Source organism: Rhizocola hellebori, assembly GCF_016862955.1.
Classification (GTDB): Bacteria; Actinomycetota; Actinomycetes; order Mycobacteriales; family Micromonosporaceae; genus Rhizocola; species Rhizocola hellebori.
This window is the reverse complement of sequence record NZ_BONY01000050.1, coordinates 1-57671: the sequence shown is the minus strand read 5'-3', so window position 1 is coordinate 57671 and position 57671 is coordinate 1. Positions and strand designations below refer to the sequence as shown.

47 protein-coding genes and 1 pseudogene (1 of these 48 running past the window's edge) are annotated in these 57671 nt (G+C 65.2%); 28 read left to right on the top strand and 20 right to left on the bottom strand.

Annotated elements, in window-relative coordinates; genetic code table 11:
• From Rhe02_RS32500 to Rhe02_RS32490, 3 genes are all read left to right on the top strand, one after another.
• Positions 1-1130: the 3' portion of a low temperature requirement protein A gene (locus Rhe02_RS32500; RefSeq protein ID WP_203912253.1), read on the top strand. The gene continues 82 nt to the left of window position 1, outside the view; 1130 of the gene's 1212 nt are visible here — the last part of the coding sequence; its start codon lies beyond the left edge, outside the window; the stop codon is at positions 1128-1130.
• Positions 1131-1504: 374 nt separating this feature from the next.
• Positions 1505-2560 (top strand): phenylalanine--tRNA ligase subunit alpha, encoded by a 1056-nt coding sequence (locus Rhe02_RS32495; protein WP_203912252.1) that lies wholly within the window; start codon positions 1505-1507, stop codon positions 2558-2560.
• Between the two features lie 9 nt (positions 2561-2569).
• Positions 2570-4927, top strand: coding sequence for a phenylalanine--tRNA ligase subunit beta (locus Rhe02_RS32490; protein ID WP_203912251.1), 2358 nt, complete (start codon positions 2570-2572; stop codon positions 4925-4927).
• Positions 4928-5116: 189 nt separating this feature from the next.
• Here the strand turns inward: Rhe02_RS32490 and Rhe02_RS32485 are convergent, their stop codons facing one another.
• A complete protein-coding gene (locus Rhe02_RS32485; RefSeq protein ID WP_203912250.1) occupies positions 5117-5770 on the bottom strand; it encodes a hypothetical protein in 654 nt (217 codons plus the stop codon).
• A gap of 747 nt (positions 5771-6517) precedes the next feature.
• On the opposite strand from Rhe02_RS32485, the gene Rhe02_RS32480 reads away from it, so the two are divergent.
• Together Rhe02_RS32480 and Rhe02_RS32475 are read left to right on the top strand one after the other, a co-directional pair.
• Entirely contained in the window at positions 6518-7480 is a 963-nt protein-coding gene (locus tag Rhe02_RS32480) for a TolB-like translocation protein (RefSeq protein WP_203912249.1), read from the top strand.
• Positions 7481-7999: 519 nt separating this feature from the next.
• Positions 8000-9448: an amidohydrolase family protein gene (locus Rhe02_RS32475; RefSeq protein ID WP_203912248.1), complete on the top strand. Its 1449-nt coding sequence runs from the start codon at positions 8000-8002 to the stop codon at positions 9446-9448.
• Positions 9449-9561: 113 nt separating this feature from the next.
• On the opposite strand, the gene Rhe02_RS32470 is transcribed toward Rhe02_RS32475, so the two are convergent.
• Positions 9562-12582 (bottom strand): AfsR/SARP family transcriptional regulator, encoded by a 3021-nt coding sequence (locus tag Rhe02_RS32470; RefSeq protein ID WP_203912247.1) that lies wholly within the window; start codon positions 12580-12582, stop codon positions 9562-9564.
• Positions 12583-13465: 883 nt separating this feature from the next.
• Here Rhe02_RS32470 and Rhe02_RS32465 point away from each other — a divergent pair.
• The 6 genes from Rhe02_RS32465 to Rhe02_RS32445 all read left to right on the top strand — a co-directional run bounded on the left by Rhe02_RS32465 (position 13466) and on the right by Rhe02_RS32445 (position 19036).
• The gene (locus tag Rhe02_RS32465; protein WP_203912246.1) at positions 13466-13891 is read left to right on the top strand and encodes a hypothetical protein; all 426 of its coding nucleotides are present in this window, start codon (positions 13466-13468) and stop codon (positions 13889-13891) included.
• 1014 nt (positions 13892-14905) lie between these two features.
• Positions 14906-15538: an HNH endonuclease family protein gene (locus Rhe02_RS32460; protein ID WP_203912245.1), complete on the top strand. Its 633-nt coding sequence runs from the start codon at positions 14906-14908 to the stop codon at positions 15536-15538.
• A 431-nt stretch (positions 15539-15969) separates the two neighbouring features.
• The gene (locus Rhe02_RS32455; RefSeq protein ID WP_203912244.1) at positions 15970-16191 is read left to right on the top strand and encodes a hypothetical protein; all 222 of its coding nucleotides are present in this window, start codon (positions 15970-15972) and stop codon (positions 16189-16191) included.
• 309 nt (positions 16192-16500) lie between these two features.
• Positions 16501-18330, top strand: coding sequence for an ABC transporter ATP-binding protein (locus Rhe02_RS32450; RefSeq protein WP_203912260.1), 1830 nt, complete (start codon positions 16501-16503; stop codon positions 18328-18330).
• A 68-nt stretch (positions 18331-18398) separates the two neighbouring features.
• Complete coding sequence (locus tag Rhe02_RS50635) at positions 18399-18524, top strand: hypothetical protein (RefSeq protein WP_275412659.1); 126 nt, start codon at positions 18399-18401, stop codon at positions 18522-18524.
• A gap of 206 nt (positions 18525-18730) precedes the next feature.
• Positions 18731-19036, top strand: a complete 306-nt coding sequence (locus tag Rhe02_RS32445) for a hypothetical protein (RefSeq protein WP_203912243.1) — start codon at positions 18731-18733, stop codon at positions 19034-19036.
• A gap of 361 nt (positions 19037-19397) precedes the next feature.
• On the opposite strand, the gene Rhe02_RS32440 is transcribed toward Rhe02_RS32445, so the two are convergent.
• Positions 19398-22904 (bottom strand): choice-of-anchor D domain-containing protein, encoded by a 3507-nt coding sequence (locus Rhe02_RS32440; protein WP_203912242.1) that lies wholly within the window; start codon positions 22902-22904, stop codon positions 19398-19400.
• A 328-nt stretch (positions 22905-23232) separates the two neighbouring features.
• Positions 23233-25569 (bottom strand): endo-1,4-beta-xylanase, encoded by a 2337-nt coding sequence (locus Rhe02_RS32435; RefSeq protein WP_203912241.1) that lies wholly within the window; start codon positions 25567-25569, stop codon positions 23233-23235.
• A 560-nt stretch (positions 25570-26129) separates the two neighbouring features.
• Between Rhe02_RS32435 and Rhe02_RS32430 the strand changes: the two genes are divergently transcribed.
• Complete coding sequence (locus Rhe02_RS32430) at positions 26130-26546, top strand: hypothetical protein (protein ID WP_203912240.1); 417 nt, start codon at positions 26130-26132, stop codon at positions 26544-26546.
• Positions 26547-26648: 102 nt separating this feature from the next.
• Here the strand turns inward: Rhe02_RS32430 and Rhe02_RS32425 are convergent, their stop codons facing one another.
• Positions 26649-27236 carry a hypothetical protein gene (locus tag Rhe02_RS32425; protein ID WP_203912239.1) on the bottom strand — a complete coding sequence of 196 codons (588 nt, stop codon included), beginning with the start codon at positions 27234-27236 and terminating at the stop codon, positions 26649-26651.
• Between Rhe02_RS32425 and Rhe02_RS32420 the strand changes: the two genes are divergently transcribed.
• A complete protein-coding gene (locus tag Rhe02_RS32420; RefSeq protein WP_203912238.1) occupies positions 27235-27375 on the top strand; it encodes a hypothetical protein in 141 nt (46 codons plus the stop codon). The genes Rhe02_RS32425 and Rhe02_RS32420 overlap by 2 nt on opposite strands.
• A 705-nt stretch (positions 27376-28080) precedes the next feature.
• Here the strand turns inward: Rhe02_RS32420 and Rhe02_RS32415 are convergent.
• On the bottom strand, positions 28081-28962 hold the full coding sequence (locus Rhe02_RS32415) for a sigma-70 family RNA polymerase sigma factor (protein WP_203912237.1): 882 nt from the start codon (positions 28960-28962) through the stop codon (positions 28081-28083).
• A gap of 147 nt (positions 28963-29109) precedes the next feature.
• On the opposite strand from Rhe02_RS32415, the gene Rhe02_RS32410 reads away from it, so the two are divergent.
• From Rhe02_RS32410 to dnaN, 5 genes are all read left to right on the top strand, one after another.
• Positions 29110-29568: a carboxymuconolactone decarboxylase family protein gene (locus tag Rhe02_RS32410; protein WP_373320737.1), complete on the top strand. Its 459-nt coding sequence runs from the start codon at positions 29110-29112 to the stop codon at positions 29566-29568.
• 132 nt (positions 29569-29700) lie between these two features.
• On the top strand, positions 29701-29856 hold the full coding sequence (locus Rhe02_RS32405) for a hypothetical protein (protein WP_203912236.1): 156 nt from the start codon (positions 29701-29703) through the stop codon (positions 29854-29856).
• 238 nt (positions 29857-30094) lie between these two features.
• Positions 30095-30481 (top strand): hypothetical protein, encoded by a 387-nt coding sequence (locus tag Rhe02_RS32400; protein WP_203912235.1) that lies wholly within the window; start codon positions 30095-30097, stop codon positions 30479-30481.
• 283 nt (positions 30482-30764) lie between these two features.
• On the top strand, positions 30765-31358 hold the full coding sequence (locus tag Rhe02_RS32395) for a GNAT family N-acetyltransferase (protein ID WP_203912234.1): 594 nt from the start codon (positions 30765-30767) through the stop codon (positions 31356-31358).
• 240 nt (positions 31359-31598) lie between these two features.
• On the top strand, positions 31599-32702 hold the full coding sequence (dnaN, locus tag Rhe02_RS32390) for a DNA polymerase III subunit beta (RefSeq protein ID WP_203912233.1): 1104 nt from the start codon (positions 31599-31601) through the stop codon (positions 32700-32702).
• A gap of 148 nt (positions 32703-32850) precedes the next feature.
• Here dnaN and Rhe02_RS32385 read toward each other — a convergent pair whose 3' ends face one another.
• On the bottom strand, positions 32851-33003 hold the full coding sequence (locus tag Rhe02_RS32385; RefSeq protein WP_239124198.1) for a hypothetical protein: 153 nt from the start codon (positions 33001-33003) through the stop codon (positions 32851-32853).
• A gap of 949 nt (positions 33004-33952) precedes the next feature.
• Between Rhe02_RS32385 and Rhe02_RS32380 the strand changes: the two genes are divergently transcribed.
• Together Rhe02_RS32380 and Rhe02_RS32375 are read left to right on the top strand one after the other, a co-directional pair.
• Positions 33953-34453, top strand: a complete 501-nt coding sequence (locus Rhe02_RS32380; RefSeq protein WP_203912232.1) for a SigE family RNA polymerase sigma factor — start codon at positions 33953-33955, stop codon at positions 34451-34453.
• On the top strand, positions 34450-35619 hold the full coding sequence (locus tag Rhe02_RS32375) for a hypothetical protein (RefSeq protein WP_203912231.1): 1170 nt from the start codon (positions 34450-34452) through the stop codon (positions 35617-35619). The genes Rhe02_RS32380 and Rhe02_RS32375 overlap by 4 nt, the downstream gene beginning before the upstream one ends.
• A gap of 621 nt (positions 35620-36240) precedes the next feature.
• Here Rhe02_RS32375 and Rhe02_RS32370 read toward each other — a convergent pair.
• From Rhe02_RS32370 to Rhe02_RS32350, 5 genes and pseudogenes are all read right to left on the bottom strand, one after another.
• Positions 36241-36750 (bottom strand): hypothetical protein, encoded by a 510-nt coding sequence (locus tag Rhe02_RS32370; RefSeq protein WP_203912230.1) that lies wholly within the window; start codon positions 36748-36750, stop codon positions 36241-36243.
• A 165-nt stretch (positions 36751-36915) separates the two neighbouring features.
• Positions 36916-37152, bottom strand: a complete 237-nt coding sequence (locus Rhe02_RS32365) for a hypothetical protein (RefSeq protein ID WP_203912229.1) — start codon at positions 37150-37152, stop codon at positions 36916-36918.
• Between the two features lie 531 nt (positions 37153-37683).
• Positions 37684-39327, bottom strand: a pseudogene (locus Rhe02_RS32360) (RelA/SpoT family protein); the annotation flags it as partial.
• A gap of 75 nt (positions 39328-39402) precedes the next feature.
• Positions 39403-40653, bottom strand: coding sequence for a cytochrome P450 (locus Rhe02_RS32355; protein WP_203912227.1), 1251 nt, complete (start codon positions 40651-40653; stop codon positions 39403-39405).
• A gap of 291 nt (positions 40654-40944) precedes the next feature.
• Positions 40945-41187: a hypothetical protein gene (locus Rhe02_RS32350; protein ID WP_203912226.1), complete on the bottom strand. Its 243-nt coding sequence runs from the start codon at positions 41185-41187 to the stop codon at positions 40945-40947.
• A 343-nt stretch (positions 41188-41530) separates the two neighbouring features.
• Between Rhe02_RS32350 and Rhe02_RS32345 the strand changes: the two genes are divergently transcribed.
• The 3 genes from Rhe02_RS32345 (at position 41531) to Rhe02_RS32335 (ending at position 43871) form a co-directional block, all read left to right on the top strand.
• Positions 41531-41998 carry a hypothetical protein gene (locus Rhe02_RS32345; RefSeq protein WP_203912225.1) on the top strand — a complete coding sequence of 156 codons (468 nt, stop codon included), beginning with the start codon at positions 41531-41533 and terminating at the stop codon, positions 41996-41998.
• Between the two features lie 341 nt (positions 41999-42339).
• The gene (locus tag Rhe02_RS32340; protein ID WP_203912224.1) at positions 42340-43326 is read left to right on the top strand and encodes an SMI1/KNR4 family protein; all 987 of its coding nucleotides are present in this window, start codon (positions 42340-42342) and stop codon (positions 43324-43326) included.
• Positions 43327-43583: 257 nt separating this feature from the next.
• Positions 43584-43871 carry a hypothetical protein gene (locus Rhe02_RS32335; protein WP_203912223.1) on the top strand — a complete coding sequence of 96 codons (288 nt, stop codon included), beginning with the start codon at positions 43584-43586 and terminating at the stop codon, positions 43869-43871.
• A gap of 251 nt (positions 43872-44122) precedes the next feature.
• On the opposite strand, the gene Rhe02_RS32330 is transcribed toward Rhe02_RS32335, so the two are convergent.
• From Rhe02_RS32330 to Rhe02_RS32310, 5 genes are all read right to left on the bottom strand, one after another.
• Positions 44123-44698, bottom strand: coding sequence for a hypothetical protein (locus Rhe02_RS32330; RefSeq protein WP_239124197.1), 576 nt, complete (start codon positions 44696-44698; stop codon positions 44123-44125).
• Between the two features lie 250 nt (positions 44699-44948).
• A complete protein-coding gene (locus Rhe02_RS32325) occupies positions 44949-45098 on the bottom strand; it encodes a hypothetical protein (RefSeq protein ID WP_203912222.1) in 150 nt (49 codons plus the stop codon).
• A 777-nt stretch (positions 45099-45875) separates the two neighbouring features.
• Positions 45876-48020 (bottom strand): hypothetical protein, encoded by a 2145-nt coding sequence (locus tag Rhe02_RS32320; protein ID WP_203912221.1) that lies wholly within the window; start codon positions 48018-48020, stop codon positions 45876-45878.
• Positions 48021-48025: 5 nt separating this feature from the next.
• Positions 48026-48382 carry a PadR family transcriptional regulator gene (locus Rhe02_RS32315; protein ID WP_239124196.1) on the bottom strand — a complete coding sequence of 119 codons (357 nt, stop codon included), beginning with the start codon at positions 48380-48382 and terminating at the stop codon, positions 48026-48028.
• 547 nt (positions 48383-48929) lie between these two features.
• Positions 48930-49883, bottom strand: a complete 954-nt coding sequence (locus Rhe02_RS32310; RefSeq protein WP_203912220.1) for a right-handed parallel beta-helix repeat-containing protein — start codon at positions 49881-49883, stop codon at positions 48930-48932.
• 361 nt (positions 49884-50244) lie between these two features.
• Between Rhe02_RS32310 and Rhe02_RS32305 the strand changes: the two genes are divergently transcribed.
• Both Rhe02_RS32305 and Rhe02_RS32300 read left to right on the top strand, forming a co-directional pair.
• On the top strand, positions 50245-52023 hold the full coding sequence (locus Rhe02_RS32305; RefSeq protein ID WP_203912219.1) for a hypothetical protein: 1779 nt from the start codon (positions 50245-50247) through the stop codon (positions 52021-52023).
• A 140-nt stretch (positions 52024-52163) separates the two neighbouring features.
• Complete coding sequence (locus Rhe02_RS32300; protein ID WP_203912218.1) at positions 52164-52622, top strand: GNAT family N-acetyltransferase; 459 nt, start codon at positions 52164-52166, stop codon at positions 52620-52622.
• Positions 52623-52695: 73 nt separating this feature from the next.
• On the opposite strand, the gene Rhe02_RS32295 is transcribed toward Rhe02_RS32300, so the two are convergent.
• Positions 52696-53214 (bottom strand): hypothetical protein, encoded by a 519-nt coding sequence (locus Rhe02_RS32295; protein ID WP_203912217.1) that lies wholly within the window; start codon positions 53212-53214, stop codon positions 52696-52698.
• Positions 53215-53517: 303 nt separating this feature from the next.
• Between Rhe02_RS32295 and Rhe02_RS32290 the strand changes: the two genes are divergently transcribed.
• Positions 53518-53940, top strand: coding sequence for a hypothetical protein (locus Rhe02_RS32290; protein WP_203912216.1), 423 nt, complete (start codon positions 53518-53520; stop codon positions 53938-53940).
• Between the two features lie 75 nt (positions 53941-54015).
• Here Rhe02_RS32290 and Rhe02_RS32285 read toward each other — a convergent pair whose 3' ends face one another.
• Positions 54016-54918: a LysR family transcriptional regulator gene (locus Rhe02_RS32285; RefSeq protein ID WP_203912215.1), complete on the bottom strand. Its 903-nt coding sequence runs from the start codon at positions 54916-54918 to the stop codon at positions 54016-54018.
• Positions 54919-55038: 120 nt separating this feature from the next.
• Here Rhe02_RS32285 and Rhe02_RS32280 point away from each other — a divergent pair, with 120 nt between their 5' ends.
• Positions 55039-55875, top strand: a complete 837-nt coding sequence (locus Rhe02_RS32280; protein WP_239124195.1) for an oxidoreductase — start codon at positions 55039-55041, stop codon at positions 55873-55875.
• A 118-nt stretch (positions 55876-55993) separates the two neighbouring features.
• On the top strand, positions 55994-56866 hold the full coding sequence (locus Rhe02_RS32275) for a hypothetical protein (RefSeq protein WP_203912213.1): 873 nt from the start codon (positions 55994-55996) through the stop codon (positions 56864-56866).
• 188 nt (positions 56867-57054) lie between these two features.
• Here the strand turns inward: Rhe02_RS32275 and Rhe02_RS32270 are convergent.
• Positions 57055-57671: FG-GAP repeat domain-containing protein (locus tag Rhe02_RS32270; RefSeq protein ID WP_203912212.1), on the bottom strand; the 617-nt coding region annotated here is incomplete at its 5' end.

Genomic DNA, 57671 nt, shown 5'->3' with positions numbered 1-57671 from the left:
AAGCAACGTGGTTCGAGCTGTTCTACGATCTGGCGTTTGTTGTCATTGTCGGGCAGATCGGCCTGATCGTCGTTCACGATCCGAGCTGGTGGGGGGTTGGCCAGGCGGCGCTGCTGTTTTCGGTGGTGTGGTGGGCGTGGGTCGGTGAGGTGTTCTACACGACCCGGTTCGACGCCGACACCGACCGGGCGAAGCGGCTGATCGGCACCCTGCAGCTCATCGCGCTCACGCTGTTGGCGGCGAGCATCGCCCGCGGTGGGCTTGCCGACATCCGGGTGATCGCCGCCGCGTACGCCTTGGTCCGCACGCTTCAGGTACTGGAGATTTGGCGGGCGCAGCGTTTCATCCCTGAGGCTCGCCCGCTCACACGTCATTTCCTCATCGGGTACGGCTCGGGCGTCCTGCTGTGGTGGGTGGGCGTGGCGCTGCCGGTCCGTTGGGGTGCCTGGCTGTGGGGCGCCGGGTTTCTCATCGAGATCCTGACCTATGTACGTGGCACCCGTTTTCATCGCCGGTACCCGCCGCATGTCAGCCACCTACCCGAGCGGTACGGGCTGTTCACGATCCTCATGCTGGGCGAGAGTTTCATCGGCGCAGTCGCCGGTTCCGCTACCCGCAGCTTGACGTGGTCGGCGGGCGTACTGGTCGCGCTGTCGGTAGCCGGCGCGGTCGCGATGTGGTGGATCTACTTCGACCGCATCGACATTGAAGCCATTACCGCCCTTTCCCGCCCGGGCACGGCCTCCCAACGCCCGTTCGTGATATGGCTGTTCGCCCACATGCCCATCGCGTTCGGACTGGCGCTCAACGGCGCAGGCGTCGACTTGCTGCTACACGAAAACACCGAACACAGCCGGCCCAGCGGGCTGATCCTCATCGCCGGCCAAATCATATTCGTGCTCGCCGAAGCGGTCGTATGCGCCACCGCCGTGGGCGCCGGGCCACCCCAACTGCGTCTGACCCACGGCGTAGCAGCCCGGGTCATATCCGCCGCCATGCTAGCGGTCGTGGCCCTCGTCGCCTGGCAGACCGACTCGGCAATGCTCACGCTTGTCTTGTCCGCCGCGGTGCTGTGGTCGGTGGTCATCTATGACTTCATCCGCGGCCGCCACGCCGGAATCATCACCTGACACTCACATCCCCGCGACGCCATCTACCGATACACAACGGAACCCGCGCCGACAGTAGGCAGCCTGCGCCCGATCTTACGGCGGGAAGTCACCGCCGCCGCGGCGCCGCTGGAACAGCGCACCGGAGTTCACGGACCAGACAGCGCGTCCATTGTGGAGGGGAGGATCGTGGGGTGCGTAGTGCGCTTGCGGCGAGGGGGTTGATGATGGCAACATGTCGGCGTGGCTTGCAGCGTGCGTCGATTTAGGTGCCCCCGGGTGACCGGTGGGCTGATCGAGCTGAGCTGAGACTTCCTCACGCCTGAGCAGTCAACCCCCGGTGGCCGGGGGCTTTTTCGTCTTGTGCCCAAGTCAGGTGTGTAGAGAAGGAAAACATGGACGATCAAATCGCGATCTTGGCTGGTTTGGCCGAGGCGACACAGGCGGCGCTTGACCGGATCGAGACCGCACCGACGCTGGCGGAGTTGGATGTGGTCCGCCGTGAAGCGATCGGCAAGACAGGAAAGGTCCTGGCGGTTCGCCGGATGATCGGCAACCTCGCCGCGGACCATAAGCGGGTGGTGGGCGCTGCGGTCAACGAGGCGCAGCAGCAGGTGGTTCATGCGCTTGAGCGTCGTGAACAGGAGCTGCTGGGAAGCGAGCCGGTGTTGGCGCATCCGTTCGACGTCACCCTGCCGGGGCTTTGGTTGGGTGACGGGACGTTACACCCGACGGTGCAGATGATGTACGACCTCAACGATGCCTTCGCTGCGCTCAACTTCGAGGTTTACGAAGGCCCGGAAATCAGCTCTGAGCAATTCGAGTTCGACTATATGAACTTCCCGCCCGATCATCCGGCCCGGGAGAGCATGGACACCTTCTGGCTGGAAGGGATGACGGGAAAGCAGGGGGCGCAACGGTTGTGTCTGCGTCCGCATCTGACGGGGGCAAGTGTGCGGTTCATGCGCGAGCGCACGCCGCCCTTCCGGTTTGTTTATCCGGGCCGGGTTTACCGCAACGAGAGCACCGACGCCCGGCACGAGCGGGCGTTCTTCCAGTACGAGGTGCTGATGGTGGATGAGCGGGTGCCGCTGACCGCGGGCAAGTTCCTCGTGGACACCATCCTTTCCACCGTGTTCGGCCGTGATGTTCCGACGAGAATGCGCACCGGCTTCTTCCCGTTCGTGGAGCCAGGTTTCGAGATTGACATGGTGTGTCAGGTCTGTTCCGGAGACGGCTGCCGAACGTGCCGCTATGTGGGGTGGCTTGAGGTGATGCCGGGCGGCAGCCCGCACCCGAACGTGCTGCGCGCCGGCGGCATCGACCCGGACCGGTGGACCGGGTTCTATGTCAATGTCGGCTTGGACCGGCTGGTCATGATGCGGTACGGCATCGATGACGTGCGGATGATGCACAGCGCCGATCTTCGCTACCTGCGCCAGTTCGCATAAGGAGACCACGTGAAACTGTCGCTTGAATGGATCTCCGAATTTGTTGATCTCCCTGCGGGGGTACCGGCAACGGAGCTGGCACATCAGCTCACGCTCAAGACGGTCGAGGTCGAGGACGTTGTCGATGTCTCGGCAGGGTTGGCAAACGTGGTGGTCGGCCGGATCGTGGCTGTGGCCTCGGCTTCCGGCGGAGGCAGCCAGGTCACGTGCGACCTGGGCGGGCAGTCGGTGAATGTGACGACCGTGTTGTCCGGTGTGGCAGCGGGCCGGTTCGTTGCCGTGGCGGTGTCCGTGGCCCCGGGGGGTGAAGTGGAATTGTGTTCGGCTGCAGGCCTTCGGCTTCACCAACTGTTTCCACGATCCGCAGCCGGCGAGGTGCTCGACCTCACCGACCTCAACCCGCCGGCCGGTGCTCGGCTGGCGGAGGTGATCGGGTTCGACGATGTCGTGCTGGAGGTCGACAACAAGTCGTTGACCAACCGCCCGGACCTGTGGGGGCATTACGGTGTCGCCCGCGAGTTCGCGGCGATCTACGGCCTGCCACTGCGTGCGCTGCCGTGCGCTGCCCGGCCACCGGCCGGGCAAGGATTGGTGGGACAGCTCGAACCGCAGCTGTGTCAGCGTTTCGCCGCCGTGCGCTTCAGCGCCGACAACAGCGGCGAGGCACCGCTGTGGCTGCGCAGCAGGCTGGCCCGGATAGGGGAGAACAGCATCAACCCGCTGGTGGACCTCAGCAACTACGTGATGTTCACCGTTGGGCAACCCAATCACGTCTACGACGCCGAACGGGTGACGCTCCCGCTGAGAGTGCTGGCCACCACCGCTGCCACAAAAGCAGATCTGCTCACCGGCCCCACGCAACTGCCCGCCGGCCTGCCGGTGGTGCGTGACCAGCACGCGGTGGTGGGCGTGGCAGGAGTTATCGGCGCGGCAGAATCCTCGGTCATCAGCACAAGCCGGCAGATGATCCTGGAGGTCGCCACGTTCCGTGCGCAGCCCGTGCGCAGCGCCTCCCAGCAGCTTGGCATCCGCACCGAGGCATCGGCACGCTACGAGAAGGGTCTAGACACCGACCGGGTCGACGCAGCGGTTGGCCTTTACCTGGCGCTGCTGGAAAAGCAGGTCCCGGGTGTCACCGTTGAGGGCATCGACGATGTCATTGTCGAGGCGACACAGCCTGCCCGGGTGCAGGTCGGTCTGGATTTCCTCAGCTCGCGTATCGGCGAGGACGTGGATGCGGCCAAGACGCAAACAGTGCTGCAATCGCTGGGATTCGCCGTGATCGCGCAGGACGGCAAGCTGGCCGTCACCGCCCCTTCTTGGCGCTCGACCGGGGACATTTCGCTGCCGCACGACATTGTCGAGGAGATCGCCCGCATCCGCGGGTATGACGATCTGCCGGTCGCCGCGCTGACCGTGGCGCTGCGTCCGGTGCGCCAACTTCACCAGCGTCCCCTCGACCGGGTTCTGCGCGAGCTGCTTGCCACGCGGGCCGGAATGCAGGAGGTCGTGACCTATCCCTGGGCCGCCGACCAGTACCTTGCCGCCGCAGGCCAAGACGGCCTGCCGCTGATCCGCTTCGAGGGCGCCCCGTCGCCGGACCGTGGCAACCTGCGGCCCACGTTGTTGCCGACACTGCTGGAGGCGATCGTCGGCAACCTGCGCTACCACGACAGTTTCGCGCTGTTCGAGGTGGGCACCGTGTTCCGGGCCGGACAGGACGAGCCATACAAAGGCCATTTCGAGGTGTTGCCACGCCAGGACAAACAGCTGGGAATGTGCCAGGTGGGAGGAGACGGCGCGGCACTGTTCAGGCGTGCCAAGGGAACCGTCGAAATGCTGAACCGCTACGGGCATCTGGTCGGGATAGGATTCGGCGAATCGCCTTGGCCGGCCTGGACCGACACGGTCGCCCGGCTGGGCATCACCGTGGACGACCAGACGGCCGGCATCATCGGGCTGGTGAACAAGCGATGCCTGCGAGCGGCCGGAATCGACGGCGGCGTGCACGTCGCCTATGCCGAAATCGATATCGGCAAGCTCGTGTCGCATCCTTCGCGGCACAACACTTACGTGCCGATCGCTGACCTGCCGGAGGCCGACTTCGACCTCTCAGTCGTGGTGGCGGAACGCATCGCGTGGGCTGAGCTGGAATCCGTGGTGGCGCAGTCCCATCCGCTGGTGCATCGTGTCGAGTTCGTCGACGAGTTCCGGGGGTCTTGGGTGCCTGCAGGACACCGGTCGGTGTCGCTGCGGGTGACATTGCGCCCGCGTGGCTCGACATTGACCGCGGAAGTCATCGGCGCGGCAAGAACGGCCAGCTTGGCCGCCTTGGAAACGCAAACGGGAGCCGTCCTACGGCAGTGACTCAGTTCGGGATCTGTTTGCCTCGACTGCCGTGGTCGCGCAACGGCCGGTCCCAACAAAGTGCTGCCATGGGGGCGGGCCGGCGATGCGGGCGGCGCTCCCGCGTCGACGAGCTGCGCCGCGAAGACGACGTGTCTTGAGTTCTCGGCCGACTCTCATCGCCGTTGCAGCAGAATGCTCACTGCGCCGTCACGTCAGCGCTTTAGGGATCGCGAACGACGCGTGGCAGCGTGGGCAGGCCACAGTCCCGAAGACGTATGGCAGTTTTCTGGTGACCTCGGGCCAGTCGCTGGCACGCGCGAGCGCGAGCAGCCGGCCTTCGACTGTGGCCGCGGGAGCCTCAACCGGCGTTACCGCAGTTGCCGCGAGCGAACCGTCTGAGAAACTCTCGGCTGTGACTTCCGAGTCATTGAGGTTAATCAGTAGATGTTCGCCACACGATGGACAGTCGAACTCCAACTCGCCATCGGTCAGCCGATCGAGGTTTCGCTGCCAGACACCCCCATCCTCGAAGGCCATGAGCGCTTGCAGCCCGTACACGAACTCTGTGTCATCCTTCGCGTGCTGAAGATTCACACTGGCCATGGTGCGAAGGTCGGCGACCTCGGTCTCGTAACGTCGGCGGGCTGCAGCTGCATCCTCGGCACCATCGTTCGAGGCGAGGATTGCGGCGGCCAAGTGCAACGCGGGCACGTACCCGCTCGGGGCACGCCGTCGGCTCATCTCGGCCAGCGCGGGCAGCGCGGCGTAGCTGGCGCTGTACACGGTGCCCTGATGGCAAAGACGACGCCACAACTCGTTCCAAGGATCGCCGTCATCCGCTGCGCGCTCGGCCTCAGCCAACAGAAGGGGCACCCGCTCGGCAGACCCGTATGCATCCCGCAACGATGCCCAATCAGTCACGCCCCCTATCCAACCAGAGTGAGGTCCACCAAACACGCGCGCCTCATAGGCCAAGCAAGAACACTTCTGCTCATGGCCGTAGCAGCGGGCCAGCCAATTTACCCGTGGTGGTTCGACCCGAGGCAATCATCGGTGCTCAACTATGACACCTATTCAGCAAGAACCTTTTTTGCAATCACCGGTTTTGCATGAGGCTGAGCTCCAAATCAAGGTTCGGCGGCGCTGTGCGATGCACGTTGCTTCAGACACAGCAACGGAAAGTTCGATCGGCCGTTCCCCCAAGGACAGCACCGGCAAGAGATGTCGGCGCGCAGCGACGACGGCGTCCGATAGCCGTTGTTCCCTCACGGCCAACGTCAAAAGCGCAACGGAAAGATGACGGCGATGCCGGCATCCGCTCACGGTTCCCAACAGGCAACGCTGATGGAACAAGTGCCGTCTTCCTCCGCTGGCGCGCACTACCGGCAAGCCAGCTCATGGACTAGCCGTTTCCTGGCGTCACGAACCCGCGGGCGGGTAGCCGCCGCAAGGCCGACGACAGCAGTACAGAAACCATTGTCCGCGTGGAAATTGCGCTGCCCGGGCCGGGCGGATGCACTATCGTTGCGTGTCGATAGGTGGGCTGGATCGAGCCTTCGGGTGGGAGGGCCTGTGGAGACCGTGCAGCGCGTCGCTACGGGCAGGTCCGTGACTACGCTGCGGTGGGACGGCGACGACCTTGTCGACTTCGCCGATGGCCCTGACCGCTGGCGTCTCGACGGCACGGTGGACATACCCAGCATCCGGCGCAGCTTCGGTCTTCCCTTCGATCGGGGGCTGGTCTCACCGTCGGGTCGCTTTCAGGCTGTGTACGCCGAACGCGGCACGAAAGCCTTGCTGTTGCAGGGCGGCGAGATCGTGCGTGAGCTGACCCGCGACCCCTACCCCTGCGCCGCAGACACCATCGACTATCCGATCGCGCTGGGCGCCCTATCCGACGGACGCGAGGTCGTGGTGCACTGCCCGGACCACCCCTACGTGCTGCAAATCGACGACGCACAGACCGGGCAACGCCTAACCGACGGGCCACGTGATCAACCCGACGTGTACCAATCTCGGCTCTCGATAAGCCCCGACGGGCGTCGCCTGATGACGGCCGGCGAGAGGTACGGAAACGACGAGGTAATGATCTTCGATCTTGACCTGGCGGTCCGCGACGCGAGCGCTCTGGACGGCGATGGCATCATGCCGCTCGACGCCTACTGTACCGATGTCGCGGCGGCGTGCTGGCTCGACTCCGACCGTGTCGTCATCGCCACTACCGACCACGAACCGTTGTTCGACGACGCCGACGCGCTCGGCCCGCGACAACTGGGCGTCTGGTCCGTCAGCCAATCCCGCTGGCTGCACCGCGCCACCGTCGGCTACCCGATGGGCACCCTGATCGCCTGCGGCTCGCGCGTCATCACGCTCTACGGCCATCCGCAACTGCTCGACCCCATAACCGGCGACGTGATCGCCGAATGGCCCGACGTGCCAATCGGCACGACGCAAGGCAGTTACGAGGACACCAACTTTCCCACGCCGATCGCCGCGCTGCATCCCGACCGGACACGCCTGGCGATCGCCGAGCCAGACGCCATCACCATCCTCACCCTGCCAAGCCCATGACCAGAACCATCGACGAGGTACGGCATAGCTGCGCACGCAGATCAACAACGCGCTGCGCCGACCCATTCGCTGAGCCCACTCCTCGGCGACGGCGTACGAAGACCGTTCCCATGTGAGACGGTCAGATCCCTGAGATCTGAGTCGGCCAGCCCGCTCGACGACAGCATTGACCACTAGGACCAAGTCCCGTTGCGGGCGTCATCGGTTCAGCGTCGAGAGCAACATGGCGTGCGACGTGGCGGGATCGCTGGGCGTGGCTCGCGGGACGATCCGCCGCTAGGTCGAGCCGGCGATGACGACGGGGGTTCGTGCCCGGTGTCGGCGCGTGCCCGAAGAAGCCGCATGATCAAAAATGGCCTCAGTCGGGCCGCGTGAGGATCTTCGGCTGGGCGTCTGCTAGGGCGTGGGTATCGGCGGCCGGGCCGACCATCGTCTGGCCTGTGCGCCGCAGGAGGGTGACTGTATGACTGACTGATCGTCGGCGGGCCTCGGTTGCCTTATGGCCATACATTAGTCGATGTGAGCGTTCACAACCGCCGGCGGTTTCTGATGTGGCTGGCAGCGGCCGCTTCCTCCGCCACAATGGGCGGATCAAAACCCCTGCGCAACGACGACCTTCTGGTCCTTGCGGGGGCCACGGTGATCGACGGAACGGGCTCACCCCCGCGGCCAGACACCACCATCGTGGTGGCTGGGGATCGCCTTGCTTGGATCGGGCACCATTCCCAAATGCCGCCGGCTGAGGTCGTCGACGTGCGCGGCAAATTCATCATCCCGGGATTGTGGGACATGCACACCCACGACGGTCTCAACGACCGGATCACGCTTGCGCTGCATATCGCCAACGGTGTGACCAGCGTCCGCGAAATGTGGGGTATGCCGCAAACCCATGCGGTCAGGCAGCGCATCGAACGTGGCCAGCTGCTTGGGCCCCGCTTCACCATCGCCAGCAACCTCATCGACGGTGCGCAGTCGGTCTGGGCGCCACGCGCCACCGAGGCGGTGTCCGCGGCCGATGGCCGGGCCGCGGTACGTGCCGCCAAGCTAGCCAACGCCGACTTCATCAAAGTGTATTCCTACCTGGGGCAGGAGGCGTTCTATGCCCTGGCCGACGAGGCGGGCCGGCTCGGGCTGCCCTTCGCCGGTCATCAGCCGATCCGCCTGCCGGTACGCGACGTGGTCACCGCGGGCATGCGCAGCTTCGAGCACCTGTTCAGCATGCCGACCGCGACGTCGGTGCACGAAACCCGCATCCTGCAACGGCTCAACGACTATCACAGCTCCCGGGCAAACCCGGGCGGCCTATTCGACCTCATGTACGAGGCCGAAGTGGAGGCGTCGCTGGCTCACGATCCAAGCAAGGCGGCGGCGCTGTATGACCTCATGGCGCACAAGAACTGCTGGCAGACACCAACCCTGACGGTTAGGCGGGTGTCGTCGGTGCCGGCGGACATGCTGCGCGACGATCCGCGCCTGAAGTACATCGACAACGCCACCCGCCAATGGTGGACCGCCTCCCTCAACCGGGCTGCACCACCGCCCGCGTTCACACGCTTCAGGATGGACATGGTCGCCGCGATGGAGCGGGCAGGCGTGGGCATCCTCGGCGGCACCGACGCCCCCAATCCCTTTGTGTTCCCAGGTTTCGCCGCCCACGACGAACTCGAACTGCTTGTGCAAGCCGGGCTCAGCCCGGCACGAGCGCTGCGCACAATGACCGCCGACGCGGCTCGCTTTCAAGGTCTGCAAACCACCATGGGCACGGTCGAGACCAACAAAGTCGCCGACCTGCTAGTGCTCGACGCCAACCCGCTGACCGACATCCGCAACACCCAGCGCATCCACGCCATCGTCACACGCGGCAAGCTCATCACCGCACAACAACGAGCCAAGATCCTGGCCCAAGTACAGGAGGCAGCCAACGCACCAGCCGGCCACGCCCTCGGCACGGCCTGCCGCTGCCAATGACGCACGCCCATCAGCGCGATGCACCACCGACATCGAGTCGTCCGATGACCGTTCCATAGTGAGACCGGGCTCACGCCGTCCGATAAGGACTCGCCGGCTGATCGCCTGCCGGGTCACTGCGCGATGTGGTCTTTTGTGTTTGCGCCCATCATTTGGCGGGCTTCAGCGCAGTCGGCCTCGGCGAACTTCGTGTTGGCCGTGGCCCGGTGGGTTTCGGCTCGTTGGGTGTCGCCCATGTGTGATGCGAGCGTGCTGATCGCGTCATGTAGTAGACCCTCTTCCAGCGGGTCGGGCAGGCGCTTGCGCAGCGTCCAGGCCTGTTTCAGTAGTTGGTGCGCGCCGGAGTGGTCGTTTTGGGCGGTCAGGCCGGCCGCGAGGGTGGTCAGCACTGCAGACTCGCCATGCTCGTCGTGCATGCCGCGGAACAGTTCCAACGCCTGCTCCAGGTGGCCGGCGGCCTTCGTGAGGTCGCCCGTGCGTGTGTGTATCTTGCCGATCCAGTGCAGGCTCAAAGCGGCCATGCGGTCGTCTCCGATGTCGCGTTGCAAGCCAAGCGCCTGGTTTAGCAGCTCGAGCGCGGCAGCCCGGTCGCCGGCGGCAAACTTCGTCTTGCCGAGTTCGTACAGGGCCTGCCCCTCGCCTTGGGGGTAGCCTGCCTCGCGCCAGATCGCCAGCGCGCGCAGCAGGCTGTCTTGGCTCAGGGCGAGGTCGCCCAGGTCCCTTGCCTTGTTGCCGATATTGTCGAGTGTATATCCACTTCGGACAGTGTCGCAGGCAGCAGTGTAAAGCTCGAGCGCATGCTGGTAGGCCGCCAGCGACTCTTTGTGCCGGTTCATCCATCCCTTGGTGGTGCCGAGGTTGGTCCACGCCGCTGCCTCGCGTGCGGGTTCGCCCAGTTCCTGCCAGATAGCGAGCTGCTGCTGGTGCAGATCGATCGAGTCCTGCATTCGGTGGGCGATGTTGGCGGCGATGCCCGCAATGTTCAGCATGATCCCTTCGGCGCGGCGGTCGCCGGTGCGCCTTGCGGCACCCAGACCCCAGTTGGCGCATGCGAGGAAGTCGGCCGGCCGGGTACACGATAGGTAGAACGAGAAAAGGAGGTAAGCCAATTGCCAGGACTCGAGGTCGAAACCATGCCGGGACGCGTCGCGCACGACCAGCGGAAGGTTGTCCGCCTCGCCGCTCAGATAGGCCAATGCGGCCTTCTGACCGGCCGCGAATGGCAGTGGCTCGGACTTGGTGGGGCGGGTGACGAGATTGTTTAGTGGGGTGACCAGGCGGTTGCAGCCGTCGGCGACATCGAGGTACCAGTGCAGCAGGCGATGCCGGGCTGCATCGCGCTGGTCTGCGGTCTCTTGCGACTCTAGTAGCTCACCAGCGAAGAGGCGCAACAGATCGTGAACACGGTATCGACCGACATCGACGGCGTCGATGAGGTGGGCGCTCGCCAGACGGGCCAGCAGGGTGGTCGTGGCTTTGGCCGTGTGGTGGGTCAGCGCCGCGACGAGATCGGTGGCGAACGTCGTCCCGGGATGCAGGCTCAGCAGGCGGAACGCACGAGCCTCGGGCGTGGAAAGTGCTCGGTATGACCACTGGAACGCGCCTCGCACGCTGCGCCCGCCGTCCTCGACCGACAGGCCGCCGAGCCGCTGCTGCTCACGCGCGAGTTCGGTGGCCATGGACTCGAGTTTGCGATCCGGGTCTGCGAGCAGCTTCGCGGCGGTGATTCGCAGCGCGAGCGGCAGGCCACCGCACAGCCGCGCCAGTACGTCGGCGGCCTCTGGCTCGGCTGCTATGCGCTGCGCGCCGATGACCAGGGCGACCAATGATATTGAATCGTCGATGGACAGCATGCCGAGGTGATGGCGGTTGGCGGCCTGGTGCGTGGACAAGGCGGTCAGGCTGTAGCGGCTGGTCACAATCACCGCGCACGATGGCGTGGCCGGAAGCAGCGGCAGGATTTGCTCGGTGCTGGCCGCGTTGTCCAGGACGACGAGCAAGCTGCGGCCCGCGACTGCCGTTCGGTAGCGTGCGGCCAGCTCGTTTTGGTCCTCTGGCAGCCGGGACTCGTCCGTGCCCAGCGATCGCAGGAGGTACACCAGCGCCTCTGCGCATCCAACCGAGGCTGCGGGGTCGTGGCCGCGCAGATCGATGAACAGCTGGCCGTCGCCGAAGCGGGGCGCAAGCGAGTGCGCGAGCTCCAGGGCCAGACTGGTCTTGCCGACGCCAGGGCCGCCCTCGACGCAGACGATTTGCGCGCGGGTGTGCTGTCCTTCAAGCAGGGATCGCAGGCTGGACAGCTCGGTGCGACGTCCGGTGAAGTGGCCGGTACGCGGGAGCAGCTGCGCGACCACGACCGGCTCGCGGACCTCGGGTTCCGCTGTGGCGTCGGACAACACCAGTCCGAACGCCTCCACGAGCTCCTGTCCCGGTTCGACGCCGAGGTCGTCGCGCAACGACTGTTGGATGCGGCGATAGGTGTTGATCGCGTCGCCCCTGCGGCCAACCGCGTGCAAGGCACGGATCAGCAGCGCCTGGATCGCCTCGTCCCACGGCCGGGCTGCAGCCGCCTCCTTCAGCGGGGCAAGCACCTGCGCGGCGTCGCCGGTCTCAATCGTGGCTGCGGCGTGCCAGGCGATGGCCGTCCAGCGATCATCCACAAGGGACGCGAAGGTCCTCTGATCGCTGAAGAAAGCGGCGTCCTGCAGCGGGCTGGCCCACTCGGCCAGAACAGGCGTGAGCAGCGACCTGACTCGAGTGTGATCGCCCGCTCGGCGTGCCGTCGCGGCCTGGGAGAGGCCTCGCCGGAAGCGCAATGCGTCCACCGCGCCAGGGTCGATTCGCAGCGCGTAACCATCGCCGATGGCAGTCAGGACCTGGCCTGGATGGCGGGCGGGCCGGTGCGGCTCGAAGGCCCGCCGCAGCCGCGTCACGTAGACCTGGATCACGTTGGCATGGCTGGCGGGAGGTTCGTCTCCCCAAAGCGACTCGGTCAGGTACGACCGCGACAGCGGCTGGCCCGCAGCGAGAGCGAGCAGCGCCAGCAGGCCCTTCTGACGCGGCGAGCCCAGATCCAGCTCAGCGTCACCCAGCCAGCCGCGGACCGGACCAAGAAGTTGGATGCGTGGATTCATGTCATCTGCCCCGATTTCAACGACGTTAAGCCGTCATTCAACCAACTAAGGCACGGTACTCGCATTACTTCATTTCTTCTCCTTGATGGATGGAGGCTAGTGCGCGCTTTCAAGGCGATCGCGAACCACCGTGCCGGGCTTCAGCAACAGAGAGGCCATAGGGCACAGCTGTTTGGCTGGACGAAGTCAAACATCGGCACGGGCCCACACACATCCGCATCGGACCGCACAGCCGGAGTTCAACCGCGCCGCCTGCACGATGCGTTCCACCAGCCCCTTCGCGGTGCCAAGGCCCGCGCCCTGGGCGGACGGGTCAATGCCACCCCCAGACGCTGGAGGATCCTGACTAAGCTGCGCTGCTGCCCACAGCGGGCCACCCCGATCCTGGCCGCCGTCACCGTACTCCAGCACACCGAGGAAAGATCGATGATTATCGCGATGAAAACAGCTGAGGGACCGGCCAGCGGCGATCAATACGGGAGTGTCCGCTCAGCACAACGAGAGGAAGGAGTACCCATACGGGGCAACACCTGACGACGCATCGCACGACGGCTGATACGGCAACGGCTGCCGTGACGCTCGTTAGCGGACGTACGGGGGGGTCTGTGGGTAGACGGCACGAGCGTCTCCCCACGGCGCGACGTTCACCGTCCCCGGAACACGGCGAAACGCTTTGGCTTTGTCGTCCGCTTTCGCCGCTCACCTAGCGTCTGGGTTGGATGGTCGGATCCCATCCCGCTTATGTGAAGTAGCCCACGAAACTGGTGGTGCATGTGCAATTCATAGAACGACATATGGCAAGACACTCATGCCTCAAAGAGAGGCGGCCCTGCGGGGGTAGGCCCACCGTTCGGTCTGTCATGGTGTATACGGGAGGAGACATATGGTAAGGCGAATCACTCGGGGGCTGTTGGTGCTGGCCCTTATGCTGAGCGGACTCACCGCCGTCAACGCGTCACCGGCGATGGCGGCTTCGGGAACCCTATGCAACACCTCGAACCCCAATGTGCACGTCTGCATCCACGGCAAAGCCGGCATTAGCCGGTGCACAGGCTGGATCTACCTTGCCACCCCGGCGAGCCAATCGGTTCACCATTGGGGGCTCGTCATGGTGATAAAGGGCCATGCGCAACAGGTGGCCGATGGTGTGTTCACCACCGTGAAGAACTACCCCTACCCCGCCGCAAGCAGGCCATGCGACAGCTTGCCCAACGAGGATTACACGGCAAAATCGATCGTCTACGTCTACACTTCAAGCGGTGTGCTGCATTACAACATCTCCAGCCCAACGGCGAGCTTCGTCAACTGACTTTCGTCTCGCGCAATGACAACCGGCCCGTGCATTGGCGCGGGCCGGTTGGCGTCGGAAACCACGGCAGCGCCGTCGGTGCTCTGCAGCGCACACTCACCGGCTGCTTCGACGCCGGCTTGAAGGTGGACAACGATTAAGCGGCACCTCAGCGCGTTCAATCAGTCGTGGGCACTAGCGTCGACGGTATCTAGGCCGTCGACAAATACGCGGCACAGCACGCGACCGCGAACTGATTGACGACAGCAGGCCACCCGGCTTCTGACGGTGATAACGTCGCCAGCACAAGCTGAGTAGCTGGAACGGCACCCCCCGGTCTCATTGAGGGATCGCTCATTGAGAGCGTGGGTTTCTGAGTGAGCGCATGTACAGGCATCCGCATACGGCACCGTTCGAGACGTTGAGATCTACATCATCAGATCCGCATTAATGCGCGATCGGTTGAGTGGCGAGCGATCCGTGTTGCCTGGAACATCCGCGCCGCAACGTTTCCCAAGTGTGCCGCCGCTGCGATCGCGTTGGTGGTGAGGCCGAGTACCGCTGAGGATAGCCTTCACGTTGCCAAATCTCATAGCGTTTCAATCGCAGCGATATGTATTGGCTAGCAAGAGGACGACTCGGTGGAGGATGCCATGAACACTGAATACCGTTCCGCGAAGCCAGGTGTTTGCGGCACCGTCCGCTTGGTGTTGGTTTTGCGACGCGAAGGGGATCGCGGCTCGCTTCGCTCGCGATCACTGTCCGGTGGGTTGGTCTAACGATCTGGACAGTCGGCCTTGACGCCGGACGCAACAGCGTTGCGCATGGGAGGTCCATCTCGGTGCGCTTGGCCCAGCCTCACCGATGCCTGATCGGCGACCGGGCGGCCTGGTAAAACGCTGAAATGATATTCATGCCACCTTCAACGGTGGGTCCGTCAATCGAAACCTATATTTGGCATGCTCGATGTGCCCGCGCGCCAAGCCCCTGCCGGCCCCCTTCCGGCCACGGTGCCGGGCAGTCAGGAGCCTGCACATGGCCCGCGCCATCAAGGCCGCCATCACCGTGGCGGCCGCAATCTGCATCACCGTGGCCATCGCCGCGACCCCGGCCTACGCCACCCCGCCCAACATCCCGTCCTACAGCACCGCGCTGAGCCGCCTCAACTCGCTCACAGTCGCAGCGGAGTCGCACCAGTCCACGTACAACCGGGACCTGTTCCCGCACTGGATCACGATCACGGGCTCGTGCAACACCCGAGAGCAGGTGCTCAAACGCGACGGCAGCAACGTGGTCGTCAACAGCAGCTGCGCCGCCGTCTCCGGATCCTGGTACAGCCCGTTCGACGGGGCGACCTGGACCAATGCCTCCGACGTCGACATCGATCACATGGTCCCGCTGTCCGAGGCCTGGGCGTCGGGCGCCTGGGCATGGACGACAGCCAGGCGGCAGACCTACGCCAACGACCTCGGTGGACCAGAACTGTGGGCCGTCACCGACAACGTCAACCAGTCCAAAGGCGACAAGGACCCTGCCGAATGGCAGCCGTCGCTTTCCTCATTCCGGTGTACCTACGCCCGCGCCTGGATCCAGGTCAAGTACTTCTACGCCCTGACGGTCGACAGCGCCGAGAAGTCAGCCCTCAACAGCATGCTCGCCACCTGCTGAACACCACGTTGCGGTGGCCCGCCTCGGGCCACCGCACACCAGGTCCGAGCCCGCCGAACGCCCGTCGCTCGAATGCCGCCCATTGCCCGCTATCAACGTGTTCTCGGCCACGACGACAATCTCACCCGCAAGTCAGCCGCCTACCGTGCACCTACGCAGCAATGCAGCGTTGGCCGGCCCGGATCCGCCGTGGTCAGAGTTGAGCGTCGCCGATGGTCAGCGCATTCCCGGACATCAGGTCTCATCCTCGACCCCTATTCTGAGGGCTCTGGAACCAATCGCAACGGAACCGTCACTGGACGTTCGTGGTCGTCGTCGCTGATAGGGCCTTCGCCGTGCGTGCCGCAGGTGCCGTGTCTTGATCTCACCCTGCCCGAGGCGACTCGCGGCGCCCGCAGCGGCATCTTTGCCCCAGCAGGGCAAACCGACTGATGATCAAAATCGACGCGATCGCGTGCTTGGCGGTGATGGCGGCCGGCTGGCAGTCGTTATCAACTATTGGCTCATGCGGCTTGGCGTTCGCGGCGGCATCGAAGACGCAACCCGCCGCGAATGGTCGTGGGCGGCCGAACAGCTCTGGATACGCCAAAGAGCGCACAAGCGGCACGCACAAGCCCGCAGGAAACGCCTTTGTGATGGCGAAATTTGCCTGATCCCGAAAGGATGATGCTGGCTGGGGTACACCCGCCCAGTCGACAGGATCTGTCATACCCTGCGCCGAGACTGGGCTGCAGTGCCATCACTCGTGTCGACCAACCGCATCATGTTTGCATGACTTGGTGTCGTGCCCGCTGCAGTACTTGGGCGGCCGGATACACCCAGCCCCGATTGGAGCAGCTGTGACCCAGACCGCCGCCACCATCGCAGACCAGAAGTCCACCGACGCCGCAGACGTGCCGGCCTATGGTGCGGCCGGTGAGCCGGTCCTGCCAGAGCTGCGCACGACGTGGTGGGAGACGGGAATGAAAGCCCGCGCGGACGCGCGACTGCTGACCGTTCTCACCCAGTTGCCGCGATTGGTTGCCACGGCCATGGCGATCAGCTGGCGGGCCGACCGTCGCCGCACCGTCATCGTCGCTGCCGCCACGATCGCAGCCGGGGTGATGTCGGCGTTCGGCCTGCTGGCCACCCAGCGGGTCCTGATTGAGCTGTTCGCTGCCGGGCCGACACCGCAGCGGATCACTGCCGCGTTGCCTGCTTTGGGGTGGCTGGCGGCAGTCACGGCGTTGCGGGCGAGCATGGGCATCATCAACGGCTATGCCCAAAACGGGCTCACCCCTCGGGTGAACCGCGAGATCGAGCGGCACCTTTTCGAGACCACGACGGCGGTGCGTCTGGATGCCTTTGATCAGGACGAGTTCGCCGACGACATGGAACGCGCCTCGCGTGGCACCGATTCAGCCATCGCTTTGGTGCAGGGCGCGTTCAACTTCCTCGCCGGCTTGGCGGGGCTGATCGCGGTCACCATCGCGGTCATCGTCATTCACCCGCTGCTGCTACCGGCCCTGCTGGTGGCCACCACACCCAACGCGTGGGCGGCGATCAAAGCCGGGCATCAGCGCTACCAGACCTACGTCGCCGGATCGGCCCGGCGCCGCCGGCTGTGGGTGCTGCAGCAGCAGATGGCCGAAAGGCGAAGCGCCACCGAGCTGCGTTCCTACACGCTGCGTGGCTTCCTGCTCAACCTCTACGACAGGGTCATGGGTGCGGAAACCGCGATCCAGCTCAAACTTGCCCGGCAGGTCACCACCACGACGACGATCGGGGCGGTCATCGGCGGGCTGGCAACCACCGCCGTGTACGTGCTGCTCGGGCTGCTGCTGTTCACGGGGAACATTCCCCTTTCGGCGGCGGCGACCTGTGTGATCGCGGTACAGGCAGCGCAACGGTCGCTGTCGACGGTGACCATCCACATCGACCGGATCTACCTGGAGGGCCAGCATTTCGGCGACTACACGGGCTTCATGCACCGCGCCCAAGCACACATGCCGCCCGACAAGGGAGCCATAGATCCCGGGCCCCTGTCCGAGCTTGCCATCAGCCACGTGAGCATGTCCTACCCCGACCGTGACACCCCCGCGGTCGACAACGTCAGCCTCACCCTCAAGGCAGGGCAGACCATCGCGTTCGTCGGCGAAAACGGCTCCGGCAAAACAACCTTGGCCGCCATCATCGCCGGGCTGCGCCAACCCGGCACCGGCACCGTCAGCTGGAACGGTCACCCGGTCAGCGACCTGGACACCGCACGCTGGCAGGCCCGCATCGCTGTGGTCACCCAGGACTTCCATCGATGGCCGTTCAGCGCCGCCACCAACGTGGCCATCGGCGACAGCACCGCCACCGCAGACCTGCCACGCATTTACGCCGCCGCCCGCCGCGCCGCCGCCCACGACATGATCCTTGACCTGCCTTTTGGTTACGACACCCTGCTGGACCGGACTTTCAAAGATGGGCAAGAACTGTCCGGCGGGCAGTGGCAGCGCGTCACCGCCGCCCGCGGCTTCATGCGAGAAGCTGACCTGCTCATCATGGACGAGCCATCCTCGGCATTGGACCCGAAAGCCGAACACGCGCTCTTCCAGGCAATCCGCGACCGCCAGGGCTCCCTGACCACGATCCTGATCACGCATCGGTTGGCCAACGTCCGGCACGCCGACGTCATCTACGTCCTCGACCGGGGCAAGCTCCTCCAGTCCGGCAACCACGACCAGCTCATGGCCGCAGCCGGAGCCTACCGAACGTTGTTCACCTTGCAGGCTCAGGGCTACGCCACAGCCAAGGAGGCAGCGTGAGGATTGCCCTCGCGACCGCGAGCCAGTAAAAGATTGCGGGCCTGTTGCACCACCCAGGCACCGGTGGGATGCGCGGTGACACCGGCGATGTGGACCTGACGGGTGTCCAGCTCGATGACGAACAGGACGTAGATCCGTATGAGGAAACGGCGTCGACCGTGAAGAAGTCGCAGGCCAGGATCGTGTGTGCCTGAGCGGTCAGGAACTGCCGCCAGGTAGGAGCTGACCGCTGGCCGATGGACAGTGACAGGGGTGGTGACGACAAACTGCGGCGCCGCTACGACATGTCGCCTCCGCCCGCGAGGGCCGAACTCCAATTTGGCAAGGGCTTCCCATTCTGGTCGGCGCCGCACGCTGAACATAATGTGTCGGCTGTGCGGCACGAACCGGAAGGAAACGAATGAAGCGAATTAGCCGAACACTCGGGCAGCTGCTGGCGGTCCTGACTATCATCGCTACCGGCTCGTTGACGGCGGCTGCGCCGGCAAGCGCGAGTCCGGGAGACGGCCCGGTCTGCATTCTGCTTCAGAACACCTGGCTGCGCGACGGGCCTTGGAATAACGTAATTCTCACCCTGCATGCCGGGCGTGGGTTCCGGATTCACGCCCGTTCCTGGGACGGCAATTGGGGGGACCCCTGGCTCTACGGCCACGGCGCCGAGGCGCCGGACCTGGACGGCTGGATCCCGGCGTGGCAATGCCAATGAGATGACATAGCCGACACCCGGTGTGGCTGCGAAAGTCGCGCGGCCACACCGGGTGTCGCGCGCCGATGCCAGCGAGCTGGCCCACTTCTTGTGCGCGATCGAGATACTTGTAGAGCGATCCCATAACCTGTGGACAGTGTCCTTGCGGTAGGCGACTCCGTGTCTGGCGCGAAGGTAGCCGTTCCGCCGGAGTTGCGGGTGGTCAGGCTCCAGATACGCGAGGTGCCGACAGCGGCACCCGACAGTCGGGCGGTGAGCTGCCCCGGGTCGGCGTCGATCGCCTGGACATCGACCTTTCCTAGGAGGAGCTCAAGTCTCCCGCGAGTCACACCGACCCCGGTCGAATGCGCACATGGGCTGGTCAGACATTCGCCTGGAGGATGACCGATGACCTGACCCTGCCGTCGTGTTCCAGTTGCAGGTGCCCGACATGCCGGCCCGGGTTGGTACCGGTATAGGTCACCGAGATGGTCAGCACGGTGCCTGGAGCGAGCGTCGCCGGCAATGGCGGGAAACCGCTGTAGGAGAAGGCGCTGTCGGTGACACCGACCTTCGTCAGCGACACCGGATCGGTGCCGTCGGAGGTGATCGTGAGCTCGCCCGCGGGCGGCAACCCGGAATCGAGGTTCAGAAGCTCGATCGGGTTCAGGCTCAGGTGCGGCCCGCTCGCGCGACCCACCACCGTGAGCTGGGCTCGCGGGCGCAACGGGTCGTCGGTGAGGATCTCCAGCTGTGACTCAACCGGTGTGCCGGGCTTCGGCGGCGCGAGGAAGTTGGTATCGATGGCGATCTCACCGCCGGGCGCGACAACGGCCGGAAGGACCGTGAGGTTGGGAAACCCGAACGCGCCCTGGTTGTAGGTGTTGACACCGGTGACGGATAGCGGGGCATCGCCAACGTTCCTGACCCAGAAGGTGCGGACAGCTGTGGTGCCCGAGGGGGACTCGCCGAAGTCGAGCCGGATCAGCTCAACCGCCAACAGGCCTACGGGCGTGGTCAGGGTCGGGCCGCGATCCACCGGGTCGAGCCGGATGGGCGAGGCTAGGCGAGGCGGCAGCGGCGTGTCGGAGAGGAAGACCACGGGCGCGATTGCGGTCGCGCTGAGCGTCATCTGGCCGTGCTGCCGGAACGGGTGTGGGGTATCGGTTTCGCTACTGATATCCACGGACAGGGTCGCCGTCAGCCTGCCGCGTTGCGTCGGAGTGCAGGCAATGTGAACGGAGGTGCTGGCACCGGGGCCTAGGCGGTATGCGGGGGAGACCGGGATACCGAATTGTCCTTCCGGTACCGAATCGATGATTTTCAAGTCAACGATGGAAAGGTCGCGCGTGCCGATGTTGGTCAGCGTCACGTTGGTCCCGGCCGGCTGCCCGACCCGGACGCGTCCAATGTCGACGCTGCCCGGACTGATCTCCAGCCGGCCGTGCCGGCCTAGCGGCGTCACGGAGGTGACCAGCGGTACCGAGAATTGGGACACGGTCGGGTCGTCACAGGTCACCGAGACGCTGCCGGTGACCGGCCCGGGCGAGACCGGACTTGTCTGCACATCGATTCGCATCAACGTGCTTGTCTGGACAGACAGGGGCAGAGCACGGTTCACCGCGAACATCGGGCGGCTACCGGTGTCCTGGCTGCTGGTAATTGCCAGCCCGGTGACCTGAACCGGTCGCCCGGATCGGTTGAAGAGCATCACCTGGCTCACGCTCGATGAGCCCTCCACTTGAGGCGTGGGCTCCCAGCGGTCTACGGCATTGCCCGCGCTGTCAGACAGGAAAAGCCCGCCGAGCCAGTGAGGTGAGCCGCCATCGGGAATCTGGTTCAGCCCGCCCGGCGGCACGATCGCCACCGCCTGCCCGCCCATTCCGCTTGCCGTTACCGTGGCGGGTGTGGACCGGTATCGCATTCCATTGCGGACAATCCAGATGTCGCTTGGAGTCCCTTGCTCGGCCATCAGGTGGCTGCCCCTTGGGACACGCTGTAGCCCTATCATGGTGCCGTGCGGCACCGCCGTCACCGGTGTATGTGTTGTTGTGGCTTCGGTTTCGCCCAGTGCCTGGAACACGGCACCGCGCACGATCCAGTAGACCCGGTCGTTCCCGGCGTCGACAAGCGCGCCGGTGTCGGGTGCATACGTGTCCGGATCGGAGACAGCCTCCGCGACAAGTATTTCCACCCCATTGCTGCTCGAAACCGCAAGGCGCGACCACACCGAGGACCTTCCAAATGGCGGAAGGCTGCGCAGCTGACGCGACCAGCCTGTCCACCATCGCCGAGCCTGCGGATGCTGAGGAAGGCCCCGGTTCGCCCGCATGGCTAGCAGCTCGCGGATGAGCCATCGGTAAGTTCGCATTGTCGCAACGGAATCGCGGATTCCACCCGCCTGGTAGAAGGAGGTGTTCTCCTCGATGTAGCGATCCAACGGGTAACCCCGCATGCGGAACGTGGTGATCAGATCCGAGAATCGCCGGAAATCGGCGCGGTCGGCATCGGATGCCGGCTGCATCTCGTCACACGCGCGCATCCAGCCGTACTCGGAACTGATTTCAACGAGCGTGGGGTTCATCGTGAAAGAGGAGTGCACGTTGAACGTCGGCGCGATCACAGTACAGGTGATGCCCTTCGCCCGTGCCGCCACGATGTCGCTGTCGGTCACCTCGTTGAGCGCGATTTCGGTGAGGGCCCGCAAACCGACCGCGGCAAGACCCGCACTGGACATGTCGTCAACGGCCGGCAGTTCAAGCGGTGAACAGCAAATGCCGACGATGTCGGTGACACCACTTTGGACGGCGATTTCCATCGGGACCAGCTCACGCAGCCCGCCGTCGACATAGCGCTCGGCACCGAACACGATCGGGTCGAAGAACGCGGGGATGGCGGCCGAAGCGAGGACCCCCTGCCGCGGATCGACCCTGACCATCAGGCGCAGACCCTGGATCTGAGCGCGCAACGCATCGAGCAGATAGGTGGCGCGCTCGGTATTGCGAGCGATGTCGCGCAGCACCGCGACTCGCTGCGCGTTCGTCGTGGAGCTAGCCCGGTAAGTTGCCCGTCCGGCCGTAATCGCGGCGATCGCGGCGAGGTATCGCGTCAGCACACCATTGATCTGAGCCGCGCGGGCGGCCGGGATAGCGGCGAGGTTCTCATCCAGTGCTCTAGTGATGTCAGCGGTCGTCAGCGCCGAAAGCACGGGGGTGACCCCATCGCGCTCGGTGAGGTTCCCCATGCCGTCGATGTAGCGCAGCCGTCCGCTTTCCAGCGCCACCGCGGCCAAATACAGGGGCGTTCCGGTGGCGAGATCCTCCGGTTTGAGGTGGGTCCGGTCGTTCAAGAGGGCTTTGATCGGGTCCAGATTGAATATCGAATTCTGGGTGAGCACGGCCATCACCGTGCCTTTGAGCTGCTGCAGCTTGTCGGCGGCAACAGGACCGGAGAAGGTGCTGATGATCGGCGTCGCTAGCAACGCGCCCTGCTTGTCTATCTCTGCGCCCACCGTCGCGCTCAGTGGCGGATCCCCGGTCGGTTCCGCGTTCATCGACTCTGCCAGATCCTCAATCAACGTACCCTTGAACGCCGGCTGGACAGCGAAAAAACCCGTCGCCATGATCCCGTTCCACAACACCTCCAGCGCCCGCAGCGCGGCAATCCCCGAATCAGGATTGCCGGCCGCGACCGACGCCAGGATCGCCGTCGGATTGTTGACAACCGGCGGTCTCGCAGTTGCCAGCTTGATCCCGTTCACGCTGCCCACAGACGTGCCCGAGATGAAATCCGGGCGGAATCCGTAAGCGTCATAGATCGCGGCCAACGCGCCCAACTGAAACGAACCGCGTGCGCCGCCGCCGCTAAGCGCCAAAGCTCGAAATGCCATGGTCGACACGCCCCTCTCGTCATCGAGTAGCGCCAACGGTAGATTCGCCCGCGACGGTGGCGAATGAGGCAGCTGCCCCCAATCTGGCCCGATCTCGGCGGGACACCGGTCCCTTCCCACTCCGGGACCCTCTGGCCATCTACATTGGACTGATATCGGCCGTACCAAGACCCACCGAGCCCCGGAGCTTCGAAGCACCCCTACCGAGCTCGACCGGTCTGCGGCACTGCGAAGGTAGTCGGTCAGCGCTTCGATAACCGCTTGGCCTAGCTCGATCTCCCGCCGGGTCCGGACGACGACCGCCGCGTTCCAGCGTTGTTCGCGTGGCTCAAGGTTGGCACCTGCTCGGCTCGTACTGCAGGTACAGCGCCGAGATCTCTGGCTGGGTCAGGACCTGTTGATAGACCAGTACGTCGTCGATCGCACCCCTGAGGTTGCCGAGCTGCGACACTCCAATATGGAGTGAACCGTTCTCGGTTGCTGCCGCTGAACTGAGCACCGTGTTGGTGCCGCTGACTGTTCCGTCGACGAACAGCTGCATCTGTCCGGTCTCCATGCTCCAGGTGGCGACCAGGTGGGTCCATGCGCCAGCCTCCGCCTTCTGTTCGGAGGTCGCCACCACCTGCTGGGTGCCGCTGCCGTTCAGAACGGCGAAGATCCAGCGATGGTCGTCGCCGGTGCCGCGTTTGAGCCTCAAGTAGAACGGGCTGATGCTTGTGCCGTCGGCGGCCAGCACCACCTGGTCGCTGTCGGTGTCGGCGAGTTGGACCCAGACCGACAGGCTGTAGGAGCGGTCGGTGAACAGCGGTGCTCCGCCGCGGGTGTCGATGAGCTGGGTGCCGGTCAGGCTGATCGCCTTGTTGGCCTGGCATTTGCGGTCGGTGGCCCACAGCAGTGCCACGGTGGCGTCGTTGCGTGCGGCGGCGTCGCGGTGAAACCAGCTGTCGTCGCCGGTGTGCCCGTCAAAACCCCATTGCCCGACCACAGGACTGGCCAGCGCTTTGATCTCGGTGGACGGCAGTGCGCGCTGGTAGACCCGCAGGTCGCTGATGGATCCGTGGAAGTGCTGGCCGGCCCGCGACTCTCCGATGTGGAAGATTCCGGTAGAGGCCCAGGTCTCGCGGTTCCACAGTGGACCCTCGGGTTCGGCCACGCCGTTGACGTAGAGCCGCGGATGTCCAGAGGGGTTGTCCCACACAGCAGCCACATGGTTCCACTGTCCAATAACGACTGGAGTCTGGGAGAACAGCCTTTGCGGGTCGACGCCCGCATCGGTCGTGTCGGCCAGCGGGACGGCCAGATAGTACCTGCCATCGGTGTGCCCGAAGGTGAAGGCGCTGACGTTGGCGCCGTCCTGACTGGCTATCACTTGATCACCCGTGGTGGAGGCGGGCTTGATCCACACCGATAAGGTGTACGAGACGTTGGTGCGCATGGCGTTTGACTCGGCTGGCGCCGTCGTCGCACCGGAGTCGATCCCGTTGCCTTTAAAGGCTCTCAGGAAGGGCTGGCGGCCCTCATGGCCGAGGGCCCCCGGATCCGCCTGGGCCGGGTGGCGTTGTGGCGAGCTGGACGCATCCGTCGCGATGGTCCCCGCGGGCTCGTCCAGCCGCCAGGCCGCTACCGGATCGGCTGCTGGGCGGCCGGCCGCAAGCACGTCGCGCACCCGGTAATAGGCGGGTTTGGGCACGTACTGGTCGGTGAGCATAGTGGCCGCGCCCGGCGCCGGGATCCACGAGTACCTGTCGGTGAAACCCCAAGCCGTCACCGACACACAGCGCGGCACCGCCAGACACGCCGCGGTCACCCAGCCATAGACGTCGGCTTGGCGGCCAAGGCTGTCGCCGCCGGCGGGTGTCAGCAGCTTCACCCCGAGCTCAGTGATCGCCACCTCCAGACCCAGGTCGGCGAAGCGGCGCAGGCTGTCGGCAAGCCCGGAAAGCCTTGAGGTTTCAAGTTTGTGCGTCTGAAATCCGATGCCGTGGATCGGCACGCCTCGGGCGAGCAGACCCTTGACCAGTTCGTAGAGCCCGCGTGCCTTCGGCGAGTCCGATTCGATGCCGTACTCATTGAGGTAGAGCCTGGCGGTCGGGTTCGCGGCGTGCGCCCAGCGAAACGACTCGTCGATGTAGTCCTCGCCGAGCCTGTCCTTCCAGAAGCCTTGTGAACCACCGCTGCGCAGCGATCCGCTATCGTTGAGCGGTTCGTTGACCACGTCCCAGATCGCCACGTCCGAGCCGAAATGGCTTACGGTCGAAGTGATATGGGTCTGAAGCGCCGCCTCCAGCTGATCACCACTCAGCGCGCTCACCCACGCGGGCAAGGCGGAATGCCATACCAGAGTGTGCCCACGCACCGTCTGCTCGGTCTCGTGTGCGAACTGGACAATCGTGTCTGCGGCGGCGAAATTGAACCTGCCCCGGGCCGGCTCGACGTGATCCCACTTCAGCTCGTTCTCGGCGGTCAGTGTGCTCAATTGCTCGCGAGCCCAGTCACGGTAGTCTTCGTCGCCAACCGCCGGGTCCGGATTCAGCGGAGCGGCTCGCACCGCCGAACCGATTTTGACACCAGCAGCCTGGGCCAGATCCCGCAGACGGCCAGGCGCCGCCGCAGCCGGATTGGTGGCCGGAACGACAATCGCAGATCCCAGAAGCGCAAAAAGCACGCCAACTCTCCAGAGATACATGTCCCTGCTTGCACCAATCCGCTCAGGCCATGGGCATTCAACCATCGGCAGGTCTTGATCTGGAAAACGTACCGCCGGTTATCAAATCGTGCAAGACAAACGGAATACTCCTTACCGGCGCACCTACCTACTTGGAGGTCAGCTGCCGCTCCCTGCCGATCAAGGCGGCCCTAAACCAGATGTGCAGACTGATCATCGCCAAGCACGCCAATCCCCGCCAGGGCACGCTCGGGATACTCGCGGCGCTGCCCCGGCTATGGGTCCACATGGCCCGACCCCAGGTCAGCTGTTCCGTTGAGGATTGATCGGCCGTCTCATTTAGATGTGACCTCGAACGAGTCCACCAAGGCCCCTATCTGAAATATCGAGTGCAGGGCCTCGGTAAGACTGGTGCTGTGCGCGTTCCTTCGGCTGGGCACCCAAATCCCGGATCTGGTTTCACTGCAGGCCCGACCGTTCTTATCCCCGAATGGGGTATCCGTGTACCTAGAATTGGACCGATCCGTCGCCGTTGACGGTCACAACCAGAGAGGTCCACTATGACTTCCATATCAGATATGCCCGGCGAAAAGCTTGCCGACCTGTTGATGCGGGGGGCGTCCGGGATTTTTCTTTACGAGGCTGCAGTTCTTCTCCTCAGACGCCACGGTCTCTGGCTGGAGCATCCAGGGTTTCGGCGCTTTATTGTTGTGGAACCGGACGGCCAGAAGGCTTCTGTGGATCTTAAAGCTGCGATGCCGGCGCTCGACTCGGGATCACTCACAGCGGATACCGGCGACTGGCTTACCGACGATGAGGCTGCGAAGATTCTGCGTATAGTGGCCAGCCTCTCGGGCACATATCCGGTGTTACTGCGCGAGGTGGTCGAAGGGATCGACCGGGAAAATATTAAGTACGTGGCTGAAGCCATAATGTATGCAGACGGCTTTTTATCGTCACAAGCGGATCCGCGCTAGATCCTTAATTCGGCACGTCACGATAGAGCAGGGTTGCGGTGAGGGACGCGCCGATTCAGAAACCTTGGGATCACCAGGATGATCCCTATGAATGCCTCGCCGCTATGGCCGCAGCTGGATCGCTTGACGAAGCCTGTCGTGTTCGGCTGCGGTCCCGATCTGAGGGCGATGATGCGGGTTGTCCACGTACTGACGGATCGTCTCAGCGAGGAACCGGTTGTCGACGAGGCTGGAAAACGTCCGATAAAAGTGGGGCGCCCGGACAGTAATGATCGTGATCGGATGTTTGGCCTTGTGAGGTTGCAGCGGTCCGTTCGGTGCGAGCTGGTCCCAAGGGATCCTGCGGCAGCCAAGCACGTACGGCAGCTCGATGACTTCCGGGCGGAAGGTGACACGATGTGCGCCGCGATACACGCCAACGGCCGTGGTCGCCCCGGCGATCACCGCGATCACCGCGTAGACGATGGCTTGCCATCCGCGAACGTAGCCCCCTGTCACGCCCAAAGTCGTAGTGCCCACCAAATAGATAGTGATCGCCATGGGGATGTTGGACGAGCGTGCGAGGCATTGCGGTGCGACGAACTTGGATCCCCGCCTGTCGATCTCGACAAGCAACTCAGCGGCATATTCGGCCGGTCCCCGGCTTCGGACCGCCAACACGACCGCCATGGCAAGCACCGCGATCGACATGACGACGGTCACCCACACCGGCCAGGCCACCAAACTCTGCATCAACGCCAGTGCCAGGACCGCTGCCAATGGCAGCATGAGTGCCTTGATCCGGCTGCGCTTTCGGGTACGCAGTGCCGGCAATGACGTGGTCATGTAGCACCTCCCTCTCCGTATTGTCGGCTACCAGCCGGATCCACGCTGCCCCATAGGCATTGGCGGGCACGGAAAGCGAATCATGGCGCGGCGATCCAGATTGGAAGGATCGTCGCTAAGACTTTGTCAGCCCGCAACACGCAGTGGTCATTACCTGGTCTCAATACGGAACCGCCTGCGGACACGGGTGACCCTGAATTGCTGGCGTTGACCTTCGGACATCTGATCATTCCAATGTCGGGCGATTCGCACCTCGGACGCTCCCACCACACGTGGTCTTCGCCCTTACGGCGGGCAATTGTCCGGCCGTGGTTGCGATCTGCGACAAGTCAGGGAACCGTCTGATGAGCGGGATCCATATGAGACAAGGGCCCTGGACCACGATTACAGCCGACCATGCCTAGCGACTCGTCGCGGCGGGACCGCTATCTGAGACCTGCCCTGAGTAGGCCGAAGTTGGCGATGCAGCTAGCCGGTCCGGCCCAGGTGGCGGCCCGCCAACGCAGGCAGGGCCGCCAAATCGGTTGGGCCCCTTGAGGATCAGCCCGATCTGCTCACCGGCAGCCGCACCGACGCTGCAGCAGCAAGCGTGCTGCGGTTCATCGATGCGCTTGTCACCGCAGGCGCCGCAAAGGTTGTTGCGCCCAGGTGTCCCGGCTGTCACCGAGTCGTCGGCCTTCGCCGTCGCATCAACGGGGAAAGGCGTGGCTCAGTTGAATATCGCGATGTCCAGCTCGGTGAGCTGCTGCGGGTCGGCGGTGAGGTTGATGGCGGTGATCCGGCCGTCGGTCACGGTGAAGGAGAGCGCGACACGTACCTTGCCGCGGGGGGCCCATACGGCTCCGACGATGCCGTCGAGCAGCGCGACGCGGGCGTCGGCGGCTTTGCCGTTCCAGTAGTCGGCCAGCGTCGACGCGCCGTGTATCTCGGCGGCCGAGCCCAGCCGCACCGCGGCGGCGTCGGAACGCATCACCACGTCCGGGTCGAGCACGCTCAGCAGCGCCTCGAAGCGGCCCTCGCGGGCGGCTGACAGGAACGCCTCGACGACCTGGCGGCGGCGGGCCTGGTCCTGCACGGCGCTGTCGGGCGCCTGGCCCTGAACCCGGCGGCGGGCGCGGCTGGCCAGCTGCCGGGCGGCGTCGGGCGACTTGCCGATGACGGGCGCCACTTCGTCGAAGGGCACCGCGAACATGTCGTGCAGCACGAACGCCAGCCGTTCGGCGGGGGAGAGGGTGTCCAGCACGACCATCAGGGCCAGCCCCACCGAGTCTGCCAGCAGCGTCTCCTGTTCGGGATTGGTTCCCGCGACCGTGGCAGCGGGTGCGAGGTGGTCGTCGATCTGGTCGTCGAGGAAGTCCTCGCGCCGGGTGCTGCGCGCACGCAGCATGTCCAGGCAGATCCGGCCGACAACGGTGGTCAGCCAGCCGCTGAGGTTGTCGACCTCGGCGGCGTCGGTGCGGCTCAGTCGCAGCCAGGCCTCCTGCACGGCGTCGTCGGCCTCGGCCGACGAGCCGAGCATGCGCAGCGCCACCGCGCGCAGCCGTCCCCGGTCCTGCTCGAAGCGTTCGGCCAGCCCGTCCTGATCCCGCATATCTGTCTTACCTTCCTGAATCATCATCGAATGTGACACAGGCCACATCTGTCACATCTGTCGGAAGCGGCCCGTCATACCGATGACGAACGAGATCGGGCCGATGTGACAGGCCCGGCGAACCCCAAGATCCTAATGGAGGATGCCGTGCAGGCACGCATGAACAACCCCGCAGCTCTGCTCCCCGAGGCCGTGAAGGGAATCAACCTGCTCTACAAGGCCGCGCACTCGGCCGGCCTGGCCAAGTCGACGCTGGAACTAGTCCACCTGCGGGCCAGCCAGATCAACGGCTGCAGCGCCTGCGTCGACTCCGGGGCCCGGTCCATGCGCAAGTCCGGCGAGACCGACGAGCGGCTGTTCACCGTCGCGGCCTGGCGCGAGACCGACTACTTCACCGAGGCCGAACGAGCCGCCCTGGAGCTCGCCGAGGCGGCCACCCGGCTCGCCGACCGGCCGGACCCGGTGCCCGACCATATCTGGGAGGCCGCGGCCAAGCACTTCAGCGAGTCCGAGCTCGCGGCGCTGGTGCTGTGGATCGCGACGACCAACTTCTTCAACCGCATCAACGCCACCACCCGCCAGCCCGCGGGCCAGAACTGGGGCTGACCGGCGCCGGGCCTGCCTGTCAGGGCAGGCGCGGCGCCGGAACCGGGCCGTCGTCGGCAGCCGGCTCGCCGCCAAGCGGGCCAGCGCCGCGGCGGCCGCCTGCACGCGCAGCCGCCGGGCCATGCCCCGGCTGTGTTCGCGATCGCAGGCGCCGCTGACCGCGCCGACGATCACCAGGTATTTTCTGATCAATGCCGGGTGTACTTGTTCTCCTACGCCTATCCCGCCGCCGTCCAGGACGCACTGCAAGACGAAAACGCCATGCTGGACCCGAACTGCGTCGGATGATTCCTATCCGACCGAGTCTGACCCGACCGGGCCACGCCCTCCGATGCCGCCACCCACTTTGAGAAGCGGCGAAGATCAATATGCCCGCGGATCATTGACGCGGGTCGGCGTTGCGGGCACGCAGGCGGATCCCTTGCGTACAACCTGGTTCGGTAGATCAATGTGCGGATCGCGGCCATGAGCGGACGTCCAGGGGGCGGCGATAGCCTCGTCCTGCCGTTCACCGATTATGAACCTCATGAAGGACCAGCAGGCGCCGCAGCCGGCCGAGGGTGAGGCGAAGGTCATCACGCTCTGCGGCTCGACCAAGTTCGAGACTGAGTTCGCGGAGGTCAACCAGCGCCTCACGATGGAAGGTTGCGTCGTGATCAGCCTCGGAATGTTCAGCCTGCCCGATCTGCCGGACTACGACTGGACAGTCGACAGCTCGGACCTGAAGGGGCGGCTTGGCAGCGTACACTTCCAAAAGATTCGCATGGCTGACGAGGTGTACATCGTGGATCCGGGCGGCTACATAGGTGAGTCAACCCAACGGGAGATTGCCTACGCGGAGTCGCTGGGCAAGCCGGTTCGATATCTGAGTCGCGAGCGCTTGACGCGAACAGGAGACGGCCCACGACAGTGAGTCCGTCCGGGCGGTCCGCTCATCGGTAAGACCAGATGCCTAGATCGCTTCGGGTTGATCTCGACAGAGGCCTCTAAACCATTGGCGCCCATGCATTTTGCCTGCAGTACTGGGCATTCGACTGGATGATGGTGGCTTCAAAGAGCGGGATTGTCTGAGCCGCTACTTGTTGGTGCCAGTTGGAGCAGCCGGCGGCGCGTCATCGTGGCTCGGGTTTGCGATCTGCGACAGCGGGTGCGGGTGCGGCTTCAAAGTTGTCTGGCTGGGACCTTAGGGTGGTCGCATGCCCGATTTCACCTGGCTCCCGGCCAATCAAGCAGCGAGAGAGGACGTCGAGGCGGTCTTCGCCACGGGGGCAGCCCACAAGTGCCGTTGCCAAGCGCTGAAGGTGCCCGGCTGGATCTGGCGCGACACCACCCAGGAGCAGAGGGATGCCGCGTTGCTGGAGCAAACCGCCTGCGGCACCGCCGGACCGACCTCTGGGCTGATCGGTTACGTCGACGGCCAGGCGGCCGGCTGGGTCGCGGTCGAGCCGCGGGAGAATTACCCCAGGCTGTGGACCCGCAAGCAGGCGTGGATGCGGATGGACCCCGAGCTGGAGGGCGTCTGGTCTGTCACGTGTTTCGTCGTGCGCAAGGGCCGGCGACAGTCGGGGCTGACCTACGAGCTGGCCGCCGCCACCGTCGAGTACGGCGAGCAGGTCGGCGCCCGCGTCTTGGAGGGCTACCCGATCGAGCCGCCGCCGGGCAAGACCGTGATCTGGGACGAGGCCTCGGTCGGGCTGGTGCAGGTCTTCCTCGCGGCCGGTTACGAGGTAGTGGCCTCGCCCACCCTGCGGCGGCGTGTGGTGCGGCGACGACTGGGCAACCACACATGACTGACAGCTAACCCGCCCCGGTTGCTGCGCGTTGACGGTCAGGCTAGCGGAGAGGTCCTCAACAACGGCATGTCAGTGCATCCGCTGCAGCACCATCGACATTCTTGGACCTTTCCTCAGGCTCGGCAGGCGCCATGCGGGCAAGACCGTCACCGTCATCATCGAAGCGGCTCAGCTCTGGTCCACGCTGTGCGGTCGGTATCCCCTGGGAGTGTCGGACCCGGCCGGTAGCTTGCGGGCATGGCTGATCTGACTGTGATCACAGCACGGCTCGCTTGGGCCGCCGCGCTTGTCGTGCGGGCGCTGTCGCCGCGCGCGACCTCGGCCAACACCTCGGCGGTCTTGCTCACGGTGCACACTGACGCCCTCGATCTGACCGGGACCGATGGTCACGTCACGGTCCGGGTCACCTTGCCCTGCACCGGTTATGAGACCGGGTGCGTGCTGGTATCGCGGCGCAACCTGGCTGCCACCGTCGCGGCGCTGGATGCGGCCGAGATCCGGTTGACCGCTGAAGGCTCCCGGCTGGCCATCCGCACGCCCAACGCGCGGTTCGCCTTGCCCCTGCTGGACCAATCTGCCTTGCCTGCTTTGGACGATCTGCCTGCCACCGCTGGCACCATCGACGGCAAGAACCTGCACGCAACCGCCATCGCGGTCGCCGGCGCCGCTGCCCAAAGCGATGCCCTGCCTATCTTTACCGGGGTCCGGTTGCGTGGCCGCAACGAAGGTCTGTCCATGGTCGCCACCGACCGGTTCCGGATGGCGGCCGCGGCACCGCCCTGGTCGCCCACCGGTGAGATTGATGTGCTGGTACCGGCCGGCTTCCTGGCTGACACGGTCAAGCTGGCCGGCGCTACCGCTGTGGTCACCCTGCATGCCGATGCGCACCAGTTTGCTATCGCGTGGCCCGGCGTGAGCGTGCGATGCGCCGCGCTGGCCCAGCCCTACCCCGACGAGCAGGTGCAGCAATTGTTCCTAGCCGAGCCCGAGGCCACCGCGACGATCGACGCCCGATCACTGGCCGCGGCCGTTGCCCGCGCGACGCTTTACAGCGGATCGCAGGGCCGGGTGTCCCTGCACCTGGGCGATGGGATCGTGGTGATACGTGGCGGCGACGAGCAAGCCGGAGAATCAGAGGAAACGATCAAGGCTACCGTCCGCGGTGGACATTGCACCGCCACCTACAACGCCGGATATCTTGCCGACGCTCTGCAAGGCTTCACCAGCAGCGCCGTAACGATGCAAATTCAGGCGGGCATACGCCCCACCGTGTTCAGCGACCCCAGCGGTGATGACCCAACACGCCTGCGCTACCTAATCGTCCCGCTGCGGCTGCCTTGAGGACTCACACGGTGCTGATATCGATCGGAAGTGAGACGCGGCCGCGAACGCCCTCATCACGGCGAATCCAGACGAGGTCGTGGACGCTGCTGGCGTGATTGTGTAGCAGAAGGACGACGCCGGTTTGAGGTCGGGAGTGCCTGCGACGTCAGCGTGCGTCCAGGGCGAAGAAGAGGAAGCAGATGAAGGCTGCTCGGTCGCCGATGCCGGGCGGGAGGAGCTCGCGGGGAGTGTCAAGCGAGAAGGGCGGCTCACTGATGACCGCGATGCGGAAACCGGCCTCGGTGAACGCGTCGGTCATGGCGTGCAAGCGGCCGGTGCCAGAAGGTCAGCACCTACTGGGTTCGGTCCTGTCGCAAACGTAGATGTCATCCGTGATGGCAAAGCACCGTCCTTACAAAGAGCGGCACATATAGCCGAATCGGACTGCGGGGAAGTGTCGTGACGCGTATCCGGTCAGCGCACACATATGCCCGCCGGTGCTGCTGCCAGGGTCAGGGTGGCGGTGATGGCGCGGGGGAGTGGGCTGTTGGCCGGGTTGCACGGTGACGAAGTCGGCCTCGTACCCGGTCCAGCAGCACATCTTTACTGCGTCGAAAGCCCATGCGTCCTAAGCGGACATTGCCCGGCCGTGGGCTACCGTCGCGGGTGTGACGGCCAAGGGCGAGCTTGCGCAGGACGACTGGAACAGGCTGGTGTTGCTGCCGCGCTGGGTGGTGGCCGAGGCCAGCGCGGCGCATTGGCGAATGCGGTGATGTGGCTGGCGAGCCGATCCAGTTGTGGGCATGCGGCTCGGACGGCCAGGGAGGTCTGCACGTCGTAGTTGAGGTCGGCGGGGCGGGGTGCGATGGAGGCAGCGGCTTGAGCCGGGTTCAGGTGCTGCGGTCCATGGTGCGCCGGGGTTGCATTTGGCGATACAGGGTGCGGATGCTGCCGTTTCCGCAACCTGGAAACCGGCCGCCGCTATCCGCTGCGCGGGCCACCTCGATCTACACTGACGGCTCCGGGGCTGTCCCGTCAGGTGTTGACCCGTCAGGTCGGGCCGGTCGTCGAGGTGCAGTCGCCAGATCTCGCCTAGCGCACCCCACTGGTGTCACGCCGCGCGCCTGCAGGGCAAACTCTTTCTCCGCACCGCCTCAAGAAAGCACGTGTTCTGGTCGGGCCATCGCTTGTTTCGCAGACTTTGCCGGAGGTGCAACCTGGCGGGCGGCTTGGCCCGTCGGCTGGGTGGACACTGATAGGAGTGATCGATGGGGCTTGACGACGATCGCGAGTACGTCGACTATGTGACGGCACGCCTGCCGCGGCTGCACCGCGCGGCCTACCTGCTGTGCGGTGACGGCCACCGAGCCGACGACGTGGTCCAGGCCACGATGACTTCGCTCTACCGGCATTGGCGCCGCGCTCGCGCTGCCGACAACCTGGACGCCTACGTACACCGGATGCTGATGCGTCACTTTCTTGACGAGAGACGCCACAGCTGGTCCAAGGTGTTGCTGGGACACGCCGCGCCTGAACGCGCGGCGCCTGACCAGCCCGCTTTCGAGGCCGACAACCTCTACACCACCCTGCGCAATCTGCCACGGGGCCAGCGTGAGGTGCTAGTGCTGCGGTTTCTTTGCGACCTGTCGGTCGAAGACACTGCCGCCGCCCTGCGCTGTTCCACCGGCAACGTGAAATCGCAGACCTCGCGCGGGTTGGAAGCCATGCGCCGCCTGCTCACCTCCGACGGGTCAAGGAGCCTGACATGACCGAACATCTAACCGCTGCGCTAGAGTCGATCCCTGTCCCGCCTAGCGGCGTCACCGCCGAGGGGTTGCTGCGCCGGGCCAAGCGTGCGGGGCAACGCCGTCGCCGCATCATGATCGGCGCCGCGGCGGGCACGACCGCCTTGGCGATGGGGATCACCGCAGCCGCGTTTGGCCGCAACGCACCGGAACCCGTAGCCGCTGCGCCATCTTCTCCACCGGCGGTCAGCGCGGTGTGGAAGGTGGAGCGCCTGCCGCTGCCAGCCGGAATCGACGAGAATGTCAACGTCACCGCCATCGACCCCACCGGCCGCTTCATCGGCGGGTTCATCGACAAGGAAACCGACCAACAATCCATCCTCTGGGACAATGGGGTTCCCACCATCATTTCCCCACCGGCGCGGGCCAACAACTTCGTCCTGCTGGCCGTCAACTCCAGCGGCGTGGCGGTCGGCAGCTACAGCAGATGGGGGGCCGGTGGCGAGCAGCAGGCGTGGCAATACCGCGACGGCGTGTTGACGATGCTCCCCGCGCCCGACGGGGACAAGGTGCTCAACGTCAACGGTATCAACAGCCATGGCGACCTCGCCGGAGTCTCCGCGCCGTCCGTCTCCTCGAGCCCGGTCAGAGCGGTCGTCTGGACGGCGGCTGAGCCGCGCGCGGCCAAGGTGCTGGAAACGGTGGAGGATCGGCAATTCGCCCACGGCATCAACGATGCCAGATTCGTCAGCGGCAGTATCGGGGACCACGGTGGTGACCCATGCGTGTGGGAGCCGAATGGGGCTCTCCGTAAGCTGCCCACGCTGGGCAGCCACCCGCATGGCGTGGCCCTGCAGGTGAATGCTCAATGGGCTGCCGGCGCTCTGTATAAGTCGGACACGGCAACGCCGTCGACATTGCCCGCGCGATGGGACCTGCGCACCGGGGAGCTGAGAACCTACCCCGGCTATGATGGGTCGGCGTCGGCCGCCGACGACGGTACGGTCCTCATCAAGTCGGCGACACTGATGACGCCGACGCTCATCGGGCCCGATGGCACCGTCACCGAGTTGCCCCTGCCGGCCGACGCCAAGCCAGGACAGGCCAGACCGGTGGCGATGAACCGCGATGCGACCGTCGTGATAGGTGGCCGGATGGGCTACCCACCGCTGATTTGGCGCAAGAGCTGACGTTTCCTTCTGCCTCGTTGACTGTGAACGCCGACGCCAGGGCTTCCGCAAATATATAACGATGTCAACGGCGGCTGAATTTAATGCGCCGTGTACCGATTACCCTCCGGCGGGTGAGCGCCACCTTAGACCTGCTGGACATACGCCATCTACTCGATGGCGGGCAAATCTGCTTGCATTGTGGGAACGGCACGCGCTCCGTCCATATAGGACAAAGTCGCGACACGCAGAACACGCACATCCCTGTGATCTATCGACAGTTTGCGCTTTTGACCTTGTCTCTCACCGAACCTGCACCAGATTAGAGCTCACGTGAGCGGAGCGAGCTGCGAGGCCGGATGGGGAACGCCGTGACCGGGGCAGAACGTTCCCAGCGCCGCGTTGCTGAAGTGGCTTAGATATCGGCGAGCTTGCATGCTGCGATCTGCGGGAGCCCCATGGGTGAAAACCCCTGGGCCACCCAACCCTAAAGGGACTTCCCCTCCTCCGGTGAAAAGGGGAAGTCTGTGGGATCTCTCACGAATTTGTCGGTGGATGGTGTGCCAGCGGCGGCTTTGCTTGTTGCCGCAGTCAGGCTCTGGGGCGAAAGAGGGTGGCCGGCATCAATTAGCGGTCAAGGATTTATTCGTCATTTGTTGCGTAGACCGGCGAGCTGCATCCATAAAAGGAGTGGCAGGCCTTGAAGATGAGCCGGCTTCCTACCCCGCCTTTGGCGTTTGGTGAGGTGGTGTTCTCATAGAAATTCTTGTCGCAGTGACCTTCCGTCATCGTTCCGGATAGCCAGCACTCGCCGCTCCTGTAGTAGCGCCAGGTACCGCCTGAATCCTTGAGTTCGTTGGTCCATTGAATCCAGGCGTTTCCGGGGTCTCCCCAGGAAATGCGAGCGATATCCAACATCGTAAACACGTCGCCCTGCTTCTCGAAGCAGGCGTCGACGGTGTCACGGTATCCGGTTGATTGGTTGGGGATCGGGGACCGCAGGGTGGTGCACACATCCCATCCGTGGTGCCCGCCGGGCGTAGCGGTCTGGGGTGCCTCCGGCCCCGCTGCATTCGCGGCAGTCGCGGGGACGAAGGTGAGGGCGACGGAGGTGAGGATGGCAGCTCCGAGGGCCATGATCTGACGCTTCACGAGTGCAGATTCCTTCCATGAGGCGGGTGCCGCCGGGCAGTGCCGCCAGCTTGAGTCATAGCGGTTCGCAGGCTCTGGGAAACGACCGGCTTGCGACGATTCCTCTGTCAGCCATGATTCAGGGCTACACAGCGGTTCGGCCGAATCTGAGACGATGTGAGATGGCTAGGCCACGGGGGAAGCGCGGGAACCCGCCCCGGATCCAGCGTGCGCACGGTCGCTGGAAGAGTTCATCTTCGCGCTTGTTCTGCCGACATCCGAGCGCGGAAATCCGCCGACGTCAGCCGGTGCTTCACCTCGTCGCGCCAGCGAGTCGGCGAAGACCTGGTGGTGGTAGCGCAGGCCGTCGTCGGTGACCGGCCGCCCGGTGATCCTTGCCTCGCCGATTCCGCTGAGTGCCATCCGCCTCGTCCCGAGCGCATCCCGGGCGCCGTTCTAGGAGATGTCGCCCGAGTCCGATAACAACGCAAGCAAAGACAAGGACCCCAACGCCCTTTCCGGTACGTACAGCCCGGCGCTCGACACCGTCATCGATACGCTGAACAACGACGAATTCCCATGTATGGATTGTTGCGATGATGGTCGCCATCGGAATCGGCCGTCCGGACAGACGTCCGCGATGGCTGAGCCAGCGAGTTTCTGCGGCAATCCAATCCAGGTGGGTGCGGTTGCCGGCGCGGATCTCCGGGTGTCACAAGTGTGGTTCGAAAGGACATGTGCCTCAAGCGCCGGGTAGCCCGCGGCGGTGGCATTGAAGGCGCCCGGCCATTCCTGCGCCCCACCTGCCACCGGTAGACGCTGCGGATCGGTGAGCCGACCTGGCTGCCGGTGTTGTCAGGTGGGCGAATCTGGTTGGGGTGCGGCTTTCTCGTCGGCTGTCACGCTGTAGACGTCGACAACGCCCTCGACGTTGCGCACCGCGTTAAGCAGGCGGCCCAGGTGTTTCGGGTCGGCCATCTCAAAACTTATGCGGCTCACCACCATCTGGTCGCCGGTGGTGGTCACCGTCGCCGACAGGAGGTCGATCGGCTGCTCGGATAGCGCCCGGGTGATGTCGGCGAGCAGCTGGTGCCGGTCCGATGCCTCCACTTGGATGGCCACCAGGAACATCGACCCGGCTGTCAGCTTCCACGACACCTCGACCAGCAGGTTGGTTTGCGTTTTCAGCTCCTGCGAGTTGGTGCAGTCCTCGCGATGGACGTTGATCCCGCCCGAGCGGGTCATGGACCCGAAAATGGTGTCGCCCGGGATCGGCGTGCAGCAGCGGGCCAGGGTGACCAATGTGGCCCCGTAGCCTTCAGCCTCGACGCACGGCCAGATGTTACGGCGATGTGGCTGTGGCGCCGGGGTTTGCACCGAAGGTTTGTCGCCGGCAGCATCACCGCTGGCGACCAGCTGGTGCACGATGGGCTCCTGGTTGGACAGATCGTGGCGCAGCGCGTCGAGGGACTCGCCAGGGTCGCTGGTCCGCGGCTGCCAGTCCAGCAGTTGCCGTAGCCAGCTCATGCCGTCGGTGTCTGCCGCCGGTGGACCGGCCATCGTGGAATCCTCGCCTTCCTTGTCGCCCCAATAGGCGGCGATTCCGTACTCGGCTGTGCTGTGCATGGTGTGGGTGCGGATCTGCATCTCCACCGGTTTGCCGGTCGGCCCGGTCACCGTCGTGTGCAGCGACTGGTACAGGTTCATCTTGGGCGTGGTGATGTAGTCCTCGAACCCGCCCGGCACCTGCTGCCAGGACGCGTGGATCACGCCCAGCACGGCATGGCAGTCGTGCACGGTGTCGACCAGGATCCGCACGCCCACCAGGTCATGGATCTGCTCGAAGGCAAGACTCTGTTCGACCATCTTCTGGTGGATCGAGTAAAGGTGCTTAAGCCGCCCGGTCACCTTCGCGTCGATCTTCGCTGAGCGCAGGTCATGGCGCAGCCGATCGACGACCTCACGCAACACGTTGTCCCGTTGCGGGTACTGCTCTATGAGCTGCAGCCGGATCTTCTCGAACCGCTCGGGAGACAGGGTGGCGAACGATAGGTCCTCCAACTCGCACTTGACCGTGTTCAAGCGCAGCCGGTGCGCCAGCGGTGCCAGGATCTCCAGCGTCTCCCGCGCCTTCTGCTCCCGCTCGGGTGGCGGCAGGACACTCAACGTGCGCATGCTGTGCAGCCGATCGGCCAGCCTGACCACCAGTACCCGCGGATCCCTGGCGGTCGAAACCAGCATCGTGCGGATCGTCTCAGCCTTGGCCGAGTCGCCCAGCTTCACCTTGTCCAGCTTGACCAGCCCATCGACGACCGAGGCCACGTCATTTCCGAAATCTGCGCGGAGCTCGGCCAGCGTGTAGTCGGCCTCCTCGATCGTGTCTTGCAACAGCGCCGCCGCCAGGGTGGTCGTGTCCATGCCCAGATCGGCGACTATCAGGGCGACGGCCAGTGAAGGCGTGACGTAGTCCACGCCGGACCTGGGTTGCCGGCCGGCATGCAGTCGACTGGCCGTCTCATAGGCCCTTTCCAGGACTTCGACGTTGGCCCTCGGGTGCGCCGTGGTGTGTGACGCGACGATGTCGGTCAGCGGTTGAGCGGGCATCGCCAATCCTCCAGACAGTTCAGCTAGACGGTGTTCCTCGCCGAGCCAGCTTCGATCGTGGCCGCGCAGTCATTCGTGGGATCCGTCCTTTGATCGCAAGGTGTCCCACTCGATGTGCAGCTGGCGTAGGCCGCGGTGGATCGGGTTGGCGATCCAGGCCAGTTCTTGCCCGGCGCTCAGGCGTAGCCCGGGTAAGCGACTGGTGAGTAGTTCCAGTGTGACTTGGCCCTCCAGACGGGCCAGCGCTGCGCCGAGGCAGTAGTGGATGCCGTGGCCGAAGGCCAGATGCGCCTTGGTTTGTTCACGGCGTAGGTCGAAGCGGGCCGCGTCCGGGTAGTACGTCTGGTCGTGGTTGGCCGAGGCGAACAGCAGCGCCAGCCGGGCTCCCCTGGGCAGCGCGATCCCGCCCAGGGTTACCGGCTCGGTGGTGGTGCGCATGAGCGCATGCACCGAGGTGTCCGCGCGCAAGGTCTCCTCGATCGCTCGGGGGATGTTGGCCGGGTCGTCGCAGACCAGCCGCCACTGGTCGGGCTGGGTCAACAGCTGGCGCAGGCAGTTACCCAGCAGGTTGGCGGTCGTCTCGTGGCCGGCCAGAGTGAGTGTGGCGCACGCGTTGACCAGCTGCGCAAGCGGGATCGGCTCCGGCTCTTGCGCGGAGGCGGCCACCATGTCGCTGATGATGTCGTCGCGTGGGTGGGCACGCCGCGCCTCGATGAGGTCGCTCCAGTACCGCCCGCACTCCTGCAACCGGGTCACGGTGTGCGCTTGCTGTTGTGGGCTGAGTGGATCGAGTACCAGCGAAATCCAATCGTCCGACCACTGCTTGAGCTCGGCCTGGTCCGACTCGGGCGCGCCCAGCAGGTTGAGGATGACCCGCAAGGGCAGCGGAAGACCGAACTGGCCAACGAACTCGGCGCGGCCATCTGCGGCGAACCCTTCGAGCAAGCCCGTAGCGATGGCGCGGACCCGAGACTCCAGCTCGGCCCGTGAGCGCTGGTGGAACGCCTTGGTGACCACCCGGCGGACGGCCGTGTGTGAGGGCGGATCGTTGTTGGTCAGCGAGCTGTACGACAGCCAGCTCTCCTTGATCGCCTGCAGCGTCTCAGCGGTGCGTTCTTGTGGCGCGTCGACCGAGTCCGCCGAGGAGAACCGGACGGGATCCTGGGTAACCGCGACGATGTCGTCGTATCGCGTCACGTACCACATTTGCAGTACCTGGCTGAAGAAGACTGGCTCCTCGCGCCGGGCACGAGCATAAACCGGGTACGGCTCCGCCAATTGGGCGCCGTGGAACGGATTGAACTCGACGTCGAGAGTCATCTATCGAAGGTAATGCCTCGGCTGCCTATCGCCGGGGTCGTCTTCCCGACTCGCCAATCCCGCACTCACCGACCCTGCCACGTTGTCCGCTCATGGTTCCGTTTCGGACGCTGCCGCGTTCGGTGAGGCGCCGACCTAATGGGCCAGGGCCTACGATCTCAGATCTGACATGAGGTTCAGTTTGAGCGAACACCAAGCGATCGCTGCCGTGCCGGCAAACGGCCCACCTCCCAGTAGGGAAGACAGGCGGCCGCGACCGCAGCGGCATTCTGCTGCCGGGCTGAGGCGCCTTCAGCAGAAGTCATTGAGCTCGACGGTCTTGTGGACCGTGACCGAGCCCCAACCCTGGGCTTGTCCGTGACAATAGAACCTCATACCCACCACGTTGATAAGTTCGGGCTCGGCGAAGTAGGTGAAGACAAACCGATCTCGCGGCTCGGCCATTGCGGGCGCGGCCAGGCCGGTTACGGCCGCCGACGTCACGAGCATGCAGAACGCGACCACCAGGCGCGTCCGCTTGGCAATACCTGTCATGAAAACTAAGCGTAGACATCGCCTCCCGCGATGTATAGAGAAGACACGATGCCCTAGTGATCATCGGTCGTCAGCGGCGGATGCAGTTCGCTAGGGCCCAACGCGCATGGCGGCAGCGATTTGGACCACCTTGAGGTCAACGACGACATCATCGCTGTCTCACACGCCACGCATGGTGATTGCCATCCCGATTGGAGCCAGCTCCGCGGCGCCATCGCTCAGCAGGCGGTCTTCGCAGCGCTTCTCGCATGGCCTTACGGCACACCACGATAGGAGTCGGGAAATGGGAGTCTCCTTGTGGGACGCTGGACATCTGCGACTTCCCGCGCGTTAACTGTTGCCTATGTCCGAAGATGTGGTCGAATCCCGCCTCAACTGGAGGAAGTCTGCTGCGATAGTGATGGCCACGTTCGGCACGGTCATGGGCGCCGCTGCCCTAGTAGGCGATTGGTCGACAGTGACGTGGTACGACGGCAGGATCGCGCCAGCATGGAGTGTTTCTAAGCTGGAGGGCTTCGGGGTCATGTACATGGTTGCATTGATCGTTATGGTCGCGCTTACGGCAGGCACGCTCTTTCTCTGGGCAGATATGCGCGCACTTGGGCTCGTCGCCGGTATATCGGCGATCCTATTGCTCTCATGTATGGCCAAGGCCCTGCCCAACAGCCAGGTATTCGAGATCAGCAGCAGTGGGGCCACCTTGCCTCAGACCCTGGGCTGGGGCATCTACGCCGCTTTCGCTGGGTTCGCCGCGCTCACAGCCGCACTAGTGTTGCTCCCCAAGGCCAGACCCCAGCAGGGCCGGCCGTGAACCCGGTCCCAAGCTTCAAGATCAATCGTGCCGTTCGTCTCGGTCAGTTCAAAACGGCGGTCGATGGCCTGTAGCTCCGCCGGGAACCCAGCGGTCTCCTTGATTGCCCTGAAAGCGCATCTGGTCTGCGAGGCACCGTCGATCGGCACCCGGCGTGGCCCGGCGGGCCGCTCCCGTCCGCCGGGCCGCTCCCGTCCGCCGGGCATCGGAGGACGCTGTCGCGATCGCAAGGTGTTGGCCGCGTGGAGATCCCGCAGTTCGATGGATGAGCGTGACGGGGTGTTCAAAGGGTGCAGGTGCGACGCGCCGTGCGCTCGGTGGTGCGGCATTATGATCGCAGGGTGCAGGTGGCTGAGATTGGCGAATATGGTGCGGCAGCGGATCGTGTGGCCGTGCTGGCGCGGCGGCTGGAGGGTGTGGTCGACCTGCCGACTGCCGAGCACCTCGCCGATCTTTTGATCGATGTTGGATGGGTGGCCGATGCGGCCCGCCCGCCTGGGCTGTTCACGGCCGGTGGACTCAAAGCGGCGGTCAGGGTCGAGCGGGGCACCTCGTCTGTTGGTGTGACGCTGGCGAACCTCGGCGGGGTGGACGATATCGATGACGACGACTTCGCCGACGATGCGGCGTACCAGGCGGCCCGCGAGCAACCGTACCTAGATGCCGAAGTGGTCGTGGAGATGGTGGCCGGCCGGCTCGGTTTGCCGTCGGCTGATGCGCTTGCAGTAGATGAGCTGGCAGATTACGGCTGCCGGGTGCGTCTGCGGGCCGGGCATTGGGCGGTCACCGTTGCGGCTGTCCAGCACGACGCGGACCTGCCGGTTCTGGTGGAGGTCGATCTCAGCTACGGCGCCGACCTGCCTGGCCGTCTGTGCCGGCTGGTGGTGCCGCCGTCGCACCCTGAGTCAGCCGCCGCGCCGGTTGATTGGGATGCGGTGTCGGGACGGCTGGGAGTCGAGCTGCCGCAGGATTATCGCTGGCTGATTGAGCATTACGGAAGCGGCGTCTTCGACGGCTACCTCACGTTGATGGCGCCGGCGGCTCTGTCCAAACCGGTGCTCGGTGAGCTGAGGGGTGTGCTTCGGTACATGACGGGGTTTACGCTGCCGGTGGCCACGACCGATGACGGGGCGGTGGTGTCCTGGGTCGTCGATTCGTGGCAGGGCAGCGACCGGTGGCATGTGCGCGTCACCAGTCCCGGCACCGAGCCCTGGCACATGCATACCGGTCTGCTGCAGTTCCTGGTGACAACGCTGTCCGGGGCATACCGGGTGCCACCGTTTCGACCAGGCTTCCCCAGCCCGGCACCCCACTTCACCCCAGCCTGACGCCTGCCCCAACGCTTCACCCGCACGAAACCCCAGATTCGGGGTCGCGCGATCGCGGAAACCCAGCACCCGAGCATTTCCCAGCAAAGCGCAGGCACCCACTAACCTCCCAATCACCTTCCCGCAAACAAGCAACGGAAAGATCATGCGATGCGCCTCCGGCGTCTGATGGAGGTTCCTTGTGAGAGGGCGATTGGATCGCGTTCGTTGGACAGCTCCGCGTCAAGGATCGGCTCGCTGCAAAGTATCTGGTCGGCGTGCTGGTGCGGCCTTACGATCCGTTCGCTGGCCGAACCTCGGTCACCAAGGCGGACCTGTTCGGGCACAACGCGAACAGGATCGCGGCAGCTCTGGGTATAGTGCCCGACATGGACGATCTCGCGCTGGACCGGCTTGTAACGCACACCCTGGTGGAGGACTACGACTGGGACGAGGAGCAGGCCGAGGAGGCGGTGGCCGCGTGGCGCGACAGCGGGTCGGACGGCGGCTGGGACGCCGCCGCCATCGCGGAGAGCATCCACCGAGCGTCGGAAGATGAGGATTGACCCCGGGCGGCGTCGCGTGACCGACGCCCCGATGAGTCGATTCAGACTCGATGAACGACCGATGACCCTTCCTACAGTGACATGACTAAAAGCGCATCTGCTAATCCTTCGAAACGTGAGAGTTCCGACGGATCTACGCGGTGGCCGCTAACTCGTTACGGGCAAGTCAGCGAACCGAGCGCCGGTACACCACTTCCGTGGACGTGACCCTGAATCAGGCCCTCCTTGTCAGGCGAGCGGATCTCCCGAGATCAGCGGGTAGCCGGTGTTTCGATGATCGTGGCTGTCCCGACTGCGGGCGTCCCCTCGTGCATGGTGATCGTCTGGCCCGGTTGTAGATCGCACCACGCTTCCGGGCCAAGCGGCGCAAGGCGAACCGTTCCTATCGCGCCCGGGGCAAGCTCTGCCGCGTACTCCACCCAGATACGGGCTACGCGCAGATCAGGATTGCCCGCGGCGGTGCGCCGGCCGATGTCCCAGAGCGGTCGCAAGACGCCCTTTCCCGGAATCGCAGTGCGCCTACCGCCTTCCTCGGCTGGCAGCAGCCGCAATTCGGCTCGGATGATGCCGTTGGCACTTTCCCAACGAGCCCAACGGCACCAGTGCGCAGACTCGGTCAGACACATCAGCTCAGCCGCCTCGACCAGCAGATCCCACCATTGAACAGGTGCCGGCCACCCCTCAAGATCGGCGAGGATGTCCAGAGCAATCTCCCACTCGTTATGGTCGAGGTACTCGTATGCGTCGGCCACGGTCAGGCCAGCCTCGTTGGCGGCAGCCGGTGGCACCATCGAGGCAGCCTGAGCCAGCAGTTCGGAAACATCCACTCACGGATTCTCTAACAACGCAGCTAACCGGCGAGCACCACTGCCACACCCACGCCCGGCTATGCCTGTCCGTTGCGGGATCCGCGGATTTATCTAGTGGATCTCCTATAGCCCGCAGGGATTGACCATGGACGATCCGGTATCACCGCGCCTAGCGTCCGCGCCAAATCGCGTTTGGTTGGCTATCTGAGCACCGAGTTGCCGAAAGCACGCTCGTTGCGCAGACCCGCCAGACAGCAACTGCGGGCTGCTATTTTTCACGGCCTATTTGGTATCCCTGGTCGCGCAGACGTCGTGCCCAGCTGTGCACGGTGTAGACCGGAACATCGAAATGTTCAGCCAGAGCAGAGATGGTGCCGACCTTCCGGTATGCCTTGAGCACCGCCTCAGGCTCTGGCATACGCCGGTACGCCCTGCCGTTCGCAGCCTTGCTGCGCCCGGTCCGGACCTGCGCCTTGGTCTTGCCAGCCGGACGGCCCCGTCCACGTGACACGGTCGCGGTCGCCGCCGCGGATACCGATGTGGCGCGGTCGCTGTTAGCGGGGGTACCCGAAGATGCCGGCGATCTGTTGTCGGCCAGCGCGTCAGTCAACCACTGCAACGCGCGGCGACGGGCCGGCGTGTCCAGGGTGCTGAGAACTCCATATGCTGACTCGAAAGCGGTTAGTTCACTTAGTGTCACGTCGCACCTCACAAAGCTGATTCGTATTTGCCGCATCGTAGCCGTAAGCGAACACCGGCAGTCCACGGCGGTAGCTCCCAAATCTTGATGAACCTAATTTGCCGACCGGCAGGAAATCACCGCTCTGTAGTAGTCATGGTGCGGATGTGAGACGTGGTCGGTGGCGTCCGATTAGGTACCTCGATTGTCCCTTCGCGGCTGTGTCGTAGAGCCACGCGTGTTCTGCATAGATGGGCGCTGGGCGATGCGTGTGTCGAAGGCGCGACAGGGAGGCGGTCCGGTTTGGACTTGCGCTCCGTGGCAGTGGCCGAAAAGGGGCTCAATGGTTGGTGAAACCCGCGCGGACGCGGTACGACCCGAGTTCGGTGAGCGGGCAGACGCAGGGCAGCAGGGGTTGCACGCGATCGTTGTCCGGCACGGGTTCCAGTCCGCACCCGATCAAGTGGGGGGTGTCCGATGACGCCATAGTTCTGAGAGGCGATGAAGATGGTGATGTCACAACCGATCGTGCGCCTGGGCCGATATTCGGGTCACACTGGTGGATCCTGGCGTGGGTGATGGTGTTGGCGGTGGGCCGGGGTTGAGCCGGGCGGCGGCGATGCTGCCCAGGAGCAGGCCGATGGCGACAGCGCCGGGCAGGTAGACGGTGCCGTCGTAGGCGCGTCCGTATTCCATGGGGAAAAGGACGAGCCGGGACAGGATCATGGCGATCAGAAAGGTGGCTACGGCTACCGGCAGGCCGGCGGCGAGTAGCAGCGGGGTCAGGGTGACGCGCAGCGCGAGGCTTGGTGGGGCGGGCCGGGACCTGATGGCGGCGATGGCCCACGCGGCGATGGGCAGGGCCAGCGGCGGCAGCACTACGCGCGCCAGAAAGGAACCGAAACTCGGTTGATAGTCGTTGCGGACGAGGCTGTCTTGATAAAGCAGGACACCGCCGATGGCGGGCAGCAGTGCCAGGCCGGCTGGCAGTAGCCAGCTGGGTCCGCGTCGTGGGCGAGTGGAGGTGGCCAGCACGCCCATCGCGGCCAGGACGGTCCAGATGGTGGGCAGACCCACAGCGACCGCCAGCAGCACGGGTGGGGCTTGCACCCCTGCCACGATGTAGAAGCGGGGAAAGAAGCTGCCGGGGACAAGGAAGGCGGCCAGCACAGTGATGGCGATGACCAGCCGGCGTGACCGGTGGGGGTGCTGCCCGTCGGGCCGTTTGCGGGTCGCCGCCCACCAGACGGCCATGCCGAGCAGGATCCCGCCGGCGGCGAGCCAGGGCAGCAGCCGGACACTGGTGGCGCCTTCCCGGACCACGACCATGTTCACCGCCAGCAGGACGGCCGACGCGGCAAGCGTGGGCAGCAGCGGCCGGCCGAGGTAGGCCGCGGCCAACAGCAGGCACAGCGCCGCGCAAACGATGCCGGACAGCTGCAGTTCGTGCATCCACACCCGGCCGGCCTGCGTGTCCCATTGCGGCCAGCCGGCCGCAACGGTGGGCAGCGGCGTCCCGTCCGGGCCGAACCGCCCGGACCAAGAATTTTGCACCCCGATGTTCGGCGTCAGGTAGGTCAGGGTTACCGCCCAGGCCAGCACCGAGTAAACCGCGCCGGCCAGGGCGATACGGTGCCACCACAGGCCGGCGGCGATTGCGGGGATCGTGTCCGGGCGTTCGAGTACCGGGGTCGTGCCGGCCGGTTCAACTACCCGGGCGTCCGGCAGCCGCCGTGCCGCAGGTGTGGTCAGTGGCCGGGCTAGCCGGATCGACTGCGCCAAGGCGAGGACCGTGGTGGTGAAAAGGAAGCTAGGCAGCAGCGGCAGCATGTTTTCGATCGGCGCCTGTGTGTCGATGCTCATATACCCCAGCGTCAAAAGTGGTAGCCGGCCGAGGTGGCCAAGCCACCACCAGGCTCCCACGCCGGAGGCCGGCCGTGGCGCCAGCAGCACGAGCAGAAACGCGATGGCCAGCGTGAGCGCGGGCGCGGCCAGCACCGCGAGGAAGACGGCCACGACCCGCCGCCGCCGCGCCAGGACGGCGATACCGGCCGCCAGTGGTGGCAGCACCACCGCCAGGCACAACACGGCGACAGCGGTCATCCAGCTGCCCGCCCACGCCTGCCGGCTGGCGCGGGCAAGCCCGTCCACCAACAGCAGACCGCCGATCAGCGGCAAGGTGACCCATATGTAGCCGGCCACACCGCCGGGCTGCCCGACCCGGCGCAGGAACCGCCGGCCCAGCAGCGTGCCGAAAGACGCGGCAACCACGGCCTGGACCCCATAGTTGCCAATCGCAAAGGCGGCAAACAGGATCGAAGTGAAGCTGCCGGCCGGCAACAACGTCAGCGGCACCATCATCATCGCGGTGCCCAGCAGCGCGAACACCGGGGCGAACACCAGCCACACCGTATGCACCCGCACCGGCGACGGGCGGCGCAGCCAGCCCAATAGCCCCAAACCTGCGCTGTGCGGGCGGGCGGCTGCGAGGCTGGCCGCGAACCACAGCTGCCGCCACACCCGCACCGATGCGCCAACACCATCGTCCTGACCGAGCACATGCAACTCGGCGACCCACTCCCGGCCCAGATCCTCACGTACCTCTGCCGGCCAGCGCCGTACCGCCAACCCCAGCAACCACGCCACCAACCACCGCGTCACGGCGCTCACCGGCCCGACACGACCGTGTAGGTGACGGCTCCCGCTGCCCGCGGGGTTCTCGTGCCCCGCGGGCGCAGCCGCTCATGCACAGCCGCCAACTCGGCCCGGGCCACTACCACCCCGTCAGGGGTCAGCCGGTAGCACCGGCGGGCCGGCCGCCCCGACACGGCAGAGTCGATGTCTTCCCAATCAGCGCGCACCCAACCGGCCGCCAACAATCGGGCCAGGACCGGATACAGCCTTCCGCTGGACTGGCCGGTCGCACGCATCAAATCCAAGCCATACCAGCCCAACTTCGGATCCCCGAGCAGCACAGCCAACACCTGCGCCACACCGGCTGTCACCCGGACACTGTCCACCACACTCCGGAACCTTACTCGAAATTCTACATAGCCCCATGGGCCGAATGAACAGGGTGACCCACATCGATCCGGTAAACACCGACAGCCCGCGGCCGCCACCATTGTCCTAAATCCGTCGCCGGCGGCGATCGGTCCTAAGCGTTTCAACGACTGTTGCGGTTCTCCGTCGGCGTCTCATATGAATCCGCTATTCGGACGCCTGTGACCAGTCGCCACATTGGAGCCCAATCGAAGACGATCGCTGTTGGTGGATCTGGATTCCAGTGACCGTCAGCAGGCTTCCGATCATCACTCTTCCCATGCCGTTCGCGGCAACGTCGTTGGAGCACGACCGTGCGAACGGCAGTGGTGTCTTGATCGCAGTGCTGATAGTGGTGGGTTGGACAGCGCCGTGTTCCGTCGCGTGGTCTGGACTAGCGATCTCCAGCAGGCCCACGACGATGCGCCGCCGATCGGCGACCAGCGGACACGAAAGCCATAGGCGGCCACACGGCAAGGGCCGCCCCGGCTTCAGCTGGCCGGCGCGGACCCTCTGAGTCGGTGAACCTCAGCCTTGGATCGATCGGCCGGTGTCGTGCCACACGTTGCCCGAGCCCAGGCCGTCGCAGTAGGCCGCCGGGCCGTAGCTGCCGCCCTTGGGGAAGAACTCTCGGCTGAAACGGTTGCCGGTGAAGACGAACGTGCCGCCGACCGGCTTGTTCGCGGTGCCGCAGTAGACGGTCCAGCCGCCGCCGGCCAACAGGTTACGGTCGATGGTCACATTGCTGATCGGTGAGGTGTTGGTGCTCATGAGGATCGCCGAGGTCTGCGGGTAGGGCACGCGGATGGTGTTGTGCCGGATCACGATGTTCTTTCCGCCGTCGGATTGGATGCCGTCGTAGTGCGGGCCATCGGAGGGGCCGCCGGTGCCCAGCGCGCAGTAGGAGTCCTCGATGACCACGTCGGTGCCGGCGGCCGCGCAGTCGGCGCCCTGCCCGTTGGGTCCGGGGGAGAACTTGACCCGCCGGGCAGTGTAGCCGTCGAAGGCGATCCCCTTGGTGTCCCACCCGGTCAGCACGATCTCGACGTCCTCGATGAGGATGTTGTGGCGGCCGAAGGACTTGACGACGTAATGGGGGCATCCGCCGGAGCTGCCGACGCGGCTGCGCCGCAGGGTCACGTTGTCGGCGTTGATTTCGACGCAGCCGGAGACGTCGTAGTTCTCGTAGACGCCGGGACTTTTGATCACCAGATTTCCTTGGTACCGGGTAAGGCTCACCCCGGTGGGAACACCCGTGTTGTCCTTGGTGGGGAAACCCTTTGCGGCAGGCACCGAGGTCGCGGACGGTCTGGCCGGTGTGGCGGGAGGGGTGGTGCCTGCGGGCACGGTCTCCGGCGAGGGCGAATCCGACGCGGTTGCCTCAGACGATGCGGTGGGCGAAGTTGGCGCTTTTGCGGGCGCCGAACAGGCTGTGCCGACCAGTAGCACCAGGGCGAGGTATCCAGATAGCTTGATGACCACGGCGATCATTATCGATCGTACTCGGCGCCGTCCGTCAAGTGATGGCGGCCAAGCGGGCCGCCGGGTCGGATTCCGGTTGGTATGTGGGCTCAGCCCAGGATGAGCCGGCGGTGGCAACCGGGGGCAGCGACAGGTTGGTTACGTTCGTTAAGGATCAGCGATTCGTTCAGGTGGGCGTCGAAGGACGCCGCAGTTGTCCAGGAACGCGAGCCCTTGCGCGCCGCCGGAAGGCCGATGACAGCCAATGAACCGGCACCGCTCGGGGGCAAATGAACGCCTCTGCATTGTTGGCAGATTCGTTGGTGCTTAGCACTTTCTCGGTGACTGGATCGGGGCGTCTGCTGGTCGTAGGATGGCGTTGATGAGATCGGGTGATGGGTTGGTGTGGCCGCCGAACCTGTTCCATGCGTATGGGGTGGCGGCAGATGCGGCGCTGCATCTGGATGCGTTGAGTCGCAATGAGCTGACGGCGGTTGACGACGAGTCAGCGGACGGCTTTCACACGCAAGTGCCGTACAGCTACCTGTGGTCGGCGTTGTACGGCGGCGGCCTACTCACACCGGCCACCGTGCCCGCGCTGAGGATCCTTGCCGGGAGGGTGACCGATCCGGACTTCGGCCGTGACGACGAGACGTTGCGTGAGGGCGTCCTTCATTTCATCCACGAGATCGCCCGGACGGTACTCACTGTGGATGACGTTGCGGGCCTGCGGGTGTTGGCGGCTGGCCGCCGGACGGCGGGGGTGCAGGCGTGGCTTGACAAGTTTCTGGCCGCCCCGCGACCGGTGTTCCACTGGACGGTCGACGACGAGCCGGGCCGGGTGCTGATGGCAGCGGCGGTGGTCGATTGTCACGACTTGCTGCCGGAGGTGTACGCGGCGATCGAGCCGCTGCTGCATGAGCCGTGGCCCACGCGCACCCGGCAGCAGGCCGCCCACGCGGCGGCCCGGCTTGTGACTCATCCCGACCTGGCCGCTCTACGCGCGCCGTTGCTGGATTATCACGAGCGTTTGGCGGCCACCGTGGCCGACCCGCGGCACCGGGCATCGCTGGTGGCCGGTATCGGTCGACTCGGCGGGCAGCCGCGTGCCTGGCTCGACGACGTTCATCTGGGGGTGCGGGCGTGTGCGGCGCTCGCCCCCGCGTTGGCCACCGACCCTGTGGCGCTGAAATTGCTGGAGGCGGTGTCTCGCGCGCCGAGAGCTCTCCACGCCGCATTCGGCGAAGGCCTGGCTTCGCGAACGCTCGACCCCTACGCCGCGCAGGTCGCCGACACCTTCTGCGACCGGGTCGGCAGCTTTGACGAGCTTTATGAAAGCGCCCTGGCCACGCTGCCCTTCGACGCGATCTGGCTGAGTGCCCAGGATGCCGGCAAACGCGCCGCGTGCGAGCCGTACCTGCGGGTGGCGTTCCCGAACGGACTGCCCGAATCCGGTCGGGTCACCGCGAGGCAGGGCAACTTCGCCAAGGCAGCGTTCGGCCGTGACGAACTCTGGGCCGACCCCGACGGATCGTGGTTGAGCAGCCTGCGGCACCTCGGTTTGCCGACCGACCGGTTGCGGTGGCGCGCGGCGGGCCACCTGCCCACCCTCCCCACCGAAGACATCCTCACCATCACCTGGCGAAGCGTTGCCCGGAACAGGCCGGAGATGTACACCGGCGCGCGACGCACCGATCCCGTCCTGCCCACACGGCTGGTGGAGAGGGCAGTCGAGGCTCTGGTAGAGGCCGAGGCACCAGAGGCCTACATCGTCATCGCTGATGATCACACGTTCGCCATGGGCAGTGCAGGACGGCTCGCGTCGTACCCGGTCGACGTCAAGAGCCTGTGGAAAGGCATGAAAGCGTCGAGCTTTCCGCCGATCTGGGTGCCCGGCCTGCCGCCGCCGTTCGGCATCGTCGGCTTCATTGATGCTTATTGCGCCCAGGTCACCATCAACGCTTGGGTCGACGGCACGGCGTACACCCAGGACTTCGTGGACGGCATCGCCCTCACCCCACCGCAGGAAGCCGGTCATGCCGCCCGGACCGGTTATCAGGCCACCTTCCACCTCGACACCGTATGGCTGCCCAGAGCCGCCCGTATCCTCGACCTAGCCGGCGCACACAAGATGATCATCGATCAGCGCTCGGCCGGCTGACCGTTCACTTGAGCGGCATCCAGATTGTGGCTCGCAGCACGAAATGAAGTAGCCCGGGGTCACCGACCGCAGCCTGTCCGCTCCCGCATGCCGGAATCGCCTGGGGCCCTGGCCGGCCCGGCGCTGCCATAATCGCCGTCATGTCGATCACCCTGCGCCAGGCCACCGCCGCCGACGTCGCTGCAGTTCTCGCCTTCTGGCGAATCGCTGCCGAGAACACCAACCGCTCAGACTCCGCTCGCGCCATACAGGAGCTGATAACCCGTGACCCGCAAGCGCTGCTGATCGCCGTCCACGATGAACAAATCGTCGGCTCGGTGATCGCCGGATGGGATGGCTGGCGTTGTCACCTCTACCGATTCGCCGTTCACCCGGCGCGGCGCCGACAAGGCATCGGCCGTCTGCTCCTCGACGCCGCCGAGCAGCGCTTCGTGGCGCTGGGCGGGCACCGGGCCGATGCCATGGTACTCAACGACAACGAACTAGGGATCAACGTCTGGGCCGCAGCCGGGTATGCACCACAGAGCGACTGCGCGAGATGGGTCAAGCCACTGACATTGCCTCACAGCAGCAACGAGCAAGGCTGTGTGCCGGACTGAGTGTCCATGTTGGACGGTAGGGCGCTGCCACGGCAAGGGTGAGCCCGGTGAAGCCTCGCCAGCTGACCCTTGGTCATGGTCTTTTGACGAGGGTGATGAAGGTCAGCCGGGCCGAGCCGACCGTGCCGGTGACTTCCCAGCAGCCTTCGCTGGGAAAGTTCACACCGCTGGATTGGAATCCGGTCTCACCGTAGCCGTCGGGCACGTGGGAGATCAGCGCCGGTGCTGGGCCGTCCAGGCGCCTGCCGACAATCTGGAGTTTTCCTGTGGCGATGCGGTACCAGCCCAGCTTGGTTCCCATGCCATGAAGAGGATCCGGTTCGAGCGTGAATACGCCGGCCGGGCCTAGCGCACCCACCCAAAGGTCGGCGTTGCCGAAGGCGGATGATTGGCCGAACAGTGCGCCTGCGGGGACCTCCGGCCCGGCAGGAACCGGCTGGGTAACCGGACAGCCCGACAGCCCGTCGATCGGCGACATCGACGGCGGCGCAATGGCCGAACGGGTGGGGCTTGGGGCCGGCTGAGCCACCGGCGCGGCCGAATCGCAGCCGGCCAGCGCTGCGATGGCGAGGCAGAGCAGGACGTGTTTCATGCCAGCAGGAGTCATGCAGAGCTGGCCCGGTTCCAGACGGTCGCCACATACCGACCTTCGCTCCAACGGCAGTCGGCGTCGGCATCCTGCACAGCGGCACACCCTGTCTGGACGCTGCACAAGCCAACCGGCACGCACCCGGCCAGCGATAGGTACCCCAGAGGCCGTCCTCCACTACCCGGGCACACCTGGCCGCTGCGGAGCCGGACGGCCAGCGATATGGTTTCGGGCAATCTCGCATCGCCCGGCCCGGCCCGCCGGCGGGGGGAGCGTAGCCCAACCTCTGACCCAAGGGAGTCGCCTGTGGCGCTGCAATTCGTGGACCGCACCGAGGTGCGTTCAATCGACCAGCTCTCCGAGGTGCAGCGTGAGCAACTGCGGCTGTCCGGAGTGGCCTACGACGGACAGGACCTGCCGGCCCAGGCCCGTCTGGCCGAGGGCAGCGTCGATGAAGGGCCTTCCTTCCTGGGCTTTTGTGAGCACTGGCGGATCGTCGACGGCGACCGGTACGCGTTCGATGCCTGGATGTACATGGTCGACAGTGGAACGTTCTTCCGCGCGGGCACCACTGAGCAGGTCGCCGAGATCATCCAGTTCGGGCTGGAGTGCGATGACCCGCAGTTACGGCTGCAACTCGGTGCGGCGATGGTGCAGGCACAACAACTTCCCAAAGCCGACTCGTCCTACCAGGAGTTCGCTGCCCACCTCGACCATGAGGACGGCTAGCAGGACATGCAGCAGGCTGAAGCTGTCGATGGTCGTGCAGACGCGCTCGCGCCATGCATCGCTTTGCCGAAGTTTCTATCCGGCTTGGGCCAGGTCAATGGTTGCGGCCAGTTCGGTGACCATCTCGAGCAAATTGGGCAGTGCGGGCTTGGTTGTGTTGGGGTGCCACGCGGCTACGGTGTCGGCGTGATCGCCGGTGAGGGGCACGAACACCACCGCGGTGCGGCGCAGGCTGCGTGCTGACCCGGCGAGCCGGGTGACGCCGATCCCGGCGGCGACCAGTGCGAGCAGGCTCGGCACGCTGCTGGCCCGCTGGACCACGTTCGGTTCGAATCCTGCGTGGTGGAAGTCCTGGTCGTATTTGCGGTGCCAGGGCGGCCAGGAGGCGCGCGGCGTGAGGACCCATGGTTCGTCGGCGAGGTCGCGCAGCCGCAACTGCGCCCGGGTGGCCAGTGGGTGGCCCTCGGGCAGGACGGCGCAGACCTGTTCGGTGATCAGCGTTTTGGTGGCGAGGTCGTCAACCAGAGGTGGCCGGGTGAATGCGGCGTCGTAGCGTCCGTCGCGCAGGCCGGCCACGAGTTCGCTGATGCTCACATCGCTGGTGGTCAACTCGACGTCGGGGAACCGTTCACGGAAGGCCCGGACGACCGGCGGGAGCATGTAGTTGGTGGTGGAGCTGAGGAAGGCGAGGTTGAGCCGGCCGATCTCGCCGCGTGCCGCGCGTCCGACGACGGCCACGGCTTCGTCGGCTCGGGCGAGGACCGCGCGTGCCTCGGGCAGGAAGATGCGGCCGACCTCGGTCAGCCGGGTGCCGCGGGTGTCGCGGTCAAGCAGCCGCGCGCCCAGGACCCGTTCCAGCACAGTGACCTGTTGCGACAACGACTGCTGGGCAATGCGCAGCGCGCCGGCGGCGCGGGTGAAGTTCAGGTGTTCAGCCACCGCCACGAAGTACCGCAGCTGGCGCAGGTCCGGGGTCACAGGTTCTGACTGTAGCCGTTGCAGGAAACGGGTGTTGGCCACCTGCGAGGTGGCTGGCAAAAGATGGGAACGAGGCAGGCAGAGCAAGATCTGCCGCGTACCATCGAGGAGTTTTGCAGTATGTCCAAAAGGGAACGTGTGTGGCTGATCACCGGATGCTCGACGGGGTTCGGTCGGCACCTCGCCCTGGCCGCCTTGGCGGCCGGCGATCACGTCATGGCCACCGCCCGGCGCCCCGAGCAACTCACCGACCTCGTTGCCGCCGGTGGTGACCGGGCGCGCGGCACCATTCTGGATGTCACCGACACCGCGACGATCGAGGAAGCGGTAGCGGCCACCATCGACGCATTCGGCCGGATCGACGTAGTTGTCAATAACGCTGGGTACGGCTCGGTCGGGGCGGTGGAGGAAATGGCCATGCCGGACCTGCGCGCACTGATGGAGGTCATGTTCTTCGGCGCGGTCGCAGTGACGAAGGCAGCGCTGCCACAGCTGCGCCAACAGGGCAGCGGCACGATCGTGCAGATCAGCTCAATGGGTGGCCAGCTCAGCATGCCCGGCTTCGGCGCCTACTGCGCGGCCAAGTTCGCGCTGGAAGGGCTGTCGGAGGCGCTGGCCGCCGAGATGGGGCCGTTCGGCGTCCGCGTCCTGATCGTCGAGCCCGGCGCGTTCCGCACCGAGTTCGGCGGGCATCGCATGCACCGCTCGGCCACCATCGAGGCATACCGGGTCTCGACCGGCCAGACGAGAACCGCCATAGACAACATGCACGGCAGTCAACCAGGTGACCCGGCCAAGGCGGCCCAGGCGATCCTGGAAACACTCAACAGCGACGACCCGCCCCTACGGCTGGCCCTGGGAAACGATGCAGTCGACAGCATCCGCGGCCACCACGAGCAACTGCGCACCGACCTGGACCGTTGGGAGAAACTGAGCAGGTCGACCGATCTCACCTGAGCACCAGATCAGCCGCCGCGTCAACACGTCGGCTGGGCTGTGCCGCGATCGGATAGCCATTAGTGATGGTGTCATGAATCTGCTTTCACGATCCTTCGACCATGCGAAGCATGCTCATATGAGAGTACTCAGATATTTCGTCGTCGCCGTGCTGGCCGGCACAGCGGCTCTGGCGCTTCCGGCACCCGCCCATGCCGCTCCCAGCTGGACTTCCCCGCTGATTGCCCCCGGGGTGAGCCACACCTTCACCTGGAACAACGCCAACCCATTGAACATCGCCTACGAGGTCGGCCTCAATCCGCAGCTCGCGACGCCCGAAGCGCCATGCGAATTCGAGATCATGCGCGTGTGGTATGTCCAGCAGTACCAAGGGCTGGAACGACAGCTTAAGGTCACGATTAAGAACATAGGCGCGATTTTCTGCTACACCGTCGTCTGGCTCAGGGAGATGCCGACCATCGCCCCGGCCAACTGGTACACGCCCGTGCTCAAGCCAGGCGAAATCTCCACCCACACATGGAACAACGCCGGCCTCACCAGCTCGCACATCCCCGGCCTGGTCCCGATGGGCGCGACCAGCAGCGCGCCCTGCCAGCTGGAGGTCATCAGCCGGTGGGACGTACTGCACTACGACGAGGCCGGCGGTGTCGAGCGGGAGTTCAAGTTCAAAGTCGCCAACGTCGGCGCCATCTCGTGTATGGGTGCGATCCTGCTCGGTTCGTCCTCCATCAACCTGCCCTGGATAGCAAACATGATGGCACCTGGCGAAGTGGGCACGTTCGCCCGCAACAACGCGAACCCATTGGACAAGGTTTATGCGATAGGTATCAAGCCAAGCCACACTCAAAGCGGTTTCAGTTGTGAATTCGGGGTTCAGCGGCGATGGTACCTGCAGCGGATCAACCTTGATGGGACACCGGAGCGTGAATTCTGGTTCACCGTCAAGAATGTGGGAAATCTGCTCTGCGGGCCAAACATTCTCCTGACCTGATCGAGGCACAGCCGGCGATGACCTCGGGCATAGCGCCCGGGTCATCGCCGCTACCCATTCATCAACGCAAGTTGATCAACTGTCAACGGACTCGAGGTCTCATCATCCGGGTGCAAACAGCACGCACCTGCGCCGCCCATGTGTGTCCAGAGTGGACCGGTCCTTTCACGGTGTGCCTAAGTGTGTTCTCACAGACGCCGGGGTGCCACGAGTTTGGCCGCTGGGGTGGCCGCGTGCGTGGCGAAGGCTCCGACATAGGGGTCGTACGTGCTAAAGGTGCCATCGCCATCGCTGACTGCCACGACAATCGAGTTCATTGCGCTGCCTCCGGTGACGGCGATGTCGGTGTTGCCGTCGTTGTTGAAGTCCCCGGGCACGATCCACGCGCCCGGATCGGCGGCCGTGGTGGCGAAGTATGCCGAGCCTGGAAGGGACTGGTTCCACGTGCCGTCCGGGTGCAGCGAGGCGATGGGAATCGAGTTCCATCCGGGCACCCCGGCCAGGGCGATGTCGGTGCGGCCGTCACCGTTGAAATCTCCGGTGAGGATCCGCGCGGCCGGCTGGCCGGCGAGGTCGGCAAAGGTGGTGGCGAACGGGACGGTCACGTTCAGAGTGCCGTTGGCGTTGCTCAGCGCCAACGGGATCGAATTCCAGCCGGCGACGCCGGTCAAGGCGATGTCGGTGCGGCCGTCGCCGTTGAAGTCGCCTGCCACGGCTCGCGCGGTGGCCGCGGTGGCGTGGTCGGCGAACACTCCCGCCAGCGGTGTGGCGACGGTCAGGGTGCCGTTGGCGTTGCTCAGCGCCA

What these genes read in the sequence shown, in the direction of transcription:
- Rhe02_RS32495 (WP_203912252.1), top strand. Translation starts at nt 1,505, where the DNA reads ATGGACGATCAAATCGCGATCTTGGCTGGTTTGGCCGAGGCGACACAG.
- Rhe02_RS32470 (WP_203912247.1), bottom strand. Translation starts at nt 12,582, where the DNA reads ATGAATCCACGCATCCAACTTCTTGGTCCGGTCCGCGGCTGGCTGGGT.
- Rhe02_RS32465 (WP_203912246.1), top strand. Translation starts at nt 13,466, where the DNA reads ATGGTAAGGCGAATCACTCGGGGGCTGTTGGTGCTGGCCCTTATGCTG.
- Rhe02_RS32460 (WP_203912245.1), top strand. Translation starts at nt 14,906, where the DNA reads ATGGCCCGCGCCATCAAGGCCGCCATCACCGTGGCGGCCGCAATCTGC.
- Rhe02_RS32455 (WP_203912244.1), top strand. Translation starts at nt 15,970, where the DNA reads ATGATCAAAATCGACGCGATCGCGTGCTTGGCGGTGATGGCGGCCGGC.
- Rhe02_RS32450 (WP_203912260.1), top strand. Translation starts at nt 16,501, where the DNA reads ATGAAAGCCCGCGCGGACGCGCGACTGCTGACCGTTCTCACCCAGTTG.
- Rhe02_RS50635 (WP_275412659.1), top strand. Translation starts at nt 18,399, where the DNA reads ATGCGCGGTGACACCGGCGATGTGGACCTGACGGGTGTCCAGCTCGAT.
- Rhe02_RS32445 (WP_203912243.1), top strand. Translation starts at nt 18,731, where the DNA reads ATGAAGCGAATTAGCCGAACACTCGGGCAGCTGCTGGCGGTCCTGACT.
- Rhe02_RS32440 (WP_203912242.1), bottom strand. Translation starts at nt 22,904, where the DNA reads ATGGCATTTCGAGCTTTGGCGCTTAGCGGCGGCGGCGCACGCGGTTCG.
- Rhe02_RS32430 (WP_203912240.1), top strand. Translation starts at nt 26,130, where the DNA reads ATGACTTCCATATCAGATATGCCCGGCGAAAAGCTTGCCGACCTGTTG.
- Rhe02_RS32420 (WP_203912238.1), top strand. Translation starts at nt 27,235, where the DNA reads ATGACGACGGTCACCCACACCGGCCAGGCCACCAAACTCTGCATCAAC.
- Rhe02_RS32425 (WP_203912239.1), bottom strand. Translation starts at nt 27,236, where the DNA reads ATGTCGATCGCGGTGCTTGCCATGGCGGTCGTGTTGGCGGTCCGAAGC.
- Rhe02_RS32415 (WP_203912237.1), bottom strand. Translation starts at nt 28,962, where the DNA reads ATGCGGGATCAGGACGGGCTGGCCGAACGCTTCGAGCAGGACCGGGGA.
- Rhe02_RS32400 (WP_203912235.1), top strand. Translation starts at nt 30,095, where the DNA reads ATGAAGGACCAGCAGGCGCCGCAGCCGGCCGAGGGTGAGGCGAAGGTC.
- Rhe02_RS32395 (WP_203912234.1), top strand. Translation starts at nt 30,765, where the DNA reads ATGCCCGATTTCACCTGGCTCCCGGCCAATCAAGCAGCGAGAGAGGAC.
- dnaN (WP_203912233.1), top strand. Translation starts at nt 31,599, where the DNA reads ATGGCTGATCTGACTGTGATCACAGCACGGCTCGCTTGGGCCGCCGCG.
- Rhe02_RS32385 (WP_239124198.1), bottom strand. Translation starts at nt 33,003, where the DNA reads ATGACCGACGCGTTCACCGAGGCCGGTTTCCGCATCGCGGTCATCAGT.
- Rhe02_RS32380 (WP_203912232.1), top strand. Translation starts at nt 33,953, where the DNA reads ATGGGGCTTGACGACGATCGCGAGTACGTCGACTATGTGACGGCACGC.
- Rhe02_RS32375 (WP_203912231.1), top strand. Translation starts at nt 34,450, where the DNA reads ATGACCGAACATCTAACCGCTGCGCTAGAGTCGATCCCTGTCCCGCCT.
- Rhe02_RS32365 (WP_203912229.1), bottom strand. Translation starts at nt 37,152, where the DNA reads ATGGCACTCAGCGGAATCGGCGAGGCAAGGATCACCGGGCGGCCGGTC.
- Rhe02_RS32355 (WP_203912227.1), bottom strand. Translation starts at nt 40,653, where the DNA reads ATGACTCTCGACGTCGAGTTCAATCCGTTCCACGGCGCCCAATTGGCG.
- Rhe02_RS32350 (WP_203912226.1), bottom strand. Translation starts at nt 41,187, where the DNA reads ATGACAGGTATTGCCAAGCGGACGCGCCTGGTGGTCGCGTTCTGCATG.
- Rhe02_RS32345 (WP_203912225.1), top strand. Translation starts at nt 41,531, where the DNA reads ATGTCCGAAGATGTGGTCGAATCCCGCCTCAACTGGAGGAAGTCTGCT.
- Rhe02_RS32325 (WP_203912222.1), bottom strand. Translation starts at nt 45,098, where the DNA reads ATGCCAGAGCCTGAGGCGGTGCTCAAGGCATACCGGAAGGTCGGCACC.
- Rhe02_RS32305 (WP_203912219.1), top strand. Translation starts at nt 50,245, where the DNA reads ATGAGATCGGGTGATGGGTTGGTGTGGCCGCCGAACCTGTTCCATGCG.
- Rhe02_RS32300 (WP_203912218.1), top strand. Translation starts at nt 52,164, where the DNA reads ATGTCGATCACCCTGCGCCAGGCCACCGCCGCCGACGTCGCTGCAGTT.
- Rhe02_RS32295 (WP_203912217.1), bottom strand. Translation starts at nt 53,214, where the DNA reads ATGAAACACGTCCTGCTCTGCCTCGCCATCGCAGCGCTGGCCGGCTGC.
- Rhe02_RS32280 (WP_239124195.1), top strand. Translation starts at nt 55,039, where the DNA reads ATGTCCAAAAGGGAACGTGTGTGGCTGATCACCGGATGCTCGACGGGG.
- Rhe02_RS32275 (WP_203912213.1), top strand. Translation starts at nt 55,994, where the DNA reads ATGAGAGTACTCAGATATTTCGTCGTCGCCGTGCTGGCCGGCACAGCG.